This is a genomic window from Rhizobium sp. BK313 (assembly GCF_014193655.1).
Classification (GTDB): Bacteria; Pseudomonadota; Alphaproteobacteria; order Rhizobiales; family Rhizobiaceae; genus Rhizobium.
Genome location: NZ_JACHZQ010000004.1, coordinates 630,117 through 685,886, shown reverse-complemented (window position 1 = coordinate 685,886; position 55,770 = coordinate 630,117). Strand labels below are relative to the sequence as shown.

At 57.7% G+C, this 55,770-nt stretch carries 55 protein-coding genes and 2 pseudogenes (2 of these 57 running past the window's edge); 33 read left to right on the top strand and 24 right to left on the bottom strand.

Features of this window, described 5'->3' with window-relative positions; all coding sequences use genetic code 11:
- Positions 1-1,470: the 5' portion of a GH39 family glycosyl hydrolase gene (locus FHT86_RS23410; RefSeq protein WP_133709837.1), read on the bottom strand. Its footprint begins 159 nt before the window's first position; only the first 1,470 of its 1,629 coding nucleotides appear in the window; the start codon lies at positions 1,468-1,470; its stop codon lies beyond the left edge, outside the window.
- Between the two features lie 354 nt (positions 1,471-1,824).
- Between FHT86_RS23410 and FHT86_RS23405 the strand changes: the two genes are divergently transcribed.
- The 5 genes from FHT86_RS23405 to FHT86_RS23385 all read left to right on the top strand — a co-directional run bounded on the left by FHT86_RS23405 (position 1,825) and on the right by FHT86_RS23385 (position 7,581).
- A complete protein-coding gene (locus FHT86_RS23405) occupies positions 1,825-3,726 on the top strand; it encodes an ABC transporter substrate-binding protein (protein WP_133709836.1) in 1,902 nt (633 codons plus the stop codon).
- 67 nt (positions 3,727-3,793) lie between these two features.
- On the top strand, positions 3,794-4,798 hold the full coding sequence (locus FHT86_RS23400) for an ABC transporter permease (protein WP_133709835.1): 1,005 nt from the start codon (positions 3,794-3,796) through the stop codon (positions 4,796-4,798).
- Positions 4,799-4,803: 5 nt separating this feature from the next.
- Positions 4,804-5,661, top strand: a complete 858-nt coding sequence (locus tag FHT86_RS23395; RefSeq protein WP_133709834.1) for an ABC transporter permease — start codon at positions 4,804-4,806, stop codon at positions 5,659-5,661.
- Positions 5,662-5,677: 16 nt separating this feature from the next.
- Positions 5,678-6,700 carry an ABC transporter ATP-binding protein gene (locus FHT86_RS23390; RefSeq protein ID WP_409527615.1) on the top strand — a complete coding sequence of 341 codons (1,023 nt, stop codon included), beginning with the start codon at positions 5,678-5,680 and terminating at the stop codon, positions 6,698-6,700.
- Positions 6,697-7,581 carry an ABC transporter ATP-binding protein gene (locus tag FHT86_RS23385; protein ID WP_133709832.1) on the top strand — a complete coding sequence of 295 codons (885 nt, stop codon included), beginning with the start codon at positions 6,697-6,699 and terminating at the stop codon, positions 7,579-7,581. Before FHT86_RS23390 ends, FHT86_RS23385 begins: the two co-directional genes overlap by 4 nt.
- A 696-nt stretch (positions 7,582-8,277) precedes the next feature.
- Here the strand turns inward: FHT86_RS23385 and FHT86_RS23380 are convergent.
- Positions 8,278-8,820 carry a transcriptional regulator gene (locus FHT86_RS23380; protein ID WP_133709831.1) on the bottom strand — a complete coding sequence of 181 codons (543 nt, stop codon included), beginning with the start codon at positions 8,818-8,820 and terminating at the stop codon, positions 8,278-8,280.
- Between the two features lie 284 nt (positions 8,821-9,104).
- Here FHT86_RS23380 and FHT86_RS23375 point away from each other — a divergent pair, with 284 nt between their 5' ends.
- From FHT86_RS23375 to FHT86_RS23360, 4 genes and pseudogenes are all read left to right on the top strand, one after another.
- Positions 9,105-10,520 carry a pyridoxal phosphate-dependent decarboxylase family protein gene (locus tag FHT86_RS23375; protein ID WP_133709830.1) on the top strand — a complete coding sequence of 472 codons (1,416 nt, stop codon included), beginning with the start codon at positions 9,105-9,107 and terminating at the stop codon, positions 10,518-10,520.
- A 375-nt stretch (positions 10,521-10,895) separates the two neighbouring features.
- On the top strand, positions 10,896-11,660 hold the full coding sequence (locus FHT86_RS23370) for an SDR family NAD(P)-dependent oxidoreductase (RefSeq protein WP_133709829.1): 765 nt from the start codon (positions 10,896-10,898) through the stop codon (positions 11,658-11,660).
- A 96-nt stretch (positions 11,661-11,756) separates the two neighbouring features.
- Positions 11,757-11,956: pseudogene (locus FHT86_RS23365) on the top strand (aldehyde dehydrogenase family protein); the annotation flags it as partial.
- An 11-nt stretch (positions 11,957-11,967) separates the two neighbouring features.
- A complete protein-coding gene (locus tag FHT86_RS23360) occupies positions 11,968-12,759 on the top strand; it encodes an aldolase/citrate lyase family protein (protein WP_133709828.1) in 792 nt (263 codons plus the stop codon).
- A 94-nt stretch (positions 12,760-12,853) separates the two neighbouring features.
- Here the strand turns inward: FHT86_RS23360 and FHT86_RS23355 are convergent, their stop codons facing one another.
- From FHT86_RS23355 to FHT86_RS23340, 4 genes are all read right to left on the bottom strand, one after another.
- A complete protein-coding gene (locus FHT86_RS23355) occupies positions 12,854-13,519 on the bottom strand; it encodes a YiiX/YebB-like N1pC/P60 family cysteine hydrolase (protein WP_133709827.1) in 666 nt (221 codons plus the stop codon).
- A 283-nt stretch (positions 13,520-13,802) separates the two neighbouring features.
- Positions 13,803-13,952: a hypothetical protein gene (locus tag FHT86_RS23350; RefSeq protein WP_166656917.1), complete on the bottom strand. Its 150-nt coding sequence runs from the start codon at positions 13,950-13,952 to the stop codon at positions 13,803-13,805.
- A gap of 122 nt (positions 13,953-14,074) precedes the next feature.
- Positions 14,075-15,268: a Gfo/Idh/MocA family protein gene (locus tag FHT86_RS23345; RefSeq protein WP_133709826.1), complete on the bottom strand. Its 1,194-nt coding sequence runs from the start codon at positions 15,266-15,268 to the stop codon at positions 14,075-14,077.
- 96 nt (positions 15,269-15,364) lie between these two features.
- Positions 15,365-16,003, bottom strand: a complete 639-nt coding sequence (locus FHT86_RS23340) for a bifunctional 4-hydroxy-2-oxoglutarate aldolase/2-dehydro-3-deoxy-phosphogluconate aldolase (protein ID WP_133709825.1) — start codon at positions 16,001-16,003, stop codon at positions 15,365-15,367.
- A 217-nt stretch (positions 16,004-16,220) separates the two neighbouring features.
- Here FHT86_RS23340 and FHT86_RS23335 point away from each other — a divergent pair, with 217 nt between their 5' ends.
- From FHT86_RS23335 to FHT86_RS23320, 4 genes are all read left to right on the top strand, one after another.
- Complete coding sequence (locus FHT86_RS23335) at positions 16,221-17,282, top strand: substrate-binding domain-containing protein (protein ID WP_312862484.1); 1,062 nt, start codon at positions 16,221-16,223, stop codon at positions 17,280-17,282.
- 203 nt (positions 17,283-17,485) lie between these two features.
- The gene (locus FHT86_RS23330) at positions 17,486-18,355 is read left to right on the top strand and encodes a class II fructose-bisphosphate aldolase (protein ID WP_133709823.1); all 870 of its coding nucleotides are present in this window, start codon (positions 17,486-17,488) and stop codon (positions 18,353-18,355) included.
- Between the two features lie 77 nt (positions 18,356-18,432).
- On the top strand, positions 18,433-18,939 hold the full coding sequence (locus tag FHT86_RS23325; RefSeq protein WP_133709822.1) for an SRPBCC family protein: 507 nt from the start codon (positions 18,433-18,435) through the stop codon (positions 18,937-18,939).
- A 21-nt stretch (positions 18,940-18,960) separates the two neighbouring features.
- Positions 18,961-19,620, top strand: a complete 660-nt coding sequence (locus tag FHT86_RS23320) for a DsbA family protein (protein WP_133709821.1) — start codon at positions 18,961-18,963, stop codon at positions 19,618-19,620.
- Positions 19,621-19,980: 360 nt separating this feature from the next.
- On the opposite strand, the gene FHT86_RS23315 is transcribed toward FHT86_RS23320, so the two are convergent.
- Positions 19,981-20,970: a LysR family transcriptional regulator gene (locus tag FHT86_RS23315; protein ID WP_133709820.1), complete on the bottom strand. Its 990-nt coding sequence runs from the start codon at positions 20,968-20,970 to the stop codon at positions 19,981-19,983.
- Between the two features lie 163 nt (positions 20,971-21,133).
- A complete protein-coding gene (locus FHT86_RS23310) occupies positions 21,134-22,063 on the bottom strand; it encodes a LysR family transcriptional regulator (RefSeq protein ID WP_133709819.1) in 930 nt (309 codons plus the stop codon).
- A gap of 119 nt (positions 22,064-22,182) precedes the next feature.
- Between FHT86_RS23310 and FHT86_RS23305 the strand changes: the two genes are divergently transcribed.
- A complete protein-coding gene (locus tag FHT86_RS23305; protein ID WP_133709818.1) occupies positions 22,183-22,728 on the top strand; it encodes a carboxymuconolactone decarboxylase family protein in 546 nt (181 codons plus the stop codon).
- A gap of 58 nt (positions 22,729-22,786) precedes the next feature.
- Here the strand turns inward: FHT86_RS23305 and FHT86_RS23300 are convergent, their stop codons facing one another.
- From FHT86_RS23300 to FHT86_RS23285, 4 genes are all read right to left on the bottom strand, one after another.
- Complete coding sequence (locus FHT86_RS23300; RefSeq protein ID WP_208116678.1) at positions 22,787-23,608, bottom strand: alpha/beta hydrolase; 822 nt, start codon at positions 23,606-23,608, stop codon at positions 22,787-22,789.
- Positions 23,609-23,670: 62 nt separating this feature from the next.
- Positions 23,671-24,063, bottom strand: coding sequence for a nuclear transport factor 2 family protein (locus FHT86_RS23295; RefSeq protein ID WP_133709817.1), 393 nt, complete (start codon positions 24,061-24,063; stop codon positions 23,671-23,673).
- A gap of 62 nt (positions 24,064-24,125) precedes the next feature.
- Positions 24,126-24,986 (bottom strand): SDR family oxidoreductase, encoded by an 861-nt coding sequence (locus tag FHT86_RS23290; RefSeq protein ID WP_133709816.1) that lies wholly within the window; start codon positions 24,984-24,986, stop codon positions 24,126-24,128.
- 492 nt (positions 24,987-25,478) lie between these two features.
- Complete coding sequence (locus tag FHT86_RS23285) at positions 25,479-26,270, bottom strand: alpha/beta fold hydrolase (RefSeq protein WP_133709815.1); 792 nt, start codon at positions 26,268-26,270, stop codon at positions 25,479-25,481.
- Positions 26,271-26,877: 607 nt separating this feature from the next.
- Between FHT86_RS23285 and FHT86_RS23280 the strand changes: the two genes are divergently transcribed.
- From FHT86_RS23280 to FHT86_RS23255, 6 genes are read left to right on the top strand one after another with little or no spacing between them, the layout of a single operon-like run.
- Positions 26,878-28,224, top strand: a complete 1,347-nt coding sequence (locus FHT86_RS23280; RefSeq protein WP_133709814.1) for an LLM class flavin-dependent oxidoreductase — start codon at positions 26,878-26,880, stop codon at positions 28,222-28,224.
- A 26-nt stretch (positions 28,225-28,250) separates the two neighbouring features.
- Positions 28,251-29,096 carry an ABC transporter permease gene (locus FHT86_RS23275; RefSeq protein WP_133709813.1) on the top strand — a complete coding sequence of 282 codons (846 nt, stop codon included), beginning with the start codon at positions 28,251-28,253 and terminating at the stop codon, positions 29,094-29,096.
- 43 nt (positions 29,097-29,139) lie between these two features.
- Positions 29,140-30,147 carry an ABC transporter substrate-binding protein gene (locus tag FHT86_RS23270; protein WP_133709812.1) on the top strand — a complete coding sequence of 336 codons (1,008 nt, stop codon included), beginning with the start codon at positions 29,140-29,142 and terminating at the stop codon, positions 30,145-30,147.
- Between the two features lie 11 nt (positions 30,148-30,158).
- Complete coding sequence (locus FHT86_RS23265; RefSeq protein WP_133709811.1) at positions 30,159-30,929, top strand: ABC transporter ATP-binding protein; 771 nt, start codon at positions 30,159-30,161, stop codon at positions 30,927-30,929.
- 35 nt (positions 30,930-30,964) lie between these two features.
- Complete coding sequence (locus tag FHT86_RS23260) at positions 30,965-32,320, top strand: LLM class flavin-dependent oxidoreductase (protein ID WP_133709810.1); 1,356 nt, start codon at positions 30,965-30,967, stop codon at positions 32,318-32,320.
- Positions 32,242-32,553 (top strand): SDR family NAD(P)-dependent oxidoreductase, encoded by a 312-nt coding sequence (locus FHT86_RS23255; RefSeq protein ID WP_312862483.1) that lies wholly within the window; start codon positions 32,242-32,244, stop codon positions 32,551-32,553. The genes FHT86_RS23260 and FHT86_RS23255 overlap by 79 nt, the downstream gene beginning before the upstream one ends.
- A 137-nt stretch (positions 32,554-32,690) precedes the next feature.
- On the opposite strand, the gene FHT86_RS23250 is transcribed toward FHT86_RS23255, so the two are convergent.
- From FHT86_RS23250 to FHT86_RS23230, 5 genes are all read right to left on the bottom strand, one after another.
- The gene (locus FHT86_RS23250) at positions 32,691-32,897 is read right to left on the bottom strand and encodes a cold-shock protein (protein ID WP_133709808.1); all 207 of its coding nucleotides are present in this window, start codon (positions 32,895-32,897) and stop codon (positions 32,691-32,693) included.
- 307 nt (positions 32,898-33,204) lie between these two features.
- A complete protein-coding gene (locus tag FHT86_RS23245) occupies positions 33,205-34,050 on the bottom strand; it encodes an ABC transporter permease subunit (RefSeq protein ID WP_133709807.1) in 846 nt (281 codons plus the stop codon).
- 35 nt (positions 34,051-34,085) lie between these two features.
- Positions 34,086-34,880 carry a taurine ABC transporter ATP-binding protein gene (locus FHT86_RS23240; protein WP_133709806.1) on the bottom strand — a complete coding sequence of 265 codons (795 nt, stop codon included), beginning with the start codon at positions 34,878-34,880 and terminating at the stop codon, positions 34,086-34,088.
- Positions 34,881-34,943: 63 nt separating this feature from the next.
- A complete protein-coding gene (gene tauA / locus FHT86_RS23235; RefSeq protein WP_133709805.1) occupies positions 34,944-35,951 on the bottom strand; it encodes a taurine ABC transporter substrate-binding protein in 1,008 nt (335 codons plus the stop codon).
- Between the two features lie 394 nt (positions 35,952-36,345).
- Positions 36,346-36,576: a hypothetical protein gene (locus FHT86_RS23230; protein ID WP_133709804.1), complete on the bottom strand. Its 231-nt coding sequence runs from the start codon at positions 36,574-36,576 to the stop codon at positions 36,346-36,348.
- A gap of 305 nt (positions 36,577-36,881) precedes the next feature.
- Here FHT86_RS23230 and FHT86_RS23225 point away from each other — a divergent pair, with 305 nt between their 5' ends.
- Both FHT86_RS23225 and FHT86_RS23220 read left to right on the top strand, forming a co-directional pair.
- Positions 36,882-37,148, top strand: a complete 267-nt coding sequence (locus FHT86_RS23225; RefSeq protein ID WP_133709803.1) for a DUF2277 domain-containing protein — start codon at positions 36,882-36,884, stop codon at positions 37,146-37,148.
- A 138-nt stretch (positions 37,149-37,286) separates the two neighbouring features.
- Complete coding sequence (locus FHT86_RS23220; protein WP_246779618.1) at positions 37,287-37,631, top strand: transporter; 345 nt, start codon at positions 37,287-37,289, stop codon at positions 37,629-37,631.
- A gap of 312 nt (positions 37,632-37,943) precedes the next feature.
- On the opposite strand, the gene FHT86_RS23215 is transcribed toward FHT86_RS23220, so the two are convergent.
- Entirely contained in the window at positions 37,944-38,249 is a 306-nt protein-coding gene (locus FHT86_RS23215) for a hypothetical protein (RefSeq protein ID WP_133709802.1), read from the bottom strand.
- 149 nt (positions 38,250-38,398) lie between these two features.
- Between FHT86_RS23215 and FHT86_RS23210 the strand changes: the two are divergent.
- Positions 38,399-38,831, top strand: a pseudogene (locus FHT86_RS23210) (DDE-type integrase/transposase/recombinase); the annotation flags it as partial.
- Positions 38,832-39,017: 186 nt separating this feature from the next.
- On the opposite strand, the gene FHT86_RS23205 reads toward FHT86_RS23210, so the two are convergent.
- A complete protein-coding gene (locus tag FHT86_RS23205) occupies positions 39,018-39,581 on the bottom strand; it encodes a TetR/AcrR family transcriptional regulator (RefSeq protein WP_133709801.1) in 564 nt (187 codons plus the stop codon).
- 110 nt (positions 39,582-39,691) lie between these two features.
- On the opposite strand from FHT86_RS23205, the gene FHT86_RS23200 reads away from it, so the two are divergent.
- Positions 39,692-41,095: an amidase gene (locus tag FHT86_RS23200; RefSeq protein ID WP_133709800.1), complete on the top strand. Its 1,404-nt coding sequence runs from the start codon at positions 39,692-39,694 to the stop codon at positions 41,093-41,095.
- A gap of 283 nt (positions 41,096-41,378) precedes the next feature.
- Here FHT86_RS23200 and FHT86_RS23195 read toward each other — a convergent pair whose 3' ends face one another.
- Positions 41,379-41,549, bottom strand: a complete 171-nt coding sequence (locus FHT86_RS23195; protein WP_246779617.1) for a hypothetical protein — start codon at positions 41,547-41,549, stop codon at positions 41,379-41,381.
- Entirely contained in the window at positions 41,546-41,779 is a 234-nt protein-coding gene (locus tag FHT86_RS23190) for an SH3-like domain-containing protein (protein WP_133709799.1), read from the bottom strand. The genes FHT86_RS23195 and FHT86_RS23190 overlap by 4 nt, the downstream gene beginning before the upstream one ends.
- A gap of 87 nt (positions 41,780-41,866) precedes the next feature.
- Here FHT86_RS23190 and FHT86_RS23185 point away from each other — a divergent pair, with 87 nt between their 5' ends.
- Complete coding sequence (locus tag FHT86_RS23185; protein ID WP_183868883.1) at positions 41,867-42,061, top strand: hypothetical protein; 195 nt, start codon at positions 41,867-41,869, stop codon at positions 42,059-42,061.
- A 43-nt stretch (positions 42,062-42,104) separates the two neighbouring features.
- On the opposite strand, the gene FHT86_RS23180 is transcribed toward FHT86_RS23185, so the two are convergent.
- Positions 42,105-44,519 (bottom strand): phosphoketolase, encoded by a 2,415-nt coding sequence (locus FHT86_RS23180; protein WP_133709798.1) that lies wholly within the window; start codon positions 44,517-44,519, stop codon positions 42,105-42,107.
- A 368-nt stretch (positions 44,520-44,887) separates the two neighbouring features.
- Between FHT86_RS23180 and FHT86_RS23175 the strand changes: the two genes are divergently transcribed.
- A complete protein-coding gene (locus tag FHT86_RS23175; protein WP_133709797.1) occupies positions 44,888-45,721 on the top strand; it encodes a universal stress protein in 834 nt (277 codons plus the stop codon).
- Positions 45,722-45,789: 68 nt separating this feature from the next.
- Positions 45,790-46,230, top strand: coding sequence for a hypothetical protein (locus FHT86_RS23170; protein WP_133709796.1), 441 nt, complete (start codon positions 45,790-45,792; stop codon positions 46,228-46,230).
- 26 nt (positions 46,231-46,256) lie between these two features.
- Here the strand turns inward: FHT86_RS23170 and FHT86_RS23165 are convergent, their stop codons facing one another.
- A complete protein-coding gene (locus FHT86_RS23165) occupies positions 46,257-46,982 on the bottom strand; it encodes a response regulator (protein ID WP_133709795.1) in 726 nt (241 codons plus the stop codon).
- A gap of 143 nt (positions 46,983-47,125) precedes the next feature.
- Between FHT86_RS23165 and FHT86_RS23160 the strand changes: the two genes are divergently transcribed.
- The 4 genes from FHT86_RS23160 to FHT86_RS23145 all read left to right on the top strand — a co-directional run bounded on the left by FHT86_RS23160 (position 47,126) and on the right by FHT86_RS23145 (position 52,107).
- Positions 47,126-47,881 (top strand): helix-turn-helix domain-containing protein, encoded by a 756-nt coding sequence (locus tag FHT86_RS23160; protein WP_133709881.1) that lies wholly within the window; start codon positions 47,126-47,128, stop codon positions 47,879-47,881.
- Between the two features lie 21 nt (positions 47,882-47,902).
- A complete protein-coding gene (locus tag FHT86_RS23155) occupies positions 47,903-49,825 on the top strand; it encodes a PAS domain-containing sensor histidine kinase (RefSeq protein WP_133709794.1) in 1,923 nt (640 codons plus the stop codon).
- 178 nt (positions 49,826-50,003) lie between these two features.
- Positions 50,004-50,441, top strand: coding sequence for a universal stress protein (locus tag FHT86_RS23150; RefSeq protein WP_133709793.1), 438 nt, complete (start codon positions 50,004-50,006; stop codon positions 50,439-50,441).
- Between the two features lie 256 nt (positions 50,442-50,697).
- Entirely contained in the window at positions 50,698-52,107 is a 1,410-nt protein-coding gene (locus FHT86_RS23145) for a trypsin-like peptidase domain-containing protein (protein ID WP_133709792.1), read from the top strand.
- Positions 52,108-52,266: 159 nt separating this feature from the next.
- Here the strand turns inward: FHT86_RS23145 and FHT86_RS23140 are convergent, their stop codons facing one another.
- Complete coding sequence (locus FHT86_RS23140; RefSeq protein WP_133709791.1) at positions 52,267-53,151, bottom strand: 3'(2'),5'-bisphosphate nucleotidase CysQ; 885 nt, start codon at positions 53,149-53,151, stop codon at positions 52,267-52,269.
- A 151-nt stretch (positions 53,152-53,302) separates the two neighbouring features.
- Here FHT86_RS23140 and FHT86_RS23135 point away from each other — a divergent pair, with 151 nt between their 5' ends.
- Entirely contained in the window at positions 53,303-54,847 is a 1,545-nt protein-coding gene (locus FHT86_RS23135) for a bifunctional aminoglycoside phosphotransferase/ATP-binding protein (protein WP_133709790.1), read from the top strand.
- Between the two features lie 499 nt (positions 54,848-55,346).
- Positions 55,347-55,770, top strand: the 5' portion of a protein-coding gene (locus FHT86_RS23130) for a BON domain-containing protein (protein ID WP_133709880.1). It continues 224 nt past the right edge of the window; the window shows 424 of its 648 coding nt (coding positions 1-424); its start codon is at positions 55,347-55,349; its stop codon lies beyond the right edge, outside the window.

Genomic DNA, 55,770 nt, shown 5'->3' with positions numbered 1-55,770 from the left:
TTTGCCCATAGCCTTCCAGAGGCGGAAGGAGTTGGAATGCTCCTCGTCCATCCGGAAGTGCTTCAGCGAGGCCGGTCTGTTACCCCAGCCGTCGACGAAGAGGCTGACCTCGGCGGCGGGACCGGCCGTATCGTCGTCATGATAGTGCCAGACGAGAACCGAGACGCCCTTGTCGTCGCGGGTCGCCACGACGTTGACGTCAGGCTTGTCGCGAACGCCGTGGCTCATGATGTCCTCGATATCGCGGCGATAGTCGCTTTCCGATTCCAGCCATTCGCCGCCGAGCTTGCCCAGCATGCGAAAGCCGTTCAGCACCGCCTTGTCGATGCCGTTGGTGGCCAGATCCCGGAAGCCGTCGAAATAGGGCTGGTCGTCGAAGAGGAAGGCCCAGGTCACTGCACCCTCGATCTCGATGTTGGCGCGTCGCGACAATTCGTAGGTGCGGATCATGCTTTCCACGACATAGACGCCGTAGAGCGGGCCGTTGCGATAGCCGTTCTGCGGGTGAACGCGGGCCGAGCAGGCCGCGCAGCCCTCAGGATCCGATTCGCCGATGATGACGGGCAAGTGCCGGAGCTCAGGGAATTCGTTGATAATCGCGAGATTGGTCTCGATGTCGCGCAGCTGCTTGTGCAGGCCCATGCGCACATGGCCATCGTAGATGACGGGATTTCCCTTGGCGTGGAAAGCGATGAAATCGAGCGGTGGCTTTTTTTCGACGACGTGGCGCAGGAACGCACGCAGGAAGGTCTGCGCCTTCTCATTGGCAAAGGCGCCGCAGGTGTGCGGGCCGCCGACGCGCGCTTTCGGCAGGGCGCGCTTCACGGCGCGGGCGCTGGCGTCGTACATGGCGCAGAATTCAGGGATCGTGCCGGTCCAGTAATGGCCGTCGGGCTCGTTCCAGACTTCCCAGGGCCAGGACGACACCACGTCCTCGCCATAGCGGTCGGCAAGGTGGCGCGCCCATGCCTCGATCAGGTCGGCCCACTTCTTCAGGTCCTTCGGTGGTGCGGTCCAGCCGGTGGTGATTGTCGCGTATTTATCAGCCGGCTCCCAATGATGCTTGTAGGGGCCGTCGAAATCGGAAAGCGCTTCCGGCGTGAAGCCGATCTGGATCAGCGGCACGTTGCCGGCTTCGACATAGGCGTCGAAGATCTGGTCGATGATCGTCCAGTCGTAGACGGGATTGCCGTTGGCATCCTCCGTATAAGCGTTGGTCGAGCCCCATTTCAGCGCCGGTTTACCGTCGCCGCTCGTCAGCAAATTATGTGCGCGAATGCGCGGTGCGACGGGGCTGAGCTCGGTCAACTCCTTCAAGAGCTTCTTGCCGTGCGGGGAATATGTGTAGTTTGGCTCATCATAACCGAACCAGTTCCACAGCGGCCTGTATGGCCCCGTCGACCTGCCGGCGTGAACGTTGATGGTCACGTCATAGGAACTCGTCATCATCTTTTCCTCTTGAACGGTCATGCCTCAGCCTCCTCCCGAAGGCCGACCGACCAAATTTGTGACGAAACGCGGCCGTCTTGGGAGGGCGCCGCGCTCGCCGCAAAAGCTAAGCGAAAAGACCATTTTGTCAATAATATAAAAAGCCACACTTGTACGACGATTAAAAAACGCCGGAAATTCTGATAGTTTGTGGCATTTTGAAAATTACCTGTTGCCGTTCTGTGAAAAATTGTCGATAACTGCTGCGGCGAAGCTGAGTGTCTGGAGGAGTCATATGGGCCTCTGCGCCCCTATGCAGTCACTTTTGCCGCAACGCGATCGGTAACGGATTATGGGAAGCGCCCGCCTTGGTGGGCCGAGGAGGAGGAGCGTCCGATGAAGTTCCCTAGATTTGCAGTGGTTGCCCTATTGTCTCTCGTCGCTCTCCCTGCTTTCGCGCAGGATTTCATTGCGGGCATACCGCGCAACGAGACCCTCATCATCCAGGGCACGCCGCAGCAGAATGCCGACTGGTTCAATGTTTGGGCACCGGGCGGCGGTGCCGCAGCCAATCTTAACGGCCTGCAGCAGCTGACGACCGACACGCTGTGGTTCATCAACCCGGAAGGCGGCCCGAATGCCTGGCAGAACGCACTGGCCAGCGAACCTCCCGCCTATAATGCCGATTTCACGCAGATGACCGTGAAGCTGCGCAAGGGCATCTACTGGAGCGATGGCGTCGAATTCACCAGCGACGATGTCGTCTATACCGTGCAGACGCAGATCGACCATCCCGGCATGGCCTGGAGCGCGCCTTTCACCGTCAATGTCGCCAGCATGGAGAACCCCGATCCGCAGACGGTGATCTTCCATCTGAAAAAGCCGAATTCGCGCTTCCATACGCTGTTTACCGTGCGCTGGAACGCCGCCTGGATCATGCCGAAGCACGTTTTCGAGAAGGCAGGCGATCCGCTATCATTTAAGTACAATCCGCCGGTCTCGCTCGGCGCCTATGTGCTGCAAAGTTATGACAAGGGCGGCAACTGGACCATCTGGAAACTGCGCGACGACTGGCAGCGCACCTCGATCGGCATGGCCGCCAAGGAGCCGCCGCAGGTGAAGTATGTCGTCTATCGTGCCGCCGGAAATCCCGAGGCGCGCGTCATCGAGCAGCGCAATCACAATCTCGACGTCATCAACGACATGGCGCCTGAGGGCATGTTCTCCATGATGCGCGACAGCAAGAGTGTCGCCGCCTGGCTGAAGGGCTTCCCCTTCGCGCATCCCGATCCGACCTTGCCCTCGGTGCTTTTCAACACCAAGAAGGCACCCTTCGACAATAAGGATGTTCGCTGGGCTTTGGCCCTTCTGATCGATATCCGAGAAGTGGCGCTCGGCTCCTATCGCGGCGCGGCCAATCTTGCAGCTCTTGCCACGCCGCCGACGGGTTCCGCCCCGGACGACTATTACGCGCCGATGCAGGACTGGCTGACGAATTTCGAGCTGGATACCGGTTCCCGCAAGATCAAGCCCTACGATCCGAATATCTCAGGCCAGATCGCCAATATGGTACGCGGCCAATGGGGCGATCAGATCCCGACCGATCCTGCCAAATTGAAGCGCACATTCGGCTTCGGTTGGTGGAAACAGGACGTTCAGGCTGCAACCGAATTGCTGCAAAAGGCGGGCTTCAAGAAGAGTGGCCGTCAGTGGATGAAGCCTGATGGCACGCCCTTTACGATCCGCCTGCAGGTGGAAGGCGATGCCATCCCGACGCTTGCCCGCGCCGGTACCGTCATCGCCCAGCAATGGACGCAGAACGGCATTGCCACGAAGGTCGATGTCGCCGGCCCGACGAACGGGCAGCGTCTCAGCACCGGCGATTTCGAGACGGCGATCTATTGGAGCATCGAGACTTGGGGTGGCCACCCGGATCTCTCCTTCTTTCTGGACAGCTACCATTCGGAATTCATCAAGCCCGTCGGCCAGATCCAGCCGCCGCGAAACCTGCAGCGTTGGCAAGATCCGCGCCTCGACCAGTTGATTGAGCGCAACCGTTCTATCGCCTTCGATTCTCCGGAAGTCACCAAGGTTGGCCAGGACTTCCTGAAGCTTGCGGTGGAAGAGATGCCGATGATCCCGCTGATGGCCTACAACAAGTTCGCGCCGTTCGACACGACTTATTGGACGAACTTTCCCAGCGCGGATAACCCGTATTCGGCCTCGGGCCCCAACTGGTCGAACATTCGCTACATGGTTGTCGGCCTGAAGGCGAATCCGGACGCGCCGAAAACTTGATCGGGGCAATGTCGAGGGAGCAGCCGGTCGCCGGCTGTTCCCGTTCCGCTATTGAAGGGTCGACGTCATGAACGGCTTTCTCATCTATGTGGCGAAACGCTTCCTGCAGTTTCTCTTTGTCGTGTTTACCGGCATCACACTTGCCTTCCTGATTGCGCATTTCTCGCCGGTCGATCCGATCGAGCAGACGGTATCGCTACTAACGAGCTTCGGTTCGACCGATCCTCAGGCGGTCGAAATTTTGAGACAATCGCTACGTGAGCTCTACGGAACCGGCGGACCGCTACTGGAACAGTATTTCACTTTCTGGGGCCGCGTCCTGACCGGCGATTTCGGCCCGTCCCTTTCATCCTTCCCGACCCCCGTCATGACGGTCATCGGCCGGGCGCTGCCCTGGACGGTCGGGCTCCTGACGCTTGCGACGATCATCTCCTGGATCATCGGCAACACGCTCGGCGCTCTTGCAGGTTATTTCCGCAGCAACAAGCTGCTGAAGATCGCAGGCGTCGTCATCATGGCGTTGCAGCCGATCCCGACCTACATTATCGGTCTCAGCCTCGTGATCCTCTTCGGCTTCGTCTGGCCGATCCTGCCGATCAGCGACGGCGCACAGGTCAATCTCGCTCCCGCCTTCAGCTGGGCCTTTATCAGCTCGGTGATCGAACACGGCATCCTGCCCGCTCTCACTTTGGTGCTCGTCGGCGTCGGTGGCTGGTTCATCTCGATGCGCTCGCTTGTTTCCAACATCGTGACCGATGATCACGTCGTCTATGCCGAGCTCGCTGGCGTGCGCTCGCGCAGCGTATTTTCGCAGTATGTCGCGCGCAACGCCATGCTGCCGCAGGTGACGGGCCTTGCCCTCAGTCTCGGCAACGTCTTTGGCGGCGCGGTCATCGTTGAATTCGTCTTCAATTATCCCGGGATCGGCAAGTTGCTGATCTCCGGAATCTATTCCGGCGACTACAGCCTGGTGCTCGGCGTTACGACCATCGCCATCATTGCCGTCGCTTCCGCGGTTTTCGTGATCGACATCCTCTATCCGCTGATCGATCCTCGCGTGAAACTGGGATAATCGCGATGTTGAAAATTCTCAGAGACCTGCTGCGCTACAACAAGGAATTCCTTCTCGGAACCATCCTGATCTCTATCATTCTCGCGTTGATCGTGGCGTCCTTCTTCTCGCCCTACGACGAAAACGCCATCTATGTCGTCTCGCCCGACATGCCGCCCTCGGCCGAGTTCTGGCTCGGCACCACGTCGCGCGGTCAGGAGGTTTTTTGGCAGATCGCTGCCTCCATGCGCAACACGCTGTTCTTCGGCATCATCGTCGCCTTCGTCAGCCGCATCATCGCGATCGCGGTCGGGCTGATCTCCGGCTATGTCGGCGGCCGAACCGACCAGATCATCATGGCGGTTAACGATACGCTCGGCGCCTTGCCGAACATTCCGATCCTGCTGCTCCTGGTTTTCGTGCTCCGCGACCAGATGACGTGGTTCATGCTGGCGATCACGGCAGCACTTCTCGGATGGACGCATGACAGCCGCTTGATCCGCTCCGTGGCCTTGTCGCTTCGCCAGCGCGAATTCACCCGGCACGCCGTTTTCTCCGGCATGCGCACGCCTCAGATCCTCATCCGCGAACATCTGCCCTATGTCATGCCGATCGTCTTCTTCACGACGATGAACAACCTGATCTGGGCGATCGGCCTCGAGGTGACGCTCTCCGTGCTCGGGTTTTCCGATATCAACCGGCCGACGATCGGCGGGATGATCTACTGGGCGAACGCCCATTCCGCCATGGTATCGGGCGTCTGGTGGTGGGTCGCTTTCCCGATGCTCTTCGTTGTGATCCTATTCCTCGGCCTGTTCATGCTTGCCATGTCGGTGAACGAGTATATCGACCCTCGCTCGCGTCTCGCACGCATGGGAGCCTGAGGAGATGCAGAACCCGATGAGGACGCAGCCTTTGACCCTCGCCGAAAACTCCTTGGACGCGCTGACGATCGACGGGCTGAAATGCTATTACGTCAACGACTATTTCGGAGTGCGGCGAGAAATCCGTGCGGTCGACGACATCAGCCTGACCATCCGCAAAAACGAGATCTACGGCATTGCCGGCGAATCCTCGAGCGGCAAGACGTCGCTGATCAAGACGCTTGCCGGCGCCATCCGCCCTCCGATGCGCGTCATCGGCGGGTCGGTGAAGTTCAATTTCGCGGGCGAAACCATCGATGTGTATGCAGAGCCAAGCAAGATGAAGGCGGCGCGCTGGCGCCATCTTTCCTACATCATGCAGGGCTCGATGAATGTGCTGAATCCGGTGCGGCGGATAAAGCATTCTTTCGGGGATTTTGCCTTCCGCCACATGCATCTCGATCCCGCAGCCTTTCGCCAGCGAACCGAGGCGCATCTTGCGCGCCTGCATCTCGATCCCAGCGTGCTCGAAGCCTTTCCGCACCAGCTTTCAGGCGGTATGCGCCAGCGCCTGACGATCGCGCTCGCTACCGTCTGTGAGCCGGAATTCATTATCGCCGACGAACCGACAACGGCGCTTGACGTGCTCGTCCAGCAGGATGTGCTGGCACTGATCAAGGAAGTGCAGACGCGTCTTCAGTCTTCCGTCGTTTTTGTCACGCACGACATGTCCGTACACGCCGCCATCACCGATCGGCTCGCCATCATGTATGCCGGGCGGCTCGCGGAGGAGGGGCCGACGCAGGCGATCTTCGACAATCCCCAGCACCCCTATACCGTCCACCTGATCGGCAGCCTGCCGCGCATCGGCGACCTCTCGACGCGAAGAAGTCTCAAGGGCAAGCCGCCAGCCCTTTCAAATCCACCTTCGGGATGCCGTTTCCATCCACGGTGTCCAATCGCAATCGACAGATGCGCGCGCGAAGTGCCGGCGATGCTACCGAGCGCCACGGGGGGCCGTGTCGCATGCTTCCGGGCCGGGGAGTACAAGATCCAATGAGCAGCCAGGCTTTGCTTGAACTCGACCATGTCACCAAGCTCTTTCCGATCGGCGGTTTCTTCTCCCGCGAGACGATGAAGGCGGTCGACGATGTCAGTTTTGCCCTCAGCGCCGACAAGCCGGAAATATTCACGATCGTCGGCGAATCCGGTTCCGGCAAATCCACTCTGGCGAAAATGATCCTTGGCAGCGAGAAGGCCGACCGGGGGTGCGTTCGTTTCGACGGTGCCGATGTGAAGGATGTGCGCTCGCGCAACGATCGCGAGGCTTTCATGGCGAAGGTCCAGCCGGTCTTTCAAAATCCGTTCGAAGCCTTCAATCCGCTGACCCGGATCGATGAGTACTTATTGGCCACTGCCTATCGCTTTAAGGGTGCGAAAAGCCGGGCCGAAAAGGAGGCGCTCGCCGACGTCGCGCTCCAGCGCGTTGGTCTTTCCATGGCGGAGATAAAGGGACGGTTCTCCCACGAACTTTCCGGCGGCCAGCTCCAGCGCGTTGCGGTCGCGCGCGCTCTGATACCCGAGCCGAAGCTGATCGTCGCCGACGAACCGGTATCGATGGTCGACGCATCGCTTCGCATGTCGATCGTCAATCTCTTCCGCGACCTGCGCGATGCTCTCAATGTCTCGATCGTCTACATCACCCATGATCTTGCAACCGCCTACTACATTTCCGACCGTGTGATCATCATGCGCAAGGGCGTGGTCGTGGAAAGCGGGAATGCCAGAGAGGTACTGGAAAATCCCGGGCAGGCCTATTCGATCGCGCTGAAGAATGCAGTTCTGCCACCCGATCCGCGCGAGGCATCGGCAATCATCCGGCTGCGGCAACAGAATGCGGCGACAGACAAGGCTGACACCCGGTCGCAGGCTGTTCGATAGCGTTGGCTCACGCCCATAAATCGGGGTTACACGATCGACCTATCGTCTAATAACGCGTGGTCGGTTCGAATCTCTTCAGGGCAACCGGCGAATTTCTCAATTGTCAAAAGGGCGGCTCGTAAGTCTGACAATTGTAGAGGCGGCAGTTTTTGTCTTTTGCCGGCACCCAATCGTCAGTGGCCACGTCGCCCGGGTTGCAATAGCTACTATCGCGAACATAGCGGTCATATAATGTTCCGGACGCGCGCGTTCCGGGATGCGTCAGAATGACAGCCCCCTGACTGTTGATAATCTGTCGCAACGCCGTACAGGTTCGACTGGTGGAACTAATGCGCGAGATTGCTGAGGCAGGAGAGGCAGTCGCGGCGACAATACCCAAAACGAGAATTGCACTTGCAGCGCATGATATTGAGCTGTGCATTGAAGATCCCCTCGTGTTTGCTAGGGAATATAACCATTTCTGTAGCGTTGAGTTCCAATGGTTGGCACACTCGTCGCCTGTCGCCTTCGGCGGAAGGTACACCAAGCCCGTTGGTAGGTTGCTGAGCTGAGTGTGCGACGATTTCGCTACCGCTCATTGGGAAAGCTCGACATGAAAGGGACGCGGCGCGCCCGGCGTCACCTGTTCGATATCGACCGCATCCCTGCACCAAGGCCGAAAGATCGCCAAGCGCTCGGTTAAGCAATACTAGAGGGTCATCTCGAGGCCACACGTTTTGCCGCTGCCTCGCGAACCATGTTCCACCGATCGAGCTCGAGTAGTGCGTCAGGCAGCGCGCGATGGGCCGGCGAGCTCGTGGGTTCGCTCTCCTTGATGATCTGGTCGACGAGGCCCGATATCTCCAACTCGGAGTACTTCGTTCCCATGGATTCTCGGGCCACGGCAAGAAACGCATCATCGGACTTGTTGAGCCTGAGGGCATGCCGTGACATCCCTGCCGCGCGCAGCAAGACACTCAGCCACTTCCCATCCCAACTAGGGGCGCTGGCGTAAAGTTCGCGACCGGACAAGACATCAATCATCTCTCTGGCTATCTGCTCTGCTGGCGCGCCTTCAGTTTCGAGGAGCTCTCGTGAGATGCCATGGATCGCTTCGGCTTCGCATGACCAATCTGTCCAATCGGCAACAGGTCTGATCAAGGAGGAACGCGAACGGCCATCCTCAAACACCCACGCGACCTCGATGGGAAAGCTTTTCTTGCCGAGAGACGAGGCCTCAAAATCAAGGAATACGATCATAAACCAACCGGTACCAATTCACTGTCGATAGCTCTTTTCAGATAGATCCGCGGGCCCGTAAATATAGGCCCGCTTGCCTTCAAGGATTCAAGACATTCATTCAGTGCAAGCAGAGGACGCCCGCACCTTGCCCAGAACGTTATACTGAATGTCGCCGCGACCGCGACATTAGCGAGGCGACAACATATTATAAGAATGTTCTTATATGAACGTTCAGCGGATGTAGCTGAGCGGGGGACATCTCGCCCGGTTCCGACGACCGCGCGTTTGCTTCGGGGGAAACCATGGATACGAGGAAGCTGTTTATGGACGCGGCGCGGCATGCCGCGCATTTCCGGCAAGCAACCGGCAATCGCGCTCATCATCCATTGCGAGACTATGCGGCATCGGTCGCCGAGTTTTCGGAGGATCTTCCCGAAAAACCTTTGCCGGCGCCCGATGTCCTCGAGCATCTGGTGGAGACGGCAGAGCCAGGCCTCCATTTGATGACCGGTCCTCGCTTCATGGGATGGGTGATCGGCGGCTCGCATCCCGTAGGTGTAGCGGCGGACTTCCTCACCAGTGCGTGGGGGCAAAACGCGGGCAATCACATAGCGACCCCCTCGGCGGCTGCGGCGGAGAAAGTGTCGGCCGGATGGCTGCTCGAATTGCTCCATCTTCCGTCGGAATGTTCGGTGGGTTTTGTCACTGGCGCGACAGTGGCCAATTTCACATGCCTTGCCGCAGCACGTGGCCAAGTTCTTCGAGCTGCAGGCTGGGACGCCGACGCTGATGGGCTCTTTGGAGCGCCACCGATCACGGTTCTAATCGGAGACGATGCCCACACGACGGTGTTTTCCGTTCTTCAATTTTTGGGGCTGGGCCACGACCGGGTGGTCAGGATGAGAACCGACGACCAGGGAAGCGTAACCAAGTCGGCGTTCTCCGAAGCGATCGCGGCGGTCGCGGGTCCTTGCATCGTGATCTTGCAGGCGGGGCAAATCAATACGGGTGCCTTCGACGATTTTGCGGGGATCATTCCCATGGCAAAGAGCAGGAAAGCATGGGTGCATGTGGACGGCGCATTTGGTCTTTGGGCGCAGGCATCTTCGAGAAGGCGTCATCTGAGTTTCGGCGTCGAGCAGGCAGATAGCTGGGCGACGGATGGACACAAGTGGCTTCAGACCCCCTACGACAGTGGATATGCGATTGTCAGGAACGAAATTGCACACCGCCAGGCAATGACCATTGCGGCAAGCTATCTGCCCCTGGCAGTCGAAGGTGAGCGCGATCCGTCGCACTACGTCCCCGAACTATCGCGGAGAGCCCGTGGCTTTGCCACCTGGGCGATGATCAAGCATCTGGGACGAGAAGGCATTCAAGCTCTCGTCGACGGCGCTTGTGACGCGGCCGTTGCAATCGCGGCTCCATTGGCCGTCGAACCAGGCATCGCCGTCATCAATGACATGGTGCTCAATCAGGCCATCGTCCGGTTCGGCGACGACCTTGCAGCTGAGCGCGGCGATATTCTGACAAGTCAGATCATTGCCGCGCTGCAGCGCGACGGGACCATTTTCGTCGGCGGAGCGACGTGGCGAGGAAGGCAGGTCATGCGGATTTCCGTCTGCAACTATCAGACTGATTGCCACCAGGCCTCCATCGTCTCCGACGCTATCTTGCGCACCTATCGGGACGAGCGAACGAGCTTGTCACGGAACTAGCTTTTTGACCGCGTGTGGGAGTCCGAAGCTACGTTCGCCTGGGCTGGACGGGGCCGGCATCGCAATTCCCGTTGTCGACAGGTCCGGCGCGCCAGCGACAGCACCTCGTGCACCTGCAGTATCAATCAGATGCACGACCCGCCCTGCAGATACGGGGATCCTGCGCAATGGCGATCATTTGGCAGCCGCCGCGTCACGCAACAAATCGGCTGTCGATGTCGTCAACCGTGGTGTAAAAGCGGAAGAAAACTGACACTACGCGGCCAGCGGCGAGATTCTGAAAGCCATAGAACAGCTTTGATACGACAGACAAACCGGCTTCGCCTGATGGCGGGCCGGGCATGACATGACCGGCCGATAGGAGCGGCTTTATCAATGGAGATCACTCAATATCCGAGCCTTCGTAACCGGACGGTCGTCGTTACCGGCGGGGCCTCGGGCATCGGCGAGGCAATTGTTCGCGCCTTTGTTGCCAATGGCGCTCGCATCGCTGTCCTCGATATTCAGCAAGAAGCCGGAAGCCGGCTGGCATCGGAGCTTTCGAGCGGACAGACGAAGGTCGATTTCTATCCCTGCGATCTCACCGATATCGGGGCATTGAAGGCTGCATTCGCCAAGATCAGGAGCGAGATCGGGCCGGTCGCCGTCCTCGTCAACAACGCCGCCAATGACCGGCGGCAGGATTTCCTTGATGTTTCCGCCGACGAGTTCGACTGGATGATGTCCGTCAATCTGCGCCACGTCTTCTTTGCCGCGCAGGCCGTCGTGCCGGATATGCGCCAGCTCGGCCACGGCTCGATCATCAACATGACTTCGGGTGCCTGGATTCGTGGTGCGCCAGACATGCAGGCCTACTGCACCGCCAAGGCGGCGATCGTCGGTTTCACCAATTCGCTTGCCCGCCAGGTCGGGCCGGACCGCATCCGCGTCAATGCGCTGGCACCGGGCATGATCATCACCGACAGGCAACGCGCGCTCTGGTATCAGGATGAAAGTAAGATCGACGCCGGCCGCCAGATGCAATGCATCCCCGATCCGGTCGAGGAGAGCGACGTCGCACGCGCCTGCTTGTTCCTCGCCGCCGACGACAGCAAGATGATCACCAAGCAAGTACTTTTGGTGAACGGCGGAACGGTCTGAGGACAGCAAGAGGAGAGGTCTCGGGCAGTATCCACGCCTCCTGCTGCCAGTCTCGAAATGCTGGATGTGTTGGCCCCTCGCAACAGCGGTTGTTCTGATGTCGGCCGTATCTTTCGGGTAGCCGAGGCGCTGGAATTCGGTATTGTCGGGATCCACGAAGGCCTTATTTCCTCTGCTGTCGCCTGCCCCCCATTCGGCGGCGTCAAGCAATCCGGCATCGGCAGCGAGGCTCGAAATACGGCATCGAAGAATATCTTGAAGTGAAATATCTTGCCCTTGGCGGGCTTGGTGGTTGAGGAAAATCATTATGACGACTGATATTGACGGTTTCGCCGGGCGCCTGAAGCGCCGGGAAAATGGTGGCATGATCGCAGCCTGGATTGGCACACCCGACCCGTTGCTGGTCAACCACCTGTCGCAGGAGGCCTTCGACGCCGTCGTGCTCGATATGCAGCACGGCATGTGGGACATGGCCTCCGCGGCCAATGGTGTCGCCCAGGTGCGGCTAACCGGTAAGCCGGCGATAGCGCGTATTCCTGTCGCTGATTTCGCCTCCGCCTCGCGGCTCCTGGATGCCGGTGCTTCCGGCATCATCGCGCCGATGATCAATTCCGCCGATGATGCCCGCGCCCTGGTCAAGGCGACAAAATATCCGCCGCTCGGTGAACGCAGTTGGGGTCCTTCGCTTGCCCTCAATCACCTCGGCATTGCCGCTGACGAATATCTGCAGCGGGCCAACAGCTTGACCGTCACCATCGCCATGGTCGAGACGCGCATGGCGCTCGACGCGATCGATGAAATTCTTGCCGTAGATGGTATCGACGGCATTTTCGTCGGCCCGTCCGATCTCTCCATCGCGCTCTCGAATGGCGCGCGTCTGGCACCCGACAGCGCTGCGATCGACCAGGCGATGGCGCATGCCGTGGCGCGTTGCCGCGCGCATGGCAAGCTGATCTGCGCCTTCGGTAGCGACGGCGAACGCGCCGGGCAATTCCTCAAGCTGGGCCTCGACCTCGTGATTGCCGGCGCGGAAACCGCGCAGCTTCGTGCCGGCGCTCGCGCCGCCATTGTCGCAGCGCGGAAAATTGCTGCTTCCTGACATAGCGTCGAGATTGAAGCCAAGTCAGGCGTATGGCGGTGATGTTCTGATCACCGCCATCGAGGCCCATTTCATGATGGTGTGGACACAGCCATCACAATGGGTAGTTCGAATAAATCATCCTGAGATTTGGATCATTGGCGATACTCACTGGCGTCACGAGACTCTGATTGAGGATGTATTTATAGCACTGATCGAAATCGTAGCCGCGCGCAGTACATTCGCTATCGCGCTGCCATCGCGACTGCATCAGGTTTCTGACCAGCATGTTGTCGATGTGTAGCTCAGATATTTTCTGCACCTTGCCAATCTCGATGCCCACAGCCTTGTAGGCGAGGTAGGGCAGTTCGCTGCAGTAAATCGCATCGTTATTGAAAGAGAAAAAGAGGTCGTAGGGTTTGCCGTAGAGTGCCCGGGAGTAGGACAGAAGCTGCTGTGCGGTTTCGGCTGTGAGGCGTGGATCACGATAGATCGCCACCCGTCTCAACAAGCCGTGATTGACCCAGGTTTTCAGCGGTGTTTCCTTAACCCTTGCCGCGGCCTCGACGACCGTGATTGCGCCATTGTCGTTTTTGATGATGCCCATGTGTGAAAAGGCGGAGCCAGTGGCGAATATGATCGCGCTTGATTGGTTACTGGTCGATGTCTGAAAAATCAGATCGCCGTCTTTGAGCGGCGGATAGTCGCCGCCTGCAATGGCATAGAGCGTTCCAACAACAAGACAAACGCACAAGATCGCAATAGCCATCAACTTCTTCATGCCATCTCCAAAACCGTTTGAAAGCCTTCGATCAAGTTATTCTTTATACGGCGTCTTTTGGGCTGAGACCTGGCACTCCAAGAGGCAATCATGAAACTCACGATAAGGATCGTTTTGCGGGAATAGGGTCATCGCGGCTGCCACCTCTTTTGCCTCCATATCCGACCTTATTTTCTAATGCCTTCCATGTGCGCAGGGCGGCCGAAAGCCAGCGTCTTCAAAGCATCAATGAGGAAGAAGTCAGGCGAGGAAACGTTGAGTGGAATCCAGATGTCGGCGCCCTCTAAGGGGCGATTTTGACATAGCAAGGATTATACATGTTATAGCCGCAGCCATTTCCGACGGCTTGTGCAGGCGTAATAAAATTCTGCAAGGCGATGACTACGAGTGCGGCAGCTATCACAGTCAGAACTGTTTTTACATATTTGTCCATAACATTCCCCTAAATATACAACCTATGAGTATAATCACTAACGCGATTCTCGTGCGATTGCGAGGGGTGGCAACGATTGGAATCTATGGCGGGTCTCAGACGGGAAAGTTGCTATCTGGAAATCAAAACCGATCGTGCTCGTAAACCACCTCAGTCCACGTTCCCGTCGCCGTCGACTCCAGACACTCATCGATGAAGGCTAGTCCATCGACGCCGGTCCAGGCATTCGGCGTCAGTTGCGCCAGCGGATCGGGCTCCGCGCCGGCGATGCGGGCGGCAACCAGCTCGGCGAAATCAGTATAGATATTGGCGAAAGCTTCAAAGAAGGCTTCGGGGTGGCCGACGGGCAGGCGGGTGCCCCGCTGGGCGTGCGGATGCAGGCTTGGCAGGCCGCGTGTGCGCACCTCATCGGCACGGTTCAGCCGCATGACTCGCAGATCGTTGGCCTCGGCTTGATTCCAGGAGATGCCGCCGTCTTCACCATAGGCCTCTATGCTGACAACATTCTGCGCGCCGGTCGCCACCTTGCTCACCAGCATCTGACCCCGGGTGCCGTCATCGAATTTCAGGATCACTTGCGCCGTATCGTGTGCCGTCCGGCCGGGCAGCGACGGGCCGACATCGGCAAGCACTGCGGTGATGCGGCGGCCACAAACAAAGCTCATCAGTTGATGCGCATGCACGCCGATATCGCCGAGCACATGGCTTTTGCCGCCCTTGGTCGTGTCGAGCCGCCATTTGACGCGTGGCGCCATCTTGTCCGGCTCAGCCTCGACGGGTCGGCTGAGCGAGCCTTGTACATAGCGGACATTGACGAGACGGAGAGCGCCAATTTCGCCGCCGGTGACGGTGGCCCGCGCCTCGCGCACCATGGGATAGCCGGAGTAATTATGGGTGAGCGACAGGATAAGGCCGCGGTCATGTGCCTTGCGGGCGAGCGCCAGCGCGCTGTCGTAATCGTTGGTCAGCGGCTTGTCGCAGATGACGTCAAGACCGGCGTCGAGAGCGGCTGCGGCGTATTCGTAGTGGCTGTCGTTCGGCGTCATGATGGCGACCGCGTCGATGCCGTCAGCCCGGACGGTTTCGGCTTCGATCATGGCTTGGACATCGGTATAGCCGCGCTTGATACCGAAGGCATGGGCAGAGTTCAGCGATCGTTCGGGATCGGAGGAAAAGACGCCGGCGGCGAGATCGAAACAATCGTCGAGGCGCGCGGCCGTGCGATGCACCGGACCGATGAGCGAGCCTTGTGCGCCACCGATCAGGCCGAGCCGCACCCGCCTGCCAAGAAGTTTGAAAACCACAGCCTGCGACATGAGACTCGCCTTTCATACTGACCGGTAGGAAAAATTAGATAGCGCAACCCTACCAGCAGCACAGCGCCACGCTCGATATTTTTGGCACTTACGACGTCAGCGCGCCGCTGCTGCGACCGACACCTTGCCGCGTTCATGGATCGACTTCCAATCGGCCGCTTCGATCAGTTCGCGGGGCGCGAGGAAAGCACCGCCGACAGCAATAATGTTGCGTAGCGCCAGATATTGGCTGGAATTGTCGTCCGAGATGCCGCCGGTCGGACAGAATTTGACATCAGGGAAAAGCGGGTCGACATGCTTGATCCAGCCCATGCCACCCATCAGATCGGCAGGAAAGAACTTCTGCTCGAAGAAACCGAATTCACGGGCAAACAATGATTCGCTCGGCGTGCATACACCGGGCAGAAAGGGCAGGCCGGAGAGGCGCGCGCCTTCCGCCAGCGCCGGCGTCAGCGCGGGGCTGACGCCGAATTCGGCGCCGGCATCTATCACAGCGGCAAGTTGATCCGGCTTGGTGATGGTGCCTGCGCCGACGACGGCATCCGTGCCCAAAGCCCGCATCCGCTTGATCACCTGCGGCCCACAGGCGCTGCGCAGCGTCACTTCCAGAATGTTGATGCCAGCGCTGACCAGCGCTTCCAAAAGCGGCTCGGCATGATCGGGGTTTTCTACATGCAGCACCGGAATGAGTTTCGCATGTGGCGCAATCAAGGTAGCGACGGGATACTGGGTCATGGGAAAACCGATCTGAGGATGACAGGAAGAGTTGCGGGTCACTCAATAGTACTGCGCAGAGGAGACTTGCATAGATCGATTCAAACGGTAGCTATTTGGTTGTCAGACCATTGATGCAGATCGCCACACCCCAAACCACCCAAGAGTGGTGCTTGCACGCGCATTCGACAGCGGGCATTGTCATGCAGGTGAGGTGGAGCAAAGGGAATTGTCGAAAGTGCAGGGAACGGGAACGGGGCGTGGCTTGCGGCGGGATCCGGGTCAGCGTGTGACGCTGCGCACGGTTGCGACCACGCTCGGCCTGTCGATTACAACGGTCAGCCGCGCGCTGAAGGAAGGCCCCGAAGTCAACCGCGAGACAATCGAACTGGTGAAGCGAGTAGCCGGCGAACTCGGTTACCGCCCAAATCTCGGCGGCCTCAATCTCAGGACCGGCAAGACTCATGCAATCGGCATCGTATTGCCCTTCGAACGCGAAGGCGAGATGAACATCGTCGTTGCCTCGCTGGTCGAAGGCGTATCGCGCCATATGAAAAGCTATGGCTATCGGACTACAGTCGTGCCGCAGTTGCAGGCGGACGATCCCCTAGCGACCGTTCGCGATCTCGTCGAAGAGGGCTCCGTCGACGGTGTCATCATCACCCATACGCGACCGCAGGACGACCGCGTCAAATATCTGCTTGAGGTCGGCACGCCTTTCGTCACCTTCGGGCGCACCGAGCTCCTAAGCGCCCATCCGAATGTCGATCTCGATCACGAGGCCATTGGTGCCGAAGCTGCGCGGTTGCTCTTGGATGCCGGCCATCGCCGGCCGCTGCTGATCGCGCCGTCCAGTCAATTCACCTACAGCCTGCAATTCGTCAAAGGCTGGAGCAAGACCTTTACGGCACGCAATCTCACCGTTCCCGACGACCTTATTCATTTTGCGGCGACGACGCCGGACAGCGGTCAGGAGCTCGCGAAGAATATCGTCGCCTGGCATCCGGAGGCGACCGGCGCCTTCGTTGCCAGCGAAGAGGCAGCACTCGGTTTCCTCGCGGGTTTGCGTATGGTCGGCCGGCATGCGGGCAAGGATTTCGCGTTGATTACCTATGGCGGCACAAGATTGCACGATTTCTTCAATCCGCCGCTCAGCGCCTTCTATTATTCGAACTATATCATCGGCGAGCGCCTGGCTTCGCTGTTGTATCGTGCGCTCGGTGGCGATGATCCGGGCGATCTGCGCGAACTCGTCCTTGCTGAATTCGTGGATCACAATAGCCAGGCGCTCTCAGCGTAATTTCAATTCGCTTCTCGCCATCCGCTCGGTCCGGCGCGCAAACGGCCAGGGCCGCGCTCGTTGAACGCCATGCATTATGTTTCTGAAGACGTTTCACTTCCAGCGACTATCATTCGCACTATGGTCCATTTAATGATGGCCCACGCAATATTGGCCGCACCAATGACGGCTATTGACCATCGAGACGAATATGGAGTCATCCAATGAAAACCTTTCGCGAAATCCTCCAAAAGGCTGAGTCGGACGGCGTGGCGATCGGCCATTTCAATGTCGCTGATTTCACGTTGATAAAGGCTGTTTTCAATGCGGCTCATGAGCTGCGGGTTCCAGTTGTGGTCGGCGCGTCCGAGGGAGAGCGAAAATTTTTCGGAACAAGACAACTCGCCGCTCTGGTGAAGAGCTTCAGGGACGAATTCGGTTGGCCGATTTTCTTGAACGCCGACCATACGCATTCGTTGCCAAGCGCTCTCGAGGCGGTGAATGCCGGCTTTGATTCCGTGGTTTTCGATTTATCCGCCCTGCCATTTGAAGAGAACATCCGACAGACCAAGGAAGCCATCGAAGCGCTCAAGTCCATAAACCCGTCAGTTCTGGTCGAAGGCGAGATCGGCGATATCGGAACCGGTTCGGAAATTCATCAGGACATAAAGACTTCTGACCAAATTCTGACAACCGCTTCGGAGGCACGGCATTTTGTCGAATCCACCGGGATCGATATTCTCGCGCCGGCTGTGGGGAATGCCCATGGCATGGTGCAGAGTATGGTGGACGGTGCAACGAAGAAACATCTTCAGATTGAGAGAATTCGGGAAATCAAGGCGGCGACCAACGTCTTTTTGACTCTGCATGGGGGATCGGGCACCGCGGACGCCGATCTGAAGCATTCAATAGAAGCCGGCATCAACATAGTGCATATCAACACGGAACTGCGCCTAGCGTGGCGACGGGGACTAGAGGACGGACTGGAGAAACGGAAGTCGGAGGTGGTCCCCTACAAAATACTGCCGGCTGTCGTCGAGTCGGTTCAACAGGTCGTAGGTTCGAGGCTCAGGCTGTTCAGTAACTTGTCGTAGAGGACGTGTCGGTTGATCGCTATGGAAGCTCGCCCGCCAGGTAGCTCCGAAAACGAGAGGATCGACGGAGAGACATTATGCAAAGGGCTTCATCTCTGCCGCCGAACAAAAATGAGATTGAAGCGAGCGTAACCATTCATCGTCCAGTCGAGGTGGTTTTTGGTTTTTATCGGGATTTTACGAATCTTCCTGATTTCCTGGGAGACGTGATAGCGATTGAGCAGATCGGTCCGGCAACTTACCGATGGACAATACTAGGTCCCCTCGGTGTTCGGGCAAATTGGACTGTGCGAGTGACCGAGCTGCGCACAAACGAATTGATCCGGTACGAAACAGTCACCCCACCCAAACTGAGAACTTACTGGGAAATTCATTTCGTCGCCGCATCTGATGCCGGCGACACAGAAGTTCGCGAGGTGATGAAAGCGCCTTTGGGAATACTCGGGCGCGTGGCACTCGCCCTGATAGGAAAATTCCCAGCCAAAGAAGTAGGAGCAAATTTGCGTAGGCTGAAACAGATCATGGAGACGGGAAGCGTCACCGATGCCAGCTATTCTGTGCCGGGCAAGTTTTCGAACATCTGAAATGAAGCGCGAGATCAATCTATGAACGAACAAGGATCTGTACAGGCTCCTGAGAGAGTCACCGCCGCCATCGGCCGCCCAATCACTCAGCTGACGGTACTTCATTGGTACGATTTCATCTGCCCTTTCTGCTACATCGGGCAAAGTCGCGACGCGATTTTCGAGGACCGTGGATTCGAAATTGCCGATCTCGCGTTTGAAATACATCCGGAGATCCCGCCTGGCGGCAAATTCGTCGGTCCTCGGAGCGGAGAGATGTACGACAGGCTTCAGGAAGAAGCCGATGACGCGGGTCTACCGTTGCACTGGCCAGAGCGCCTGCCCAATAGCCGCATGGCGCTGGCTTCGGCGGAATGGGTCAGGCGGAACCGGCCGGACGCGTTCCGCGAATTCGCTAGATCGCTCTTCGCTGCTCATTTCGCCGACGGGGTGGATATCGGCAGTCAAGATGTCGTGCGTGAGCGTGCACGTGCAGCCGGCGTGAACGTCGATAAAATGGGCCGGGCATTGGCTGACGAATCCGCTTACCTGCTTGTGAGCGAGACGGAAATGCTCGGTCGGCAAGCGGGCGTTCGTGGCACTCCGGCATGGCTGGTCGGCGGAAAGCTCATTGCCGGGCTCCTTCCACAAAACACCTTTATTCAGATCGCCGAGGAAAATCTGACAGACCGTAAGAGTTAGGGTTCGAGGCGAGCCGCCGCGACGCGATATCAGTAAGATCGAAACGGTCTTCCTGACTGGTAAGGCTCAAACGCCAACTGTGGTCCCACTCGCGCCAGTTCAAGTGCCATTGTTGACAGATCGCTGGCGGATGCGGCCGTGGTGGACATTGACTTGGGTTCATCTCCCGACATGCGGGACCGTTCTGGCTCTGCGAGCGAGGAACTGCGTCTGTTCGACAAGCTCGTTCCCGAAATGCGGGAGGTCCTCGACGAACGGGGTCGGCCATGAGTTTTTTGGCATGAACGAGCTTGTTCCCGGAGCGAAATACGCAACTGACGTCGCCGCTGCCGAACTGAAGCATGCCTTTAGGTAATAGTGTCAGCTTGCTCCTATTGCGTCAGCTTCAAGATGCGCACTCGCTCGGCCAAGAATATCTCGCAGCCAGACATGGGCGGGGTCCTTATGCTGTCGTTCATGCCAAAGCAGGCACACGTCGAGGGCAGCGGTGCAGTAAGGCAGTTCATATGCCTCCACCTGCTTGTTCCGTTGCAGCGCTTTACCTAGCGGACGAGGAACGATGGCTGCGAGCTTATTGGCGTTCAGCAAGGAAGGAAGAGCAAGAAAGTGGGGGAGGATTACGCCAACCCTGGGGCTTGAGCCGCGTTCAGCGTAAGCGCTTTCGAGAGCCTCTCTGTCATACATCTCGGACCGGCGTGCGAGACCACGTTCCAACAGGTATCCGGCAATCGCACCTTCCTGGTCAGCACCGAACGAGACAACACAGAGCGTCATTTCCTCAAGCATCTCCAATGTCATCGCTGTGAAACGTGAACCGGCCTGCGTGATCAAAATGTCGTCATAACCAAACAATTTTTTCGATTTGAAGCGTATCGCGGAGGTTGAAAATGTTCCTATTGCAACATCGATCCGCCCAAGGTCTATCTGCTCAGCAAGATCAATTCGGGTCACCGGTTTGATGACGATATCGATAGAGGGAGCCTCGTTCTGAAAGATTTGCAGCAGATTGGGAACCAACACCATGGTTGTAAAATCATTTGCGGCGATCGTGAATGTCTTGCGAGCCGTCCTGGGGTCGAAGGCGGGTGCCTCGATCGCGCTCTCCAACGATAAGAGCGCATTGCGAACGATCGGTGCAAGCTGAAGAGCTCTATCCGTCGGCTGCATGCCGGGACCGACGCGAACAAAGATTTCGTCACCAATCATGTCACGCAGACGCGCCAGCGCGTGGCTTACCGCCGATTGTGTCAGATTAAGCTTTTGGCTGGCCCGGAGTACGCTTCGCTCGTCCATCAACGCCTCAAACACGCGCAATAGATTGAGGTCAAAATTTCTGAAGGATGCACTCATACGGTTACGCCCAGCACATTAGATGATCGCCTATCGACGAGCGAGATTACCGTCCTGTGCGCAAATGGCCAGCACAGTACGCATGGTGCGATCGACGCGGCACACCGAAGGCAATGGCCGCCGCGATGTTCGACACGGATTCGGCGATCCTCGATCCGAACCTCTATCGCTCTTTTTGGGTCCGCGCGGTTAGCTCCTCCAATGCCGTTTTGAGACGAGGTCGAGCAAAGTCGATAAACGTCCGCAGCTTCACTGGCATTTGGCCGCGCGAGACATGCACGAGATGGATGGGGACAGGCTCCGGCTCATATGAGCCAAGAACGATCTGTAAAGTCTTTGCCTGGACAGCATCGGCGACCTGGTAGAGCATCAAACGCACTGCTCCCGCCCCTCGGATAGCCGCGACGGCGGCAGCTTCGGTGGATGTAACGGAAAGCCGGGGCCTGATGGGAATCTCCACGGGTACCGACGATTCCTGGACTTGAAACCGCCATGCCAGTGCCGGCACGGGTATGTCTACAGTCACGCAGGGAATGCGCGCAAGATCGTCGGGCGATTGGGGCGTTCCGTGGGATGCGAGCAACGTCGGGCTCGCGCAGACCACCGTTCTCATGGATCCGACGCGGGTTGCGCTCAATGAGCTGTCCGGCAGGGTCCCGATGCGGACCGCCATGTCAATTTGGTCGTCGACCAGATGAACGTTCCTGTCTCCCAAAAGGAGCCGAACGTTTATCTCAGGAAAGAGGGCCAGGAAGTCAGTAACCACGGGAAGCACGTAGAGGCGTCCAAACATGACGGGCGCCGTCAGAACAAGATCGCCCCTGGGCGCTGTGAATTCCCCAGCCGCCTCGTGTTCGGCCTCTTCCACCAGCTCCAGGATGCGACGCGCCGCCTTAACATACGTCACCCCTGTATCCGTTAACGTGAGCCTGCGCGTGGTGCGGATGAGAAGGCGTGTCGCGAGCAGAGTTTCGAGGTCGGAGATCTTTCGGCTGAGCGTCGCCAAAGGAATGTTAAGAGCCCGACTTGCCGCCGACAGGCTTCCGTGTTCGACAACTTTCAGCAGTATCGACATGGCCTCAAAGCGATCCATTGGGCTTTCCAATTTTTGGCAAGATGATTCCCAATATTAGAGCATTATCCCAGCTTCTGAAAAGAGAGATAACTCCCTCACGAGCTAAACACCGGCTCGCACAAACAAAGGAGATATCCATGTCCCGCATCGCCGTTCCATCACTCGATAACGCCCCTGAGGCTGCCAAGCCAACCCTTGATGCGGTTCACAAATCGCTTGGCGTCGTACCGAACTTATTCCGCCTGATCGCAAATAGCCCAAATGTATTGAACGGTTACGTCGGCTTCAGTGGCGCACTCGGCAAGACCTTGGACGTGAAGACCCGCGAACGTATTGCGCTTGCGGTCGCTCAGGTGAACGGCTGCGACTACTGCCTCTCAGCACACACCTATCTTGGCCTCAATTTGGCGAAAATCAGCCCGGAAGAAATCGCGCTGAACCGAAAAGGCGGATCGGGGGACCAGAAGGCGAACGCGGCCGTGCAATTTGCAGCGAAGGTGGTCCGGGAGCGAGGGCACGTGGCGGACGCCGACATAACTGCTGTTCGCAATGCTGGCTTCAGTGATGCGCAGATCGTCGAAATCGTCGCTGTCGTCGCGGAAAACACGTTTACCAACTTTTTGAATGAAGTCGCGAAGACCGAGATTGACTTCCCTATCGTCAAGGCAAGTGACGCGGCCTGAAGGCGAGGCGGGCCGGGGTGATTATCGCCCCGGCCCGTTCGTGCGGGAGATGGGAAAATCACAGCAACAAGGTACGTGCCAACGTCTTCGTCAGCACGCCCGACGCGCATGCCAGATGTTCCAATACGGTGAAGTGGTTGCGGTTATCGATCGCGACATATTCAACTGTTTCGCCTAACTTTGCAGCTGCTGCCGCATATTCGCTCGCATGGCGTACCAGCTCCGGTAACTCAGCCGCGCCCACTGCCACAGTCATGGGCCCGCCTTTGCCGATGCGCCGCAGAGGGCTGTATAGGTCGATCTCACTCGGGCTTAGGTCCAATTTCGCGTTTAACCAGGACAGGCTGATGGGCTCGAGGTCGACGAGCGGACTGATGGCCATTGTGTGGGCGAGCAACGGATGAGAACGATGAACTAGGCTGAGGTGGCCGCCCGCTGAATGCCCTACCAGACAGACGGGGCCTCGTCCGATTTTGAGCCCGTCACGGTTGACCGCCAAATGATCCAAAAGTCTGCCAATCTCTTGCACAATTTGCGTCATTGAAGACTGCGGTGCGAGGGTGTATTCCGCGAGAACAACGTTGTATCCAAGTTCAAGCGGCCCCTGGGCTACGAAAGCAAAGTCTTCTTTGCTGAGCGTCTGCCAGTATCCACCATGGACATAGACCACGGTTGGTGCACCTTCTTTGCGCCCACGAACCAAGTCGAACCGCTCACGGGGATGATCACCGTAGCGTATGTCTCGATCACATTGCGTTGTCTGGTAAAAATGCGCGCTGCGCGATTGGAAGCCTGCAAAAACGGTTTGGAAATCGGAGACCGCTTTTGTGTTGTTGTAGGCTACGTCCAGTGCGGCACGATCCATTCCGCGATAAAACACAGTCGTATCCCTCTTCGAATGGCTAAAAATTGATGCGCCGAGGTATGAGTGACGATAGTCGCTCAGCGAAGTGCTTCGAGTACCTTGGCTGTGTCTGTGTATTGGACGAACTTCAAAAGCGTATCGCCGCTAACCGTCCAGACATGCGCGTAAGGCACGGAAATGTCGCGGCCGGTTTTCCTGTAGGTACCGGTATAGGTTCCAAGCGCAACAACGCGATTGCCATCGACAATGTAATCGGAAGGCGTGGCTGCAAAGCCATCCCAATCATTGGCGACCTGCGCCAGAAGATTATCGAACACCGCCTGAGGCCCGAGCCAGGTGCCGGTGTAGTATGGGAAGCGCTCAGCCTCGGTCCATTCTATCTTTTCGTTCAGCGTAGCGAGCACACCCGGCACATCGCCACGTTCGAGTGCGTCGTAGAAGCGCTGAATCGTATCAACAGGCGAAGTCATCTTTGGAGCTCCGTACCAGAGATCGGACCGGGCCGGACCGATAGGCCGACCCGGAGCAGATCTCAGCCGATCTTCTCGAGATGACTGAGGCCAAGACCCTCGATCACTTTCGACTGAACCGGCGCGACATCGCCGTTGATCTTGTCGGCGCCGAATGCCGTTCCGACGACAGTGCGGGCAGGGCGTGTGCCCTTGGAATTGCCGACGAGTTCAACAACGGCCTCCGCGATGTCATGGGGATTGGGAGCGTTTGCACCCTGGAACATCGACATGAAGGTCTTGAACATCGCACCAGGGATCTCGCCGACCGCGCCATAGGAGGTTGCGATATCCGCTCCTGCTGGCGTCTGAATGTTCGCATACATATTGGTCGGGTACGCGCTCGGTTGCACCTCCACGACCTCGATGCCAAGTTGCGAGACTTCGTAGCGCAAACTGTCGGTCAGAGCCTCGACCGCCATCTTGCTCGCACCGTAGATGCCGAAGAAGGGAAATGTCACGCGGCCAAGGATCGACCCGATATTGATGACCAGGCCGTCGCGCTTCTGGCGCATGGAGGGAAGCACGGCCTGGGTGACGCGGAGCAGACCAATAACATTCGTGTCGAAGATCGCCTTTGCCTGCTCGGCCGTGAAGGCTTCCGTCACGCCCGCCGATGCAATGCCGGCATTGTTCACCAGCACGTCGATCTTGCCGGCCTCCGCCAACACCTTTTTGACGCCAGCTTCGACTGAGGCGTCGTTGTTGACGTCCAGTTCCACGGTCTTTATCCCAAGTTTGCCCAAAGCCGCAGCCGCTTCCTGGTTCCTGCCCTCCATTCCCCGCATGGACGCGTAGACGGTGTGACCCTCGCGAGACAGGGTTTCTGCAGTGTCGCGGCCAAAGCCGCTGCTGGCGCCAGTGATCAAAATTACTTTGGACATATGGTCTCCTTCAGAGAAAAAATTCACAATAACCTGCGCCGTTAAATCCGAACGGTTATCTTCCACCGCTCAACGTTTGCGTTGTCCATTCCGACAGCGGCTTGGAAAGCTCTGGCGGCTAGGCGTTTCTAGGCGCGGCGTGTCGGCAGCATGTCGACGAGGATCGAAGCTAATGAGTTTTTGACGTCGATGTGTTGTGGGATTCGAGAACAAAGGGTTCTTTATTCGGCAGGTCGCCGTCGGGCATCCTCTACCATCCACACATCTGCGCCGGGTAGCGACCGCAACGATCGGCGGGACCATGGCCGGCGAGACCGGAGCCGGCGTCGACGATTGCCATGGTTGTTGCCGGCCCGCCAGGCGGAATGTCAGGTCAACCGCCTGAAAGCGACCAAGGACGGGATGTATGGCAGAGCTGGCCCAGAACTCCTGAGAGCACGCTTGATATCGCTGAACCAGCTTTGCTACCACACAAAGCGGATCCAGGCCCGTTCATGTGCCAAGCGACTGCAGCGTCAGGAATCGCTCAATCATGGCGTTGACCTGGTCGGGGACTTCCAACTGGCAAAAATGACCGGATCCAACGGTTTGCCCGTAGGCCAGACCGGGCACCAGTTCCCGGAGACGCTCCATATCCGACCTCGGCTGCGGCTCGTTCGCCGCGATATAGAGGCCAGCGCAAGCAAGCCTCAATCCTTCGGATGCGGGGTCGTGGTCGCGCAATCCTTCAAATGCGGAGATCATGACATGTTGTGGCACGGACGTCATACCCGACAGGATATAGGCAAGTCGGTCCCTATCGTCCGTGGGGATCGCAAGTGCCTGTGACACGTAGGACGTGAGGGCCTCACGATAGTCGGAACCTTCGAGTTTGCGGAGGAACGGTTCCATCGCAGCGCGAGACGCGGCGGGGCGGGTAACGGCGCTGTCGATCATGACAACCCCGGCAGCCAAGTCGGGCCGCCGGCGGCCTAGTTCGTAGGCGACATTACCTCCCATGCTATGGCCGATGAAGTACGCCTTTGCCATCCCCAATTCATCGCAGAGCCAGGCGACATCGTCTGCGAAAACCTCCATGGAGTAGCTCTGTCGCGGTTGTCCGCTTTGTCCATGCCCGCGCAGATCCACAGCCATCACGCGGTATTCGAGGGACTGAAATCGCCGGATCTGGGGACTGAAATAGCTATGGTCGCAGCACCATCCGTGGATAAATACAAGAGTGGGATCGCCCACTTCGCTAAACTCAAACGAGAGGTTCACTCCATCGCGTTGAAGTGAATTCATTGATTTTGCTCCCAATGGTTGGCCGCTCGGACTTCAGGCGACCGGCCCGGCATCCAGGTCAGCAAGCTGCCATTCAGTTCTTCAACGACCGAGGCCATGCATGCGCACTCCACTGCCGCAATCAGGAGCTACAATTCTAAGGGTGAAATCTTGTAGCGTCTGCTAGCTAGTTCGGCGATATCACCAGACCTTTTGGGTCAGTGGTGCTGACCTTGCCCCCAAGTCTTACCCAGTTTTGAGTTCGCTCCGGTGATTTTTGATGTGCACCCAAAATTTGGGGCAGCGGGAGCTGGAATTTTCTGGGGTTATATTCAGTTCGGCGGGGCATGTGCTATCTGCTAGGGAATCGATCTTTGGTCACGATGAGGATCTGGCAGACTTGAAGATATTCTTCGAGACCCAATGCACCCACGTCGCCAAGACTTGATGAGCCATTGGTTCATCACTCTAGTAGGCGACAAATTCCCTATTCCCCCAGCTTCTGGAAAAACTTTCCCCATCAGGCCGACGGCTGCAAATATATAGTCTATTAAATATATCGATTATATCGCAATACTTAAGCGTGATGGCGGCGTGCCCGGCTAAACTTGCAATGTGGAGAGGAACCATGAAGAGACAGATCAAGCTCGGCGCATTTCTTCCCGGCGGCGGCCAGCATATCGCGTCATGGCGTCATCCGGACCAACCGGTCGACGGAGCGGTCAACCTCAAGTTCCACATCGAGCTCGCGCAGATAGCCGAACGCGGCCTTTTTGATGCCTATTTCCTGGCGGACGGGCTTGCGGTCGCCTTCGGCGGTGGCATCGAAGGCGGGAATGCGAGGGTGGTGGGCTTCGAGCCGGTCACGCTGTTTTCGGCATTGGCACCATTTACCGAGCATCTCGGTTTCATCGCGACGTCATCCACGACCTACGAGGAGCCTTACTCCGTCGCGCGCAAGTTCGCCTCGCTCGACCTGATCTCCGGTGGCCGGGCCGGCTGGAACGTCGTCACCACAGCAACGGAAGCCGCCGCGAGGAATTTCAATCTCGAACAACAGCAACCCCATGCGGCTCGTTATAGAAGGGCGGCCGAGCATGTCGACGTCGTCAAGAAGCTGTGGGAAAGTTTTGAAGACGACGCCTTCATTCGCAATCGCGAAAGCGGCATTTATTTCGACGTGAAGAAGGTGCACCGCACTAATCATCGCGGCGAACATTTCCAGGTCGAGGGGCCATTGAATGTTCCCCGTTCGCCCCAGGGACACCCCGTCATCGTGCAGGCTGGCCAGTCGGATGATGGGCGCGGACTTGCAGCCGCCACTGCGGAAGTGATCTTCACAGCGCATCAGAAGCTCGAGACCGCTCAGGAATTCTATCGCGATATCAAGACGCGTGCACGCGGCTTCGGTCGCGATCCGTCGCATGTGCTCATCATGCCGGGCGTATCGCCCTTTGTCGGCCGCACGGAGGCGGAAGCACGCGAGAAATACGAGCGGCTCACAAGTCTAATCATCGAAGAGGATGGGCTGGCGCTGATTAACGCGCTTAGCGGCGGCCAGCTGGATCTCAAGGGCTGCGATCTTGACGGCCCGCTGCCGCCAGCGCCACCGACAGAGGGTATGAAGAGCCGCCAGGAGCTGATCCGCCGCATTGCGGACGAGAACAATTTCTCCATCCGGCAACTTTACCAGTGGATCGCTTCCGCGCGTGGCCATTTCACCATCGTCGGTTCCGCGGTCCAGGTCGCGGATACCCTGCAGGAATGGTTCGAAAACGAAGGCGCGGATGGCTTCAACATCCTGCCACCATGGCTGCCCACCGGCCTCAATGATTTCGTGGACCTCGTCATTCCCGAGCTGCAGCGCCGCGGGCTGTTTCGCACCGCTTACGAAGGCAAGACCTTGCGTCAGAATCTTGGGCTGCCTTTCCCGCAAACCCGGTGGAGCGCCACCCATAGCGAAGCCGCCGAATAAACGACAGCCTGCAAGGAGGACGGTGCATGGCACTGGAAAGCGAACATCAGGGCACGTTGCCCAACTACAGTGAGACGCCTTTCTGGGGCGGCAAAGCAATGAGAGAGGTCGGGGCGCAGCTGCGCAATTTCGCCTCTCGCTATGGATTGCTAATAGCCTTCGCCGTGCTTTGGCAAGTCGCGCCGTCGCTCGGCTGGACAAACCGCGCCGTTCTGCCTCCGCTCGATGCGATCCTGGTCGCACTTTGGAACGGTCTTAGCAGCGGTCCCTTCGCCGGCGATGTCGGCGTCAGCCTGCAGCGTGCCGGCATCGCCTTCATCGCGGCAGCCGGCGTAGGCATTCCACTCGGCCTGTTTATGGGACAGATCCGGATTGTCGAGCGCAGCCTCGATCCGATTCTGCAACTGTTCCGGCAGACCTCCGCACTCGCGCTCTATCCCGTCTTCATCCTGCTGCTAGGGCTCGGAGAAGCGTCGAAGATCTTCGTGATCTTTTGGGCGACCCTGTTTCCAATCCTCCTTGCGACAATCGGTGGCGTCAAGCAAGTGGATCCGAAGCTCGTGGAAATGGCGCGCGTCTATGGGGCCACGCCGTTGACCGTATTCCGCCGCGTCGTGCTGCCCGCCTCCCTGCCGCAGATATTCGTCGGCCTGCGGCTCAGCGCAACTACATCGCTTCTGCTTCTCATCGCTGCGGAGATGATCGGCGCCAATTCCGGTGTCGGATTTCAGGTGATGAACGCCCAGTACAATTTCCAGATCCCGCTCATGTTTGCTGCAATCCTGCTGCTTGCCATTCTTGGCCTGTCGGCCAACTTCATCCTGGAAGTCCTGCAGGCGCGGCTTTGCCGTTGGTCCAAGGTCAAAGACTGAGGCCAAGCGCCGCTTTCATCTCAGAAATCTAACGGAGTATAAAATGCAGATTTCCCGTCGGTCCTTTGGTCGCATCGCTGCCGTTGCAGCTGGCATTGCCCTGACATTTCCCGCGAGCGCTAGCTTCGCCGCCGAGCCTGAACACGTGACCATTCGCTTCCTCGCTAGCCAGGGCGGTCTCGCCGCGCATGAGCTCGCCGATGCGCTCGGTTATTTCAAGGATACCGGCATTACGCTCAAGAATGTCGGCTATGCCCAGGGTGGGCCGGCTTCGCTCTTCGCGCTGGCGTCCGGCAATGTCGAGCTCGGAAGTGCCGCCACCGCGGCGGTGCTCAACTCGATCGCCGGCGGCAACGATTTCGTCGCAGCCTATGCCTCAAACGGCATCAACAAGACGACGGAGAGCATCTTCTACTCACTGGACGGCAGCCCGATCAAATCCATCAAGGATCTGGCCGGCAAGACGATTGCCGTCAATACGCTCGGTGCCCATCTCGACTATACCGTCCGCGAGGCGCTTCATTCCGTCGGCCTGCCCGAAAACGCGGCCAAGCTCGTTGTCGTTCCGGGTCCGCAGCTCGAACAGGTGCTGCGTTCCAAGCAAGTCGATGTATCCGCCTTTGGCTACTGGCAGAAGACTTATGAAGGCGTGGCGCTGAAAAGCGGTGGCCTCCAGAAGATCTTCGGCGACACCGACGTGCTCGGCGAAATCGCCGGCGGTTTTACAGTGTTGCGCCGCGACTGGATCAAGGAACATCCGGCGGCCGCCAAGATCTTCGTCGAAAAGTCGCAAGCCGCGCTCGAATACGCTCGTCTTCATCCGGAGGAAACCAAAGCGCTGATCGCCAAGGTTCTCGCCTCGCGCGGTGAGAATGCCGAAATTGCGCAATATTTCACTGGCTATGGCGTGCGAGAAGGCGGCAAGTCCGTGCCGCGCGACCTGCAATTCTGGATCGACATCCTCGCTCGCGGCGGCGTCCTCAAGCCGGGACAGCTCAAGGCGGAAGACATTCTCTACGATCCGGCGAATTTCGCCGTCGCCGGCAACTGAGGAGCGGGTCGATGGCAGTCGCTGACCTAATCTCGCGCGGAGAGGTGACGATCAAGAACCTCTCCAAGTCCTACTCGATCAACGGCCGCCATCTTAATGTGCTGCAGGGGATCAGCAACCACATTCGCGCTGGCGAGAGCCTGGCTATCGTGGGAGCTTCGGGTTCCGGCAAGACGACTCTGCTCAGGATTCTCGCCGGGCTCGAGGATGCGGATAGAGGCGACGTGCTGATCGACGGCAAGCCTGTTCACGGCGTCGGCACGGATCGCGCCGTGATCTTCCAGGAGCCAAGGCTTCTGCCTTGGCTTACCGTGCTTGATAACGTCGCCTTTCCGCTCGAAAATCGCGGTCTGAAAAAGGCTGAGGCGAGGGCGCGCGCGCGTCACTATGTCCAGCTCGTCGGCCTCAGCGATTTCGCCGAGGCCCTGCCTTCTCAGCTTTCGGGCGGCATGGCTCAGCGCGTCGGCATCGCCAGGGCGCTTGCCGTGAAGCCTGAAATCCTGCTGCTCGACGAGCCGTTCGGCGCGCTCGACGCTATGACCAAGATTACCATGCAGGAAGAGCTCGCTCGCATCTGGCGGGAGGAGAAGGTGACGATGATCCTGGTCACGCACGATCTCGAAGAGGCAGTCTATCTCGCCGATCGGGTGCTCATCCTCCCGAAGGAGAAGGGTGGGCGCACCCGCGAGATCGACATCGACCTGCCGCGGCCACGCAACCGCAGTGAGGCGCGCTTCGTCAAGTTTCGCGAACAGCTGTTGAATGCGTTCGGGCTGCACTGAATTTCGGCAGAATAACCCTTGAGTAGGAGAATGATATGGCCAAACGTGACGGTCAGTTGAGCCTCGGCGCTTTCCTTTTATATACCGGCCACCATGTTGCCGCCTGGCGCCATCCAGGCGCGTCTGACAGCACGCGTTTCTCGGATTTCGCGCATTTTGCCCGCATCGCCGAGGATGCGAAATTCGATGCGGTGTTTCTTGCTGACGGGGTGAACGCGCGCGTGCAGAATGTCGAGTCAGCGAGCCGCAAGGCGCATTCTGGCTTCTATCCGTTCGAGCCGATTACGCTGCTTTCGGCGCTTGCCACCGTCACGAGCCGGATCGGTCTGGTGGCGACCGCCTCCACGAGCTTCTCCGATCCCTACAATCTTGCACGGCAGTTCGCCTCGCTCGATCAGCTTTCGGGCGGCCGCGCCGGCTGGAACCTGGTGACGTCCGCCGACCCCAGCGCCGCCTACAATTTCAGCGGCGATGCGATCATCGCGCATGCCGACCGCTACAAGCGGGCGGAAGAGTTCGTCGATGTCGTTACCGGTCTGTGGGACACGTCAGACGACGACGCCTTCCTGAGGGATCGGGAGAGCGGCGTCTATTTTCATCGTGAAAAGATCCGTCCCCTCGATCATCGCGGCGCGTTTTTCCAGGTTCGCGGACCGCTGAACATTCCCCGTCCGCCACAGGGGCATCCGGTCGTGGTGCAAGCCGGCTCCTCCGAGCCTGGCAAGGAGCTCGCGGCGAGAACCGCCGAGGCGGTCTTCACTGCGCAGCAAACGCTGGAGGGTTCCATCGCTTTCTACAGCGATCTCAAGGGGCGACTGGCCAAATATGGCCGCGGGGCCGAGGATATGAAGATCCTGCCTGGCGTCTTCCCCGTCGTGGGTAGGACGCGGCAGGAGGCGGAAGACAAATTTGAGCAGTTGCAGGCTTTGCTCGAACCTTCCGTCGGGCTCGACATGTTGGCAGAGCTCGCCGGCGTGGACGAAATCAGGACGCTTCCGGTCGACGCGCTGATCTCGGAATTGCCGGAAACCGAAGGCGGCAAGAGCCGAAGAGCGCTGTTCCTTGAACTCGCTGCACGGGAAAACCTGACCTTGCGTCAGCTCTATCAACGAGTCGCCGGCGCGCGCGGGCACTGGCAAGTCGTTGGCACCGCTGAAGAGATTGCCGATGAACTGGAGGCGCGTTTTGTCAACTACGGTGCGGATGGCTTCAACATCATGTCACCCGTCCTGCCATGGGGCCTCTCAGATTTCGTAGAACTCGTGGTACCCGAACTACGCCGTCGCGGTCTGTTCCGCAACGAGTATGGGGGATCGACGCTGAGGGAGCATCTAGGGCTCAAGCGTCCGTCTTCTCAGAACGCTGTGTCCTCGGCCGTGGCGGCAGAATAATCGCTCGCTCAACCAAATGGGCCATGGAAGGCTTTTCGCGCTGCATGGCGCTCGAACTTGCGTCGAGTGGAATTCGGGTCAGCACATTCCGCCCGACCTCTATTGAAACGCCGATGACCAAGCCCTTCTGCGACGACGGCCGTGCTACCCCATCTACGAGGAGTATCGCAATCCAATCTGCATCTTGTTGGGTAGGCTCACGAGCAATCATGCCCCAACACACCAAGGGCTAAGGCGCTGGACCATCGCCTGCGCGGCGACACTTAAGGTGAGACTCAGCCTAATTCTAGCGCCAAACCACAGCCGATCGCTTGTTCGGCAAAGCCGGCACTAAACCGATTTTGCTAAGATGCATCACTTCGACGACGCGTTAGGCGTCTAGGTTGTCGGCCGACATCTTGCCGGACTTGCGATCCTTCACTAGTTCGTAGGTGATCTTCTGGCCATCATTCAAACCGCGCATGCCGGCACGTTCTACTGCCGAGATATGAACGAATACATCCGCGCTGCCGTCGTCCGGCTGAATGAAGCCGAAACCCTTCGTCGCATTGAACCATTTTACAGTGCCAGTTGCCATTGTCGGCTTTCTCCCAGTTTCGTTTTCCAGCAGCGGCGCGCTGACGGAACGGTGTCTTAATATAGGAAGCAGACTAAAAACGACCATCGCCGAGAAGCGTGTTGCAAATTTCAACTGCAGATTGAGTTCAGCCTATGAACAACAGCCGGCCTGGATATCCATGACTCGAAAAATATAATTCCCTTACAAAGGTGACCACGCTGACTCCGAAAACGAAAGAGGCTGCCGCGGAAGGAGGTGCGTCAGCTTTCGAAAAGAGCCAAACAGAACGAGGTAGCCGGAAATAATCTTATGGCCCGCTCCTAAATCAGAGCTTTCCCTTCCAGGGTACGAGCCGCTGTTCCAGGAAACGCATACCTATCGCAAAGACGAAGGCGAAGATTGCGATAACGATTAGACCCACGCAGACGACGTCGGTTGCGAGGAAGTTTGCTGCCGACATAATCATGTAGCCCAGGCCGGATTGAGCGGCGATCAACTCGGCGGCCACCAACGTGGAAAGAGTGGCTCCTATTGCAATGCGAACGCCTGTGAGAATCTCTGGAAGCGCTGATGGAAGAACTATCGTCGAAAATACCTGATATGAATTTGCGCCGAGTGATCGCGCTGCGTTGATGCGCTCCTGCGGCACCGAGCGAACCCCAGCCTGGGCGGCAAAACAAATCGGAGCGAACGCAGCCAGGCTAAGAAGAAGGATCTTCGATGCTTCGCCAATACCCAGCCAGATGATCAGCAGCGGCAGATATGCCAGGGGAGGGAGGCCCCAGTATATGTCGATCGGCACGCCGAGAATTCCCTTTGCCCACCGATTGACGCCCATCAGAAGTCCGACGGGAACACCCAAGCCGATACCGAATGCGAGCGCCGCGCCGATACGCCCGAGGCTGGCAAGGATGTGGTCGAGGAGCGTGCCGTTTGCATAACCTTCCGATGCCACGGCAAGTGCCTGGGTAGCGACGTCCATTGGCGATGGCAGAAACAGCGGAGACGCGAGACGGTACTTCGTTGCGAGCACCCAAAGAACTAGCAAACCGACGAGTGTGGCAGAACTTATAGCCAGGGTGCCCCCGGCCTTTCGGAGAGGGAGTGGTCTAGACGCACGCTTCGCCTCGCCGCCGGAAACAACCGATGCGGAATCGATTACTGCACTCATCTCATGTTCCTCAAATCTCTGATTGACACTGCTTTTTAGGCAGCCTGGCGCTCGTTGCCAGTAGCGGGCTTGTGGATGATGGAGCGTATTTCCTCTCGTAGCGACACGAACCGAGGATTCGCGAGGACAGGTCCAATGTCGCCGGACAAAGCGAACTGCCGGACGAAATCAGCTTCATAGCGGGCTACGATCCGCCCTGGCCTTGGGGACATCACCAAGATATGCGTGCCAAGCGTAAGCGCCTCTTCGATCGAATGCGTGATGAAGAAGATTTGCTTCCCTGTCCTGGCCCAAATGGCTGCCAGAAGTTGCTGCATGTTTTCCCGTGTCAGGCTGTCGAGTGCACCGAACGGTTCATCCATCAGCAATATCTTTGGATCGGTTGCAAGTGCGCGTGCGATACCAACTCTCTGGCGCATCCCGCCTGATAGCTCATAGGGTGGTTTCGCTTCGAAATCAGACAGGTCAACGAGCTTCAGAAGGTCCCTGGCTTGACGATGCCGTTCCGGTTTCGGCACACCGCGATACCGCAGGCCAAGTGCCACATTGTCTAAGACGCTTGACCAGGGAAGCAACGTATCTTTTTGGAAGACCACACCGCGATCTCCGCCCGGGCCATTGACCGCCTCGCCGTCGATAGAAATCGTCCCTTCAGTCAAGGGTTGGAACCCTGCAATGGCGTTTAGCAGTGTGGACTTTCCGCATCCGGACGCGCCAAGCGCCACGACAATGGAATCCGGCGGAATGTCAAAGGAGACACTATCCAGAGCGTGAACTTCGGTTCCGTCAGCGGCCCGGAATTTCACGGTGGCGTTTCGAATGGAAAGCATGGTTGAGTTCCAGTGATTTAAACGGCGGCCACTGTTCGGGCCGCCGAGAGGTTCCAGAGACTGCTAGTTCGAAGCAAGGGCGGCGGCCGCAAATTTCGGATCAACGAACTCGGCGTAGCTGTCCTTCACAGCAGTGATCTTTTTTTGCTCCTTGAGGAACTGCGCCGTGTCCTTGAGCGTCTTGGCTAGACCACCCTTGTCACCTCCGCCGAGCCAAGCCTCGGTCACCTGTTCCTGAAGGGGAACGACGACGGTGGTCTTAAGCCAGCCAGCATTCTCCTCTGGGGTCCCGCCTTGCAATTTGGCGATCAGCTTTATGTTGTCGGAGGTCGGCCCCCACGCGTCGGGGTGTTTTGCGAAATCGACATAATATTTGTCGATGAGCCCAACGTATTTCGAAAGGAATTCGGGATTCTTCTTCGCGAAGTCGCCGGTTACGACAAGTGCGCTAAAGACCGGAGCGCCACGTTTGGACACCTCACCCGATGTGATCAGGACCTTGCCGTCTTTCTTCAGTTCAGTGAGCGCCGGATCCCATACAAATGCGCCGTCAATATCTCCGCGCTTCCACGCAGCCACGATCTGCGGCTGGGGCATAGCGATGACCTGCGTGTCTTTCTCTGAAAGACCTTCCTGCTTCAGGTAAGCCAGCAATTGGTAGTGATCGGTGGAGACCGGGGCCGCAGAAAATTTCTTCCCCTTGAGGTCCGCTGCAGATTTGATATCCGGCCGCACGACGAGGGCTTCGCTGTCACCCGCGCCCGCCGTAACATATATGCCCTTCACATCGAGCTCCTTGCTGACCGAGGCGGCATACGGACTGGAGCCGACATCTCCTAGCTGGACGTCGCCCGACGCAATAGCTGCGAAGATGTCTGCACCGGAGTTGAATCGCCGGAATTCGATGTTCCAACCAGTCTCTTTAGCAAGCTCACCATTGGCAATGCCGACGAGGTACGGAACCGCGCCCGTTTGGTAAGCGATGACGACTTTGTTGGCGTCTTCCGCGTGAGCGGAAGAAAGTAGCGAAGCGATCAGACCGAAGGCTCCGAGAATTGTTTTGATGCGCATGGTTTTTACCCTCTCAGTTCATCCGTCAACCAACGCGGTAAGGATGGAACGAAGTTTCCATAATGTTTATCGTTTTTATAGATTTTCTTTTCCAAGAAAGATCGGATTCGTAAAACAGTCGTCCATCACGCGGGAAAGCTTCGAGATATCGGATGCCAAGAACTATCGGGAGGATACGTCACACAGAAAAGCCTCACCTCAACGAGGGGCGTAGGGTGAAGCTGCTGAGTTTCGATCAAAACAACCCTAGTTTGTTAGCCAATAGGCACAAACAAATATTCCAAAAAGGAACCCCGCCTGAACGACGGGGGAGAAGTGAGCGTGTGATGAGATTCTAGCGCCACTCAATATAAGATCAAGTTCACCAGCGTATCGCTAGAGGAACCATTGGCAATCAATCCGGATCACTGATTCCTCGCGCTGCGGCCGCCAGTTCGATCAGTTGCGATTCTTTTTGCACGCCTTGTCGGTAAAGCTCTATGATGATCGCCGCCACTCGTTGCGCCTCCTCTGTGTCCTTGCCAACCTTTAGCCTCGCTAAAATTTCATCCAAGGCCCCTTGGCAAATATCGAGATCATTCGAGGTTAGTGGCTCATCGTGCTTGCTGACAAACCGCCCGGTCATCGTAGTTTCCTCCTTTCGCCTATCGACAATCTCCTATGCGAATGGAGGTAATTTCGGTCATATTTCGTTTCAAGACTTTCGGTCTCGCGCCGCCGCCAACTTATTGGGCAAAGTCGAGATCAGCTACCAGTGTGTTTTCAACATTAAAGCCGACAGCAACAAACCGGACTGAAGAGGCTGCGCCCTGCCTTGCGTCGCGCAGCGTTCCGTCATTGGATCGGTTGCAATTAACGCTCACTGGACTACTTTCTGTGCCGGCCCACCCCTCCTTCCAGTAACAGAGAGAAGATGACCGGGAGCAAGTCATGTGCCGAAATATAAAACCCCTGTTCAATTTCGATCCGCCAGCGACGGACGAGGAGATCCATGATGCCGCGCTCCAGTTCGTACGCAAGGTGAGCGGGACGACCAAACCGTCGAAGCGCAATGAGGTCGCGTTCGAGCGCGCGGTCAGTTCGATCGCGGCGTGCGCCCGCGAGCTGCTCGATTCTCTGGAGACTTCTCAACCTCCTCGCGATCGCGAGGAGTATGCGGCAAAGGCGCGCGCGAGAACGGCGGTCCGGTTCGCGTAAGAAAGTCCCGTCACGGACAGGAGATCTCTGTCAGGCTTCAAGTTGGCCCAAGGAGGGGAGCGGCGAACTTCCTATGCTGACGGCATCGCGAACCGCCTTCGCAGCAAGGGCCTAACGGCGCGCGTTGGCGAAAAACCTATGTCACGGGCGACATATCGGTCGGATCATACGATCCCTACCCGTCGCGCCAATCTGGGAATTGGGCATGCGGCTGTCGATGCGGGCGCGGGATACACATATCTCGACACCACGACGGGCTGGGGGTTCTCCACCACCGCTGACGTGACCTACAATTTCGAGAACCCCGACACCGACTACCAGAATGGGATCGACTCCCATCTAGATGTCGCAGTCGCTCGACGGATCGAACAGCTTCTCCATCTTCCCGACTGCGGCGGAGACCGACGTATCGGCCATCCAGCGCCTCGTTTCGAACGTACGTCCCAGAATTCGGTGTTGATGGTGTTGCTCGATCCGCTGTAGCGCAGGCTGCCGTTCAAGGAGACCCCGACCAACGTCCTGTCGGAAAGCAGTACAAAGCCATCGCGATCACCGCGATCGCTGGAGAAATGGGGGCTCTCCTGTGGGCTATTGGCCAGGAAGTGCAACCAGCTCATCAAGCCCAACTAGTGTCCGCATCTTGCGATGCAATTGGAAGGAGGAGACAAGATCGATCATCCCGCCGCTATCCACTCCTGATTGGATCTCAAGGCGTCCAAGGATGGTTGTGGGTAGCTCACCAGGATTTTGCCATCCGCCGCGTATCGAATCCTCGCAACATGGCGGCGCGAGTTCTTAAATCCCTGACCCGTCGAGCTGCTGGGCGTCGTCGCCTTCCCAGGGGGAGGGCATGGAGGTGCGATTGAGATTGGCCGAGGGCATTGGCATCCAGCACTTCAATTCCGGTTCGGCATATTGGACGAGGCGGCCGGGCGAGGAATCAGAAGCACGCCAGCCTTCTGCACCGAACTGATCGCCATTCGACCAATACGCGAGGTCAACTTCTGCCGGCCCCTGTTCAGACGGGCGGATCGTGACGAGGATCCGACTGCCGTCTTTTGGCGCGGTTGTCATGTGGCGCCAGCGGTCTGGCTCGTCCATCGTTTTTCCTCCTGCCTTGCTGCAGGCTGCAAGTTTCGCCTCGCCATCGAAAACGGTCAACTCAAACTTTTGCACAACCCGTCCTCTATCGATTGACTGTCCGATAAGGGTTCAAACCACGGCCGGTTCGAGTCCTTTCAAGGTTCCACGCCCTCGTGCAAAGCCGTCGCGATGCCAAGGCTGCAAAGCGCCTGATGCGCAAGCTACCGAAACGCCAAGCTCAAACACCCCGGGGTCATGATCACCGATAAGCTACGGTCCTATGACGCCGCAAAGCGAGATATTATGCCCGGTGCCGAGCATCGATCACATAAGGGATTGAACAACCGGGCAGAGAACTCCCATCAATCGATCCGGCGGCGAGAGCGGATCATGAAGCGCTTGAAGTCTAAACGACAGCATCAGCGTTTTGTCTCGATCCATGATCCAATCGCCAACCTCTTCCACATTCCCCGCCCCGATATTCCATCTCACCATCATCGCGAGCTGCAAGGGGCGGCGATGCAAATGTGGAGTGAAATCGCTCATCTTCAGGTCGCCCGATCAGAGACCTCACGTCCTACCTTAACCCGACGCCGATAAGTCCTACAGCAGAGAATTGCGGAAGCAGTGGCGGAATAGTCGGCGGACATTGCCTGATCATTCCGTCTCGCGATCACTGTGCACGAAGCAGCGACAGCTCACAAAGGTGGGACGTCGCCGCATAACACGAACCGCCTCAAGAGCGATCTGGCAAGGTTCGTCGAGCTAGCGATCGTGTCCGCGGGATCAGGCGGGCAGAAGCCCCGCTGTCCGGTAGCTATCGATGAGAGTGTCGTAGAGTGAGATGTCCGCACGGCTTCTTGCCATCAACTGAGCACCTGCCACCGCAGCGAAGACAGCTTTGGCGTGTGCCTCGCTCGCATCCGGCTGGACGGCGCCGGCAGCAACCAGCGCCTTCTTCAACCATGCGACATTGACGTCGGCGAAGATCTGCACTTCCTTTTTCACCGGGTCCGGCAGGTCATCATACTCGGCACCCATGAAACTGCAGAGGCACATGCGGTTCTCGTTTTCGAGCGCCCGGCGAAAGGTTTCCGGGAAAAAGCGTAGTCGCTCGGCGGGATCGGAATTCTCTTCCCAGATCTTTTCGAGATCAGCGGCAGCGTCCTCCCAGTAGCGCTTCGCGACCGCTGACGCCAAGTCGGCCTTGCTCGGGAAATGATAATAAAGACTGGCAGCCTTGATGCCTACCTCAGCTGCGAGATCACGCATACTGAGGCCGCCATATCCGTGGGCCTGCGCCGACTTCTTCGCGGCCTCAAGGATGTCTTCGCGCGCATTCGAGCTCATTTCAATGCCTTTCTGGTCGGCCCCAGTTAATCGAAAAAAGGGGGTTGACCAAGGGAAAGTTTGCTTCTATCTGAGACTAACTAACGTTAGTTAGGTAAAAGGATGGAAAAATGCAACAGGATAAACTCCACTACACCGATGCCACCAAGCTGGCTGAACTCATCCGCACCAAGCAGGTCTCGCCTGTTGAGGTCGTCAAGGCGCATCTCGATCGTATCGAGGCGGTCAATCCCCAGGTGAACGCGATCGTCACGCTGGCCGGCGGCGCGCTGGAAGCCGCCAAGAAGGCCGAGGCGGCAGTGATGGCCGGTGACACGCTCGGCGCTCTCCATGGTGTTCCGTTTACGGTCAAGGACAGCATCGACACGGCAGGCGTCCTCACGCAGCGCGGCTCGCCGATCTTCAAAGGACACGTTCCCGATACCGACGCCACCGCCGTTGCGCGGTTAAAGGCTGCTGGCGGTATCCTCATCGCAAAGACGAATCCGCCCGAATTCGCTTACTCGGTCGAGACCGACAATCTGCTGACCGGCCGCACGAACAATCCCTGGAATCTCGACTACACCCCGGGCGGATCGAGCGGTGGCGAATCCGCTGCGATCGCGGCAGGCATGTCTCCGCTTGGTCTCGGCAGTGACGTCGCCATCTCCACCCGTGGTCCGGCGGCGCATACCGGCATCGTCGGCCTCAAGGCGACCCACGGTCGCGTACCGGCGACGGGTCACTGGCCGCGGGTTCCCCGCCGCTTCTGGCATATCGGCCCGATGGCGCGCAGCGTCCGCGATGTCGCGCTTGCCTATTCTCTGCTCGCCGGCCCCGATGGCATCGACGGCTATTCTGCCATTGCACCGGGCGTTGACACCGGCGTGGGCACGTCCAAGCGCCCGCTGCGCGTGGGCTGGTTGACCGACTTCTTCGGCCCGCTCGATCCTGAAGTTACTGCGACCGTCAAGGAAGCGGCCAAGGCACTTGCCGCCGCCGGCTCTCAGGTTGAAGAGGTCAGCCTGCCGATCCTGAAGGAAACCGATGGCGTCACCATCTTCTGGCAGCTGCAGCAGATGGAAACCCGCTCGGTATTCGAGAAGGTTACTGCCGGCCGCGAAGACGAGGTTTTCCATCACGTCAAGGCGATCTTCGGCACACCGGACACCTCGATCCAGGACTTTGTCGCCGGCGAGCAGGTTCAGGAGCAGCTTCGCGACACCTTCGCCGAGTACTTCCAGCGTTACGACGTGCTGCTCTGCCCGGTAACTCCGTTCCCGGCTACTAAGCATGGTCTCGAGGATGTCGTGATCAATGGCCAGGCATACTCGCCGTTCCAGGTCATGAACGCGACCTCGATCTTCAGCCTCACGGGCAATCCGGCAATGACGCTGCGCTTCGGGACGAGCCATAATGGGTTGCCGATCGGCGTGCAGATCGTCTCCTCCATGTACGCAGAAACGACGATGTTCGATGCCGCCTTGCGCCTGGAGCAGTTGAGCCCGGTTCGTGACCTGCATCCGTCCATCTAACATTGAGGTACCCGGAAGCTCGCTTCCGGGTGCCTTCAACACTTCACGCGATCGGCCGCGTGAAAAATAGGAACAAGAATTTACCTCAGGCCCCTGGCCGAGGCCGTCACCTAGGAATCCCGGCGGCCTCGAGACGGCGCTAGCGACAAGCTAGGCAACTTCAAAGCGATGCGGTCATCCAACGCATCGCCTCGTCTTCTTTTAAGCCGAATCCAGGGTCAGGCGGTGAAGGCAGGCCATTTCTTCCCGGAAGAAAATCCCAATGAAACCGCCGAGCTCCTGATCAACTTCCTCGCCGCATAATCCGATCAGAGCATGAGGGCTTCGCGCGGCCGGCTGTGAAGTAGCCCTTTTCGATCATGAGTTTCTGGAACGCCGTCTCCATCACGTCGTAGTAGCCGGGCGGGTCATTCGCGACGACGGGAGCGTGATCGTGGTGTTCGTGCTCGGTCATTCCGCTACCCCCTCGAGCCATGTCTCGAATACTTCGATACGAAGGTTATCGTTGGGCGAACTTGCATAGCCGTTCCAGACCTCGGTCATAGCAACTGCAATCCGGTAATGATGCCGATCGGAGCCAGCGTTGCGGCCGAAGGCCTCTTCCTCGTTGTGGACGGCCGTCGGCTCCATGATTGCCTCGACAATGGCGGTTTTGCCGCAGAGGTAGGTCGGCACCGGATCCATATTTCGAATTCGTGCGATGAAGAGAGCAGGCGGCTGGCGCGCAATCGTACCGTTTCGATAAACAAGGCACCGTCGACGGGGGCCATGATGCCATCCGAATTCGTCTTCGACACTGAGCAGGGTTTCCGCTCGCCCGGTGGGCTTCAGCGCTTCCTGACCGTCTTTTCTGAAGTCCAAAATCTCTTTGTCACATCACGTCAGAAACGCTCAGCCCTCGCGATCCATCTGCATCGTCTGAGGGCGATTGCGCATTGGAACCCCGTCGCGAACGTCTTCGCTTGACCAATGCGTGCATGAAAGGTCAGCTCGCCAATAGGCCAGTGCATCAAGACAAGCGCCGTCCATTGCCGTCATAAGGCCATTTCCAGTTGCTGATTTCCGGCATGTCCTCGCCGTGTTGGCGGACGTAGTAATGATGCTCTTCGAGTTTGCCGCGGAAAAGCTTCACCGCATCAGCCGCTTTTTCCTTCAATCCCGGCACGCGCTCGATCGCCTCGATGGCGAGATGGTAACGGTCGAGTTCGTTGAGGACGGTCATATCGAAGGGCGTTGTCGTCGTCCCTTCCTCGATGAAGCCGCGGACATGGATGTTGCTGTGGTTGGTGCGCCGGTAGGTCAGGCGGTGGATCAGGTAGGGATAGCCGTGAAAGGCGAAGATGACCGGCCGATCGGGTGTGAACAGCCGGTCAAAGACGTCGTCGGTCAGGCCGTGCGGATGCTGTTTATTGGATTGAAGCGCCATCAGGTCGACGACATTGACGACGCGGATCGACAGTTCCGGAATGTTTTGGCGGAGAAGATCGACCGCGGCAAGCGTCTCCATGGTCGGCACGTCGCCGGCGCAGGCCATGACGACATCGGGCTCCACGGCGCTCTGCTCATTGCAGGCCCAATCCCAGATGCCGATGCCGGCCTCGCAATGTCTAGCGGCTTCATCCATCGACAGCCATTGCAGCTCCGGCTGCTTGCCGGCGACGATGACGTTGATGCGGTCATAGGTCTTCAGGCAGTGATCGCCGGTCCATAGCAGCGTATTGGCGTCCGGCGGCAGATAGATGCGTACGATGTCGGCCTTCTTGTTGGCGACGAGATCGACGAAGCCGGGGTCCTGGTGGCTGAAGCCGTTATGGTCCTGCCGCCAAACATGTGAGGTCAGCAGGTAGTTCAGCGAGGAGACCGGTTTGCGCCACGGCAGCTCGCGCGACACCTTCAGCCACTTGGCATGCTGGTTGAACATCGAATCGATGATGTGGATGAAGGCTTCGTAGCAGGAAAACAGGCCATGGCGACCGGTCAGCAGATAACCCTCAAGCCAACCCTGGCAGAGATGTTCGCTTAGCACTTCCATCACCCGGCCGTCACGGGCCAGACTGACGTCATAAGGCTTGATTTCTTCCATCCACACACGGTCGGTCACTTCGAAAACGCTGCCAAGGCGGTTGGACTCGGTCTCGTCGGGGCCGAAGATGCGGAAATTGGTGCTATCGGCATTGAGGGTCAGGATGTCGCGCAGGTAATGGCCGAGGATTTCGGTCGATTGCGCTATCGATCTGCCGCGTTCTTTGACGGCAACGGCATAATCGCCGATGGCCGGCGTGACGAGTTTCCGGCGTAAGAGGCCGCCATTGGCATGGGGATTGGCGCCCATACGTCGTTCGCCCGCCGGCGCCAGCGCACGCAAGTCGTCCTTCAGGCGTCCGTCGGTGTCGAAGAGATCCTGTGGATCGTAGCTTTGCATCCAGTCTTCCAGGATCTTCCGATGGCCGGCGTCCTCGCGGCAATTGGAAACCGGCACCTGATGCGCCCGCCAGAAGCCTTCGACCTTCTTGCCGTCGACTTCCTTGGGGCCTGTCCAGCCCTTCGGGCTTCGGAACACGATCATCGGCCAGCGCGGGCAGAAATTTCCGGGCGCCCCATTGCGGGCCTCCTGTTGAATGCCGCGGATGCGATCGAAGGCCTGTTCGAAGGTCGCAGCCATCGCCTGATGCATCTTATGTGGTTCCGAACCTTCGACGAAGAACGGCTCGTAGCCGTAGCCGATGAAGAGATGGCGCAAATCCTCGTCGCTGGCGCGGCCGAGAAGGGTGGGGTTGGCGATCTTGTAACCATTGAGATGCAGGATCGGCAGCACGGCGCCATCACGCGCCGGGTTGATGAATTTGTTGGAATGCCAGCTTGCCGCAAGCGGGCCGGTCTCGGCTTCACCGTCACCGACGACACAGGCTGCGATCAGATCGGGATTGTCAAAGACGGCGCCATAGGCGTGGACGAGGGCATAACCGAGTTCGCCGCCCTCATGGATCGAACCGGGTGTTTCCGGTGCAGCGTGGCTCGGAATGCCGCCAGGGAAGGAAAACTGACGGAACAGCTTGCGCATGCCGTCCGTATCCGCGGAGATATCCGGATAGATTTCGCTATAGGTGCCCTCTAGGTAGGTATTGGCGACCATGCCGGGACCGCCGTGGCCGGGGCCGCAGATATAGATGATGTCGAGATCGCGATTGCGGATGATGCGATTGAGATGGGCGTAGATGAAGTTGAGGCCGGGTGTCGTGCCCCAATGGCCGAGCAGGCGGGGCTTGATATGCTCCGCCTTCAGCGGATCGCGCAGCAGTGGATTGTCGAGAAGATAGATCTGGCCGACCGAGAGATAGTTGGCCGCGCGCCAGTAGCGGTCGATAGGGACGAGTTCGGCGGCGTCGAGTACCGTCGCATCGGATTTCCAGTCATGCTTTTCCATGAGATTGCTCCAATCCAGTGTGGTCGAGTGCGAAACTATCGCCGATGGTGCGAGCCACTTATGATCTGGATCATTCGCCCGCAAAAATCGACAAGGCCTCATTGGTCGCCGACAGGCCGAGCATAGAGAATTGCCATTCCTTATTTGGTTGTGGCTTCAAACCTTGCATTGACCAGCATCAAGACGCCCCACGATCTCCAGGCCCCAGCCAAGGCTGCCAGTGCTGCTGGCCCCCCTTCGACCGACCTATTCACTGAAGCGAGCAATATTTCCGGTCGCTCCGTGGGCTCTTGACCAGGATCAAGGCGAAGCACCGACATGGGCCTAAATTCGCAGCGATCGAACAAGTCCAAATGTGAGGTATCACCATGCAAGCCAAAACCATTCTGAGCATTATCGGCATCAACCAAAACGACGAGGATCTGCGGGCAGCGATCGAACTGTGCCGGGTGGCCGGGGCCCATCTTTCGGTGCTCGAAACAGCGCTCGCAATAGCTCCTATCGGCGGATACGGCGAAGTCTCCTCGTCCGCATGGGCCGAAGAACGCGAGCGCCAGTCGGAGAAGCTAGGCCAGCAAGTCGCAGCCGCAAAAACGCTGCTGCAATCCAGCGACATTTCGTTCGATGTCGATGCGCTGTTTACGGAATATGGCTGGGTCGAAAACGAAATCGGTGAACGGGCGCGATATGCGGACCTGACGCTGATCGGGGGCGGTCTCTTGGCGGAGGATGATATGCGGTGGCGCATTCTGGACGGCGCGCTGTTTCAATCGCCGGCGCCGATTTTCGTTGTGCCGAAAGGATACGTCGCTTCCCTTCGGCCGCGCACTGTGCTTGTCGCCTGGGACTCCGGTAATGAGGCAAGTCACGCCGTTCGCGCCGCGATGGAACAGTTGACGGCGGCCGAAAAAGTACATGTCGTCATCGTCGACCCGCACGCTTCAACCCGCGGCAACGGAGAAGAGCCTGGGGCCGATGTCGCCGCCTTCCTTGCACGACATGGCGCCCATGTCTCGGTCGATATTTTGGCAAGCGGCGGTAGGACCGTTGCCGAAGTCCTGCGCCAACACGCTGTGGATACTGGGTCCGACTTGATCGTCATGGGTGCTTATGGACATTCGCGCATGCGGGAATGGATTTTCGGAGGCACCACGCGCTCGATGCTGGAGGCCGCACCCGTCCCATTGATGATGACGCGATGACAGCAAACTGGAGGGTGCCGTGGCGTCCTCCGGTTTTGTCCCAACAATGAGGTGCATGGGAGGGGAAGATGGATGGAATCTATGACGTCGCTTCGTTGCGATCCGATCAGATCGAGCGGGCCTACCCGCTGATCCAAGCGGCTGTCCCGAGTCTTGACCTGGCAAGCTGGCACCGAATGGCCTGCAATGCCTTTCGGCGCGAAGAAATCCTCGTGGCCGTCAATCCGCGCGGATATCTACAGGGCCTCATTATCTATCGGCACTTCAAGCATCCCGTGCTAGGGGCGCTGCTGGATGTGATCTTGCTTTGTGTTACAAGTGCGGCCGATGAGCGTGGCGTGGCCGGAGCCTTGTTCGCAACCGTCAAAGTGCGGGCCAAAGAACTGAAATGCGCGGGGATTCGTTTCTGGAATCAGGATCCGGGCAATTGGCTCCGGATGCGAGACGAGGCGCAATTCAACCGTCTGGATCACGGCCTGATGGTTTCCCTTGCTGACCTGGCCCGGTGAACTTTCAAAGCCTCCAGCTGCGCCGGTCACACTTTGCCTGTGAATACATAGCCGACACCGCGTATCGATTTGATCAATTGCGGACGCCTGGGATCGGTTTCGATTTTCTTGCGCAACCGGGCGATTTGAGCGTCGATCGTCCGATCAAAAGCTTCGAGATTGCGACCGCGAGTGAGGTCCATCAAAAGCTCTCGGCCCAGCACACGCCCGGCATGCCGGACGAAGACGACAAGCATGTCGAATTCGCCGGTGGTCAATTCGATTTCGTCACCGTCCGCCGTCAAGAGTTGGCGCTTTCCGATGTTGAGCTGCCAGCCTTCGAAGCGGATGATTTCGCCGAGGCTGTTGTCTGGGCTTTTGGTGATGGGCTGACGCCGGCGAAGGATCGCCTTCAGGCGCGCATGCACTTCCCTGAGATGAAAAGGCTTGGCGATATAGTCGTCAGCGCCGACCTCGATACCGACGATCCGGTCCACCACGTCGTCCCGGCCGGTGAGCATCATGATCGGAATGTCCGATTGCGTACGAATCTCACGGGCGAGATCCAGCCCGTCTTCACCTCCGGGCAGGACCAAATCCAGTAGGATGATATCGAAATTCTCCTGACGCAGCCGAGCGCGCATTTCTGCGCCGCCTGATGCTGCGGTCACCGCATATCCCTCACCCTCAAAATACCGGGTCAGCATCTGCCGGATTCTCGGATCGTCATCCACCACTAGAACATGTTCACGTCGAAGCTGGTCGGAGGCCATCACAAAAGGATCCAGATAAACGCAGGCGGTGCCCTGTGACAATCCGTTACAAATTCGCGCCGTTTTTAACACGCGCGGCATTCGGCTGTCACCCGCAGACGATCAATTATCCAACATCGACACAACATTTGAGAGGGATTGTCATGTTGCAGGCAAATCATGCAGTACAGGCTTTGAAATATAGTGAAGCTGTGGTTTTCGGTGGGGAACCGATTTGCCTCCAATCCCTCTTCAAGAAGCAGCCGGTGGAACAGTTGGACGCCGGGAGGTCGTTGTTTTTTGAGGGTGATCCGGCCAAACATCTTTTCGAGGTCGTTGAAGGCGTTCTGCGAATTTTTAAGATAATGGCAGACGGCCGACGCGTTATCACAGGCTTTCTCTATGCAGGTGATCTCGTCGGCGTATCGCTCAGGAATCATTATCTCTACAGTGCCGAAGCCGTGACCCCGGTCAAACTCCGCCGCTTCGCCCGTAAATCCTTCGAAGACGCCGTCAGTGACTCGCCAGAGCTGAGGCCGCAGCTCTTTGCGCGCCTATGTGACGAGATGGCAGCGGCCCAGGATCAGATGGTGCTGCTGTCGTGCAAGAATGCCGAGGAGAGATTGTGCAGCTTTCTCCTGCAGCAGCTGCGGCGCAAGCGAGAGCAAGAACGCGCGACCGACCTCATCGACCTACCGATGACACGCCTCGATATTGCCGACTATCTTGGACTGACAATTGAAACCATCTCGAGGACGATGACGAAGCTGACGAATAAAGGTGTCGTCAGCCCCGCCGGCCGCCATTCCATTCGTATTGCAAAACCAGGAACGCTCGCCCATCTTGCGGGAGACGGAGATGAATGCCACGACAGCAGTTCGTCCGTCGTGGCCTTTGACTGCGCTGGACGACGCCACTAAGCGAACAAAAGCGAAATCAAAATGAACGAGCAGTCGACATTGACCCAGGCAGGAGAAGGCGGACTGGACGAGATTGCTCGGGTACTCGATGGCGCGAACATCATCATTCACGGTTTCGATGGCGTCATTAGTCGGTGGACAACAGGTTGCGAGCGGCTTTATGGCTGGAGCCGGGAAGAGGCGGTCGGCCAGGTGGTTCACGAACTGCTTGCGACCGACTTACCGGAACCTCTCGATCAGATACGCGAGAAGGTCGCTCGCCACGCCGTCTGGCAAGGAGAACTCGTTCATCGTCACAAGGACGGCCGATCCATTTTCGTCGCCAGCCGGTGGGTGTCGGCGTCTTCGGTCGAGCCAAATCGGCAATTCATCGTCCAAACCAACAATGATATTAGCGACTTGAAGCGGATACAGGCAGATCTCGCCGAGCGAGAGGCGCACCTGCGGTCCATTCTGGCAACTGTTCCGGAATCGATGGTCGTCATCGATGAAGCCGGTATGATCACCTCCTTCAGCGCGGCGGCGGAGAGCTTGTTCGGATATTCAGCCGATGAGGTCTACGGAAATAATGTTCGTATGCTGATGCCTTCGCCAGACCGGGAATCGCATGACGGCTACATTTCTCACTATCTGACCACTGGCGAGCGGCGCATTATCGGTTACGGCCGTGTCGTCAGCGGACAACGCAAGGACGGCTCGATCTTTCCAATGGAGCTATCGGTCGGCGAAGCCGTTGCCAACGGCAAACGCATCTTCACGGGCTTTGTGCGCGACCTGACCAGCCGGCACAAGATCGAGGAGGAGTTGCGGCAAGCCCAAAAGATGGAGGCCGTCGGCCAGCTGACAGGCGGGTTGGCTCATGACTTCAACAACTTGCTTACCGTTATCAGCGGCAATCTGGAAATGATCGAAGGCAAGCTTCGGGATCAGAAGCTGCTGGCGCTGCTGTCGGAGGCGCAGGCGGCCGCCGAAGATGGTGCCAAGTTGACGGGACAGCTCCTGGCATTTGGCCGCCGGCAGCCGCTGAACCCCAAGCTTGTCGATACCGGGCAACTTGTTGCCGGTTTTTCCGATCTGCTGCGGCGAACGGTTGGCGAAAGCATCGAATTGCGAACGGTCGTTACCGGCGCGATGAACGAGGCGCTAGTCGACGGGTCACAATTGCAGAATGCTCTTCTCAATCTTGCGCTCAACGCACGTGACGCCATGCCACGCGGCGGCTTTTTATCAATCGAGATTTCCCGTGTGCGGCTCGACGCCGACTATGCGCAGATGTATCCCCAGGTTCGAACCGGTGAATACGTGCTTATCTCCGTGACCGATACCGGTGTCGGAATGTCGAGCGAGATCCGGGAGCGCGCTTTCGAGCCTTTCTTCACAACGAAAGGAATGGGTGCTGGCACCGGCCTTGGCCTCAGTATGGTCTACGGCTTTGCCAAACAGTCTGGAGGTCATATCCAGCTCTATAGTGAGATCGGGCAGGGGACGAGCGTTCGCATTTTCCTGCCGGCGGCGAAGAAGCCGCAACCCGACCATGGGGCGGAATACTCCAAAAAGGACAAAAGCCAGCCTCTACCCCGCGGGTTCGAGTGCATCCTCGTCGTCGAAGATGATGCGCGCGTGCGTCGTGTTGCAGTGTCGCGGCTGCTAGACGCCGGTTATAGGGTTATAGAAGCAGCAAACGGCACCGAGGCGCTGAAGCTCTTCGAAGACAATCCGGATATCGCGCTTCTCTTTACCGATGTCGTCATGCCGGGTGGCATGGCGGGTGACGAATTGGCCCAGAAGGTCCGCGCGCTGCGCCCGGGCATCAAGGTATTGTTCACCTCCGGATACGCTGAGCCAACCATTGCCGGTCGAGAACTTGCGGAGACCGGAAGTTGGCTCAAGAAGCCTTATACCGCGCACGAACTCGCCATTCGCCTACGCGAACTGCTCGATTGAACCATTTTCGCGGGGTCATACGGCAACACACTGTCGCCTACCTTGTTGGCTGCGACAGCGGCGCAGCTGATTGAAAAGGCTTCAGACGAACCGGTGTCTTACGGTGATGAATATTGACGCTGATCAAAGCCGTCGCATCCGGGTTTGCTAGACTTCCTTCCAGCAAGAGGAGGTTCTCATGTTTTCCAATATTCTTGTCCCAACAGATGGCTCGCCACTCGCTTTCAAGGCTGTTGAGAGAGCAGTCGAATTTGCGCGCGACATCGCCGCGACCGTCATTTTCCTGACAGTTGTCGAGCCGTTCCACATTATTTCCATTGAAAGCGAGCAGCTAACGAGCACGCGCGACAGCTACGAGAGATTGGCAGATATGCAGGCTGCACAGTTTCTGGCGGAGGCGGAAATGAAAGCACGCGAACGCGGCGTCACTTGCCACACGGTGAGCGTCGAAAGCGACAATGTGCACCTAGCCATCATTGATACTGCCATCGCTCATAGCTGCGACTTGATTGCCATTGCTTCGCATGGGCGTAGTGGTGTCAGCGCGTTGGTCCTTGGCAGCGTTACCGCCAAGGTTCTCAGCCAGTCGCAGATTCCCGTGCTTGTCTACCGCTAAGACGGGCAAGCAATTTCCTGTGAGCATGGGCGACAATGCGACGTATGCACATTTCATTCGGAGAGCCATGTCGCGCGTCACTTTCGTTTTCCACCGATCGTCGTTGTTCGGGCCTTCTGCGCGGCACTTAAACCGGCGCGACGAGGCCTGACGTTGCGGAACGGTCAAAACTAAGCGACGGAGCTTTATTGAGCCATGTCAATGTAAGCCCGTTCTTTGGCTGCCATTCTGACCAATCTAGGAGAGGATTGCCACGATGGACGTAATGGAAAGGGCTGCTACGCAAGCAATCACTAACATCAGGCTGATACTTTGGGGTTCGCACCGACCGTCTGGATCATCATTCGCAAAACTGGGTTTTTCGGTGGCTTTTATCCTCTTTGCGATTGTGAGTTCCGTCAATGCTTCGAAAATAACGCAGCCATCTTTAGCGCCGATGGTAGAGCGCGTCGTTCCGAGCGTCGTCAGTATTGCCGTGCAAGGAAAAGCGCAGCCGAACGATGACAGTTCGATAGAGGATGCAGCGCCTTTAATCCGATCGCAGACAACAGGTTCCGGCGTGATCGTCGATGGAACGAACGGATATATACTAACAAGCAATCACGTGGTGGAAAACGCCACCGGTATTGACGTGATGCTTGCCAACGGCGATGCCTATGAAGGCACCGTAGCCGGTGTTGATCCGGAGACCGATCTTGCCTTGATCCAAATTAAGGCGTCTGGCTTGACCGCCGCACGCATGGGCGATTCGACAAAGCTGCGGGTCGGAGATTATGTCGTTGCCATTGGAAATCCCTTCGGGCTCGGTCAAACGGTGACATTCGGCATCGTCAGCGCCCTTGGCCGCGCAGGACTCGGTCTCGATGGCTACGAGAACTTTATTCAGACGGATGCTTCGATCAATCCCGGTAATTCAGGTGGTGCTCTAGTCAATCTTGATGGAGAACTGGTGGGTATCAACAGCGCCATACTTGGACCGTCGGGTGGTAATATTGGCATTGGTTTTGCCATACCCGTCAGCATGGCAAAGGATGTCATGGAACAACTTATCGCACATGGAGAAATTCGCCGCGGTCAGCTCGGTGTTGCAATCCAAGACAACAATGCGGATTTTGAACAGGCCCTCGCGATCACATCGTCAACGGGTGCTCTGGTGGGGGAAGTCATCCCGGATTCCGCGGGTGCAAAGGCTGGGATTAGGCCAGGCGATGTCATCGTCGCCATCAATGAGACACCGATCCACAACGCCAGCGAGCTTCGCATGAAGATCGCCGCGTTCCCACCTGGAACAACCGTGAAAATGTCGGTCATCCGACCCACAGGGAAGGCGGATCTGATTGTAACGTTGGCGGCTGCCCTGCCTAGCAGACAACCATCGTCGCCCATTGCGATTGAGGGGAATGGGTTGCTGGCGCTTGTTACCTTACAGATGCTAGGGCCAGACTCCGACGCTTATGGCAAAGTCGAAGGTGCCTTTGTCGAGTCCCTAAGTGATCGCAGCAAAGCTGCAGCAGCTGGCCTGACGGCGGGAGACGTCATTGTTAGTGTTGACCAGAAGCCGGTCAATTCACCGCAGATGATTGCGGCGCTCACGCAGAACGAAAAAGATCTGCTTTTGTTGGGCATTTTCCGCGACGGACATGTGCGTTTCCTGATCGTGAAGTGACCATCAACAGATGGCAAGAATTCCGCCGCTCATTCGGGCTGAAGCTCACCGACGGTTGTTGGTCGATTGATGCAACGGGCTGCTCTATCGCGCGGCGACCGCCGAGAACAGGACGCAGAGATTGAAGACGTTTCCTAGCGAAATTCGATTAATCGAATCTCAGTTAACCGGCAGTGATTCAACGATGTCGACCGCAGCCAGAGCAAGTTCCGCGGTTGCGCTGGCCACAAAGCCCTCGATTACCTGTCCCTCTTCAAGATGGTACCTAAGTTGTTTGCCGTCCGGTCGTAAAACCACACCCCCCACGGCGCCGATCAGGGCTTGGCCTGCCGCGCAGTCCCAGACCATTGTCGACGACAAACGCGGATAAAAATCTGCTTCACCAGTGGCAATGAGGGCGAACTTCAATGAGGATCCAAGATGTCGGACTGACGATGGTCCAAGCTTGCGCAACAGCAAGCGCGTCCTCTCGTCCGGGTGGGAACGGCTGACGACAATACGTGGGGGTTTGCTGGATCTTCTGAGAGGGGGAAGCTGTCGGCGACCGCCCTTTCGATCTTCCTCGAACGCTCGTCCCATACCGTCGGAAAAGAAAAGGCGGCGATGAGCCGGAGCGTATAAGATTGCGGCAGTCGGGGCGCATTTCTCGATCAAAGCGATGTTGATTGTGAAGTCTTTTCTGCCAGCAATGAATTCCTTGGTTCCGTCGATCGGATCGATAACGAACATTGGGCCATCAACGGCCGGCAAGGAGCCAGAATTCTCTTCGCTTAGAATTGGAATATCTGGAGCGAGTTGTTGGCAGGCTTTGCACAATAGCGTGTTGATCTCAAAATCGGCCGTGGTAACAGGTGACCCGTCTGGCTTTGTCATCACCTGACCTGCAGCCTTCCACCGCATCATTGCGACGTCGCCCGCAAGGCGAACGGATGGCAATAGAGCTTGAATCAACAATTCTCGCGACTGGTGGGGCACTTGCATCTCCGCGCATGAGCTTGAACGCCACATCCTAAGTGCAAGGGAAGCAGGCACCTTGATCCTCATCAATGCGTCCACGGTCGGATATGATTTGGTAAAGGCGCCTCAGAGGTATTGTTCCGATGGGGTTATCGGGCCGCCGCCTCACCGCCTTTTGGGGGAGAGTGGGGAGGCGGTGGTTCGATTTGGGAATGTCTGGCAAAGACGAGAAGCAGCAATGATTGTCGACGACCAGTACGCGGCCATAGCCTTTCTAAGCGATCCGAAATCCTACGGTGTGGGCTCGGCTGTAGAGGTGATCGAAACGCATATTTCACGAATCTTCTTAGCGGGCGACCGCGCCTACAAAATGAAAAAGGCAGTGAAACTTCCTTATGTCGACTTCTCAACCGCAGCTCTGCGTTTGAACGCATGTCGCAAGGAGTTAGAGCTAAACAGCCTGACCGCGCCCGGGCTCTATCTCGACGTCAAGACGCTGGTTAAAGACGACAGCGGGACCGTTTGTTTTGGCGAGGAAGGCGAGTGCATCGACGCCGTCGTCGAAATGGTTCGCTTCGATCAGGATCTCCTATTCGATAGGCTAGCGATCGCCAACAGGCTTACAGATGATCTCATGACGTCAACTGCTCGGATGATCGTTCGCTTCCACCAAGATGCCGTGGTCGCTCAGGGCCTGGACGGCGCCGTTCAGATGGAAACTGTTCTGGCCATCAACGATGCTGGATTCGCGACCAGCACTGTGTTCGCCGAGCATGAGGTCGCGGTATTCAGTCAGCTTTTTCGAGACGTGCTTAAACAGCATTGGGAACGATTGCGGGAACGTAGCGCGGCAGGGAAGGTGAGGCGTTGTCACGGCGATCTGCATCTGCGAAATATTTGCCTTCTTGACGGCCGGCCGCGCCTATTTGACTGCATTGAGTTCAATGATGAGATCGCCACGGTCGATGTTCTCTACGACCTCGCCTTTCTTCTTATGGACCTCTGGTATGAAGGCCATCAACATCATGCCAATCTCGTTGCGAACCGCTATTTCGACGAGTCCGACAATGAGGACGGATTTATCCTTCTGCCCTTCTTCCTTGCTGTCCGCGCTGCCGTCAGGGCCCATGTCACAGCGACCCAAGCCGAAACCGCAACGGCGAATAAAGACGAGTTGTCCGCTGAAGCCCGACGCTACTTCGATTTGGCAAGAGAACTGCTCGAAACAAAGGCATCACGCCTGATCGCCCTTGGCGGACTGAGTGGGTCCGGCAAAACAACGGTTGCGGAAGCGCTTGCTCCCCACGTTGGCGTGCCGCCGGGAGCCCGGATTGTCGAAAGTGATCGCGTTCGTAAAGCCATGCACGGTGTATCTGCCGAAACGCATCTCCCGAAGGCTGCTTATCGGCCAGAAATATCCAAAAAGGTCTATGCGGAGATGGTTCTGCGCACCGACATTATCCTTGCCGACGGCGGATGCGTTGTTGCCGATGCCGTCTTTGACGATCTCGACCACAGAAATGCAATTGAAGCGACGGCACGTCACCGAAACGTTCAATTCGATGGTATCTGGCTTGAAGCCGATCCCGCATTGCTTTGGAAGCGAGTGTCCGTTCGGCGAGGCGGCCCTTCGGACGCAAATATCGAAGTTTTGGAAATGCAGCTAGCGCGCCGTTTTGATAACATTGCATGGCGCAAAATGGATGCGTCGCAGAGCGTCAAGTTCATTTGCGAGGAGATTTTGGCGAAGGCCCTCTCTGAGACGGCCGCGGTGCGGGCATGAATTGTCTCTGACATATTTGATTGACGAACATTTCTACACATCTTGGGCTTCGGAGCCGATTTGGTTCATCGCGACGCGGGATGGCTGATCATCTCCTGCTCTCTGTTTCGTTCTTAGTGATGATCGGGGTGCTTGGGGTTATTTTGATCAAACCTGCAACGCGACTACGGCAAGAAGATTACAAGTCGTAGCGCCATCTGCTCGAGCTGAAAGAAACGCTTTGACCGGAGTCAAATAAGCTCGAACAAGATATTGAACCAGACCGGAGGCCGATGCGACTGGGATAGTATTGTCGCATCGTGATGATCGGAGAGCCCAAAGCGCAAGGCCCGACCTCCCAGCCGTCTGCCTCGATCCATTTCTACTGCAGCAAGCAAGGATCTCCTTGGCCGTCGCTTTCGATCAGCGTTAAACTGTTGCCTCGGTTTATTGACCATAATCAATGTTGCATCGCCTGACCGATCATATCGTTCTTCCGTTGAGAGAACCGGAGCGGGTTATGGACGACATCACTCTGAGACAGAGTATCCTGGACAAACTCGAATTTGAGCCGAGCGTTGATGCTGCCAATATTGGCGTGACTGCGGACAATGGGATCGTCACCCTCACTGGACACGTCAGCACATGCGCGGAGAAGGAAGCTGCCGAGCGCGTTGCCAAGCGCATGAAGGGTATTCGCGGTATAGCCCAGGAGATTGAAGTGCGCTTTTTTGGCGCGAGGAAGACCGACAATGACGACATTGCTCGACGCGTAGTCAAGATGTTGGATTGGAATGTCTCCATTCCGAAGGAAGCCGTGCAGGTCCGGGTGCGCAAAGGCGTTGTTACCCTCACCGGCAAGGTCGAATGGCAATACCAGAAGAATGCCGCTGCTGATGCGGTCAGAGACCTTGCCGGCGTTGTCAGCGTTTCGAACCTCGTTG

Coding starts and splice junctions, on each gene's coding strand:
- FHT86_RS23405 (WP_133709836.1), top strand. CDS start 1,825: ATGAAGTTCCCTAGATTTGCAGTGGTTGCCCTATTGTCTCTCGTCGCT.
- FHT86_RS23400 (WP_133709835.1), top strand. CDS start 3,794: ATGAACGGCTTTCTCATCTATGTGGCGAAACGCTTCCTGCAGTTTCTC.
- FHT86_RS23395 (WP_133709834.1), top strand. CDS start 4,804: ATGTTGAAAATTCTCAGAGACCTGCTGCGCTACAACAAGGAATTCCTT.
- FHT86_RS23390 (WP_409527615.1), top strand. CDS start 5,678: ATGAGGACGCAGCCTTTGACCCTCGCCGAAAACTCCTTGGACGCGCTG.
- FHT86_RS23385 (WP_133709832.1), top strand. CDS start 6,697: ATGAGCAGCCAGGCTTTGCTTGAACTCGACCATGTCACCAAGCTCTTT.
- FHT86_RS23380 (WP_133709831.1), bottom strand. CDS start 8,820: ATGATCGTATTCCTTGATTTTGAGGCCTCGTCTCTCGGCAAGAAAAGC.
- FHT86_RS23375 (WP_133709830.1), top strand. CDS start 9,105: ATGGATACGAGGAAGCTGTTTATGGACGCGGCGCGGCATGCCGCGCAT.
- FHT86_RS23370 (WP_133709829.1), top strand. CDS start 10,896: ATGGAGATCACTCAATATCCGAGCCTTCGTAACCGGACGGTCGTCGTT.
- FHT86_RS23360 (WP_133709828.1), top strand. CDS start 11,968: ATGACGACTGATATTGACGGTTTCGCCGGGCGCCTGAAGCGCCGGGAA.
- FHT86_RS23355 (WP_133709827.1), bottom strand. CDS start 13,519: ATGAAGAAGTTGATGGCTATTGCGATCTTGTGCGTTTGTCTTGTTGTT.
- FHT86_RS23350 (WP_166656917.1), bottom strand. CDS start 13,952: ATGGACAAATATGTAAAAACAGTTCTGACTGTGATAGCTGCCGCACTC.
- FHT86_RS23345 (WP_133709826.1), bottom strand. CDS start 15,268: ATGTCGCAGGCTGTGGTTTTCAAACTTCTTGGCAGGCGGGTGCGGCTC.
- FHT86_RS23340 (WP_133709825.1), bottom strand. CDS start 16,003: ATGACCCAGTATCCCGTCGCTACCTTGATTGCGCCACATGCGAAACTC.
- FHT86_RS23330 (WP_133709823.1), top strand. CDS start 17,486: ATGAAAACCTTTCGCGAAATCCTCCAAAAGGCTGAGTCGGACGGCGTG.
- FHT86_RS23325 (WP_133709822.1), top strand. CDS start 18,433: ATGCAAAGGGCTTCATCTCTGCCGCCGAACAAAAATGAGATTGAAGCG.
- FHT86_RS23320 (WP_133709821.1), top strand. CDS start 18,961: ATGAACGAACAAGGATCTGTACAGGCTCCTGAGAGAGTCACCGCCGCC.
- FHT86_RS23315 (WP_133709820.1), bottom strand. CDS start 20,970: ATGAGTGCATCCTTCAGAAATTTTGACCTCAATCTATTGCGCGTGTTT.
- FHT86_RS23310 (WP_133709819.1), bottom strand. CDS start 22,063: ATGGATCGCTTTGAGGCCATGTCGATACTGCTGAAAGTTGTCGAACAC.
- FHT86_RS23305 (WP_133709818.1), top strand. CDS start 22,183: ATGTCCCGCATCGCCGTTCCATCACTCGATAACGCCCCTGAGGCTGCC.
- FHT86_RS23295 (WP_133709817.1), bottom strand. CDS start 24,063: ATGACTTCGCCTGTTGATACGATTCAGCGCTTCTACGACGCACTCGAA.
- FHT86_RS23290 (WP_133709816.1), bottom strand. CDS start 24,986: ATGTCCAAAGTAATTTTGATCACTGGCGCCAGCAGCGGCTTTGGCCGC.
- FHT86_RS23285 (WP_133709815.1), bottom strand. CDS start 26,270: ATGAATTCACTTCAACGCGATGGAGTGAACCTCTCGTTTGAGTTTAGC.
- FHT86_RS23280 (WP_133709814.1), top strand. CDS start 26,878: ATGAAGAGACAGATCAAGCTCGGCGCATTTCTTCCCGGCGGCGGCCAG.
- FHT86_RS23275 (WP_133709813.1), top strand. CDS start 28,251: ATGGCACTGGAAAGCGAACATCAGGGCACGTTGCCCAACTACAGTGAG.
- FHT86_RS23270 (WP_133709812.1), top strand. CDS start 29,140: ATGCAGATTTCCCGTCGGTCCTTTGGTCGCATCGCTGCCGTTGCAGCT.
- FHT86_RS23265 (WP_133709811.1), top strand. CDS start 30,159: ATGGCAGTCGCTGACCTAATCTCGCGCGGAGAGGTGACGATCAAGAAC.
- FHT86_RS23260 (WP_133709810.1), top strand. CDS start 30,965: ATGGCCAAACGTGACGGTCAGTTGAGCCTCGGCGCTTTCCTTTTATAT.
- FHT86_RS23250 (WP_133709808.1), bottom strand. CDS start 32,897: ATGGCAACTGGCACTGTAAAATGGTTCAATGCGACGAAGGGTTTCGGC.
- FHT86_RS23245 (WP_133709807.1), bottom strand. CDS start 34,050: ATGAGTGCAGTAATCGATTCCGCATCGGTTGTTTCCGGCGGCGAGGCG.
- FHT86_RS23240 (WP_133709806.1), bottom strand. CDS start 34,880: ATGCTTTCCATTCGAAACGCCACCGTGAAATTCCGGGCCGCTGACGGA.
- tauA (WP_133709805.1), bottom strand. CDS start 35,951: ATGCGCATCAAAACAATTCTCGGAGCCTTCGGTCTGATCGCTTCGCTA.
- FHT86_RS23230 (WP_133709804.1), bottom strand. CDS start 36,576: ATGACCGGGCGGTTTGTCAGCAAGCACGATGAGCCACTAACCTCGAAT.
- FHT86_RS23225 (WP_133709803.1), top strand. CDS start 36,882: ATGTGCCGAAATATAAAACCCCTGTTCAATTTCGATCCGCCAGCGACG.
- FHT86_RS23220 (WP_246779618.1), top strand. CDS start 37,287: ATGTCACGGGCGACATATCGGTCGGATCATACGATCCCTACCCGTCGC.
- FHT86_RS23215 (WP_133709802.1), bottom strand. CDS start 38,249: ATGGACGAGCCAGACCGCTGGCGCCACATGACAACCGCGCCAAAAGAC.
- FHT86_RS23205 (WP_133709801.1), bottom strand. CDS start 39,581: ATGAGCTCGAATGCGCGCGAAGACATCCTTGAGGCCGCGAAGAAGTCG.
- FHT86_RS23200 (WP_133709800.1), top strand. CDS start 39,692: ATGCAACAGGATAAACTCCACTACACCGATGCCACCAAGCTGGCTGAA.
- FHT86_RS23195 (WP_246779617.1), bottom strand. CDS start 41,549: ATGACCGAGCACGAACACCACGATCACGCTCCCGTCGTCGCGAATGAC.
- FHT86_RS23190 (WP_133709799.1), bottom strand. CDS start 41,779: ATGGATCCGGTGCCGACCTACCTCTGCGGCAAAACCGCCATTGTCGAG.
- FHT86_RS23185 (WP_183868883.1), top strand. CDS start 41,867: ATGCCATCCGAATTCGTCTTCGACACTGAGCAGGGTTTCCGCTCGCCC.
- FHT86_RS23180 (WP_133709798.1), bottom strand. CDS start 44,519: ATGGAAAAGCATGACTGGAAATCCGATGCGACGGTACTCGACGCCGCC.
- FHT86_RS23175 (WP_133709797.1), top strand. CDS start 44,888: ATGCAAGCCAAAACCATTCTGAGCATTATCGGCATCAACCAAAACGAC.
- FHT86_RS23170 (WP_133709796.1), top strand. CDS start 45,790: ATGGATGGAATCTATGACGTCGCTTCGTTGCGATCCGATCAGATCGAG.
- FHT86_RS23165 (WP_133709795.1), bottom strand. CDS start 46,982: ATGGCCTCCGACCAGCTTCGACGTGAACATGTTCTAGTGGTGGATGAC.
- FHT86_RS23160 (WP_133709881.1), top strand. CDS start 47,126: ATGTTGCAGGCAAATCATGCAGTACAGGCTTTGAAATATAGTGAAGCT.
- FHT86_RS23155 (WP_133709794.1), top strand. CDS start 47,903: ATGAACGAGCAGTCGACATTGACCCAGGCAGGAGAAGGCGGACTGGAC.
- FHT86_RS23150 (WP_133709793.1), top strand. CDS start 50,004: ATGTTTTCCAATATTCTTGTCCCAACAGATGGCTCGCCACTCGCTTTC.
- FHT86_RS23145 (WP_133709792.1), top strand. CDS start 50,698: ATGGACGTAATGGAAAGGGCTGCTACGCAAGCAATCACTAACATCAGG.
- FHT86_RS23140 (WP_133709791.1), bottom strand. CDS start 53,151: ATGAGGATCAAGGTGCCTGCTTCCCTTGCACTTAGGATGTGGCGTTCA.
- FHT86_RS23135 (WP_133709790.1), top strand. CDS start 53,303: ATGATTGTCGACGACCAGTACGCGGCCATAGCCTTTCTAAGCGATCCG.